This is a genomic window from Sorangium sp. So ce327, assembly GCF_051530205.1.
GTDB lineage: Bacteria > Myxococcota_A > Polyangia > Polyangiales > Polyangiaceae > Sorangium > Sorangium cellulosum_B.
The window spans coordinates 7,852,910-7,910,580 of the sequence record NZ_CP150330.1 but is presented as its reverse complement, the minus strand read 5'-3'; the positions used below and the strand labels follow the sequence as shown (position 1 = coordinate 7,910,580).

The window sequence follows — 57,671 nt, the reverse complement described above, 5'->3', positions numbered from 1 at the left end:
CGGCGGTGTCCGTGACCGAATCCCGGGCTGCACCCGTCTCCAGCCCGCGCCGCTCCCAGCCCCGGCAAGTTTCCGCCGCGCGATCCTCTCCGCTCTTTCTCCGACCTCTGATACACCCGTTAGCGGAGCTCTCCCGCACAGGAGACGGGCCCAGATCGACGTTTTCGGCGCGGAGGCGTACTCCGGTACGCCGAGCACCGAAAACGTCGAGATGGGCCCGTATCCGAAGCGGGAGAGCTTCTCAGGAGGAAGACCAGCGGGGTCCGCGGGGGGTGTCTTCGAGCACGACACCTGCCTCGGTCAGCAGGTTGCGGATGGCGTCCGCCTTGGCGAAGTCCTTCGCCTTCCGGGCCTCCTGGCGCATCGCGATCAGCCGGTCGATCGCGGCGTCACCCCCGCGCCCAGCAGCGCCCTCGGCAGGGGCGAGCGCATAGTCCGGGACGAGCTCCGGATAGAGCGCCGGCTCGGCGATCTCCACCCCGAAGACCGCGAGGTGACGCACGATCGCCCGGTAGACCGCGAGCATCGAGGGGCGGTCCTCACACTGCTCGATCCCCGCCGAATAGAGCGCGCTCACGTAATCGAAAAATGCAGCCACGGCGTTCGGCGTGTTCAGATCGTCGTCCATCGCCTCGATGAAGCGCGCGATGAACCGCTCGGTGAGCTCACCGAACTGGCCGTGAACGTAGTGGTGGCGCATCCTCGGGAATCGCTCTTCCTCGGGTCGCTGCGATGCGTACGCGCCCGGGGCGAGGGGCGCCTCCGGCGCGCCGCTCAGCTTCTCGGCGAGGACCGTCGCGAGCTTCTTGATGCGCGCATAGCCCTGAGCGGACTGCTGCAGGAGCTCCCAGCCGAACGGGAGCTTGCAACGGTAATGCTGCGTCACGAAGAACCACCGCGCCTCGTCGTGCCCGTGCCTCGACAGGAGCTCCTCGATGGAGATGACGTTCCCGAGGCTCTTCGACATCTTCATGTCCTTGAGATCGAGGTGCTCCGGGTGCAGCCAGTAGCGCACCCAGGGCCGCCCGCAGAGCGGCTCGCTCTGCGCGATCTCGTTCTCGTGGTGAGGGAACATGTTGTCGATGCCGCCCCCGTGGACGTCGAAATGGTCGCCCAGGAGCGCCGTGCTCATCGCCGAGCACTCGATGTGCCAGCCGGGGCGCCCGGCCGGCCACCCCTCCTCGCCGGTGCGCCAGCTCGGCTGGCCAGCGCCGGTCGGCTTCCAGAGGCTGAAGTCCGCCGGGTGCCTCTTCCGGGCGAAGTCCTCCTCGACGCGGCCGCTCGCCCCGACCTCCTGCTCGTCGACCTTGCGCCCCGAGAGCTCACCGTAGGACGCCCACGTGCCGACCTCGTAGAAGACCTCGCCGTTCACCGTGTAGGCGTGGCCCTTCTCGATCAGGCGCTTCGCCATGTCGACCTGCTCGTCGACGAAGTCAGTGGCGCGCGTGTAGACGGCGTAGTCCTTGATGTGGAGCTTGCGGCAGTCGCGCCGGAACGCCGCGATGTTCCGCTCGGCGACGTCGACGGCGCCCTCGCGCTCGCTCGCGCGCTGCATGATGCGATCGTCGATGTCCGTGTAGTTGATGATGCTCAGCACATGATAGCCGCGGTACTCGAGGTAGCGGCGGAAGACGTCCCAGAAGCAGTAGGTGCGCGCATGGCCGATGTGCATCGGGGCGTAGACCGTGAGACCGCACGTGTAGATGCGCACGACCTTCGGCCTGGCGGAGACGAAAGGCTCCTTCTTCCTCGTGAGCGTGTTATGAACCTTGAGCGGCATCGGCCACCTGCGTGAGTGTGCGAGCACCCCCCGGGACCGCGTACGCTACCCTGGCCCCGCCGCCCGGTCAACGCGGAACCTCGCCGGTTTTCCCTGTGGTTTCGCGGTGTCTTGCCTCGTTTTGCCTCGTCTTGCCTCGTCTTGCCACGTCTGCCCACGTCTTGCGCCCGTCCTCCCTCCGGTCTACGCAGCAGCGCATGCACATCACTTCAAGGACCTTGCTGTTCGTCCTCGCTGGCGCGCTCTCCGCCTGCGCGGGGAGCCCGCCGCCCGTCGAGAGCGCCCCGCCGCCCCCGCCGCCGGCCCCCGCGCCGGCGCCGCCGGCCGCCGCGCCGGCCGCGCAGCCCGAGGCGGCGACGCCGCCCAAGGCGGACCCGGAAGCCGAGAAGAAGCAGGCGGAGCTCGCCAAGCTCGCCGAGGACACGAAGGCCATGGAGGCCAAGGCCGCGACGGAGGCGGCGCGGTTCGACGACGCGCTCAAGGCCGAGGTCAAGGCGCTCATCGCGGCCAATTACCCGAGCGCGGGCGCCGCGCTGCGGGCGGCGCTCAAGGGGAAGCACCGCGCCCCGGGCAACGCCGAGCGCGACGCCGCCCGGCACCCGGTCGAGAACCTGGAGTTCTTCGGCCTCAAGCAGACGAGCACGGTCATCGAGCTCGGGGCCGGCGAGGGCTGGTACACCGAGCTGCTCGCGCCGGTGCTCGCGAAGAAGGGCAAGCTCATCATCACGGCGTTCGATCCGAACGGCCCCGCGGACTCGCGCAACACGCTCTATGGCAAGCGCGTGAAGCACATGATCGAGAAGTCGCCCGAGCTGTTCGGCAAGGTCGATGTCGTCGTGATCGATCGCGACAACCCGAAGCTCGGGATCGAGGGCAAGGCCGACCTCGTCATCGCCATTCGCGAGGCGCACGGCTGGCACCGGAACGGCAAGTTCGACGCCTACGTCGCCGAGGCGTTCAAGGCGCTCAAGCCGGGCGGCGTCTTCGGCCTCGTGGCGCACCGGGCGAAGCCCGACGCCAACCCCGATGAGAGCGCGAAGCAGGGATACCTCCCGGAAGCGTGGGTGATCCAGAAGGTCGAGTCGGCGGGCTTCAAGCTCGGCGGCAAGTCCGAGGTCAACGCGAATCCGAAGGACACGAAAGACTACCCGGAAGGGGTCTGGACCTTGCCGCCGAACTTCCGGCTCGGCGACAAGGACCGCGCGCGCTACGCCGCGATCGGCGAGAGCGACCGCATGACCCTCAAGTTCGTCAAGCCCGCCCGCTGACCCATCCTGCGCCCGGCGCTCGCGGCGATCGCGAGCGCCGGGGCGCTACGCGGGCGCCGCGGCGCGGCCCGGCGGCCGCACGAACACGCGGCGCATCGGGATCGTGGCGCCGGCGGCCCCCGAGACCCGGTGGGACAAAAAGGCGACGCCGTCGAGCATCGCCGGCGACGCGTACACCCCCGGCTCCGCCGCCTCCGGGAGGCACGAGGAGAGCTCGAGGAGGTTCCCGCCCACCAGGACGCCGTCCTCGGTGAGCACCACGTCGCCGGCGTGGAGGCAGAAGCGGACGCTGATCCTGGGATCGCGCTGGCCCGGCCCGGCGAGCCGCGTGTGCAGCGCGACGGCGGCCGCGATCGCGCGGTGGCGCGCCTCCTCGGTGCCGTGCTCGCCGCGCTGAAAGGGCGCCGCGAGCAGCGCGCTGGTGCTCGTGATCGCGAGCGGCGAGAACCCCGAGGGCGCGAGCGTTGCCACGGCGTCCGGGACCACGGCCTCGAACTCGGCCAGGAAGGCGTCGGTGGGGGCCTCGAGCGCGCGGCTCTCGGCGAGGACCTCGACGAGCAGCCCGATGGCGAGGCGCCGGATGTGCCCCGCCTCCACCGCGCCGGTCCGCGCGATCCGCGCCGTCGCGGCCCGCACGTCGCCGAGGAACGCGGCGACGTCCGGGTGGCGGCCGGCGGGATCCTTGCTCATGGCCCGCACGACGATATCGTCGAACGCCGGGTCGACCGGCGCGTGCAGGCTCGGGCGGGGCGGCGCCTGGTGCAGGTGCAGGTGGCGCAGCACCGGGTACGTGGTCGCCAGGAACGGCATGGATCCCGCGATCATCGTGTAGAGCAGCGCGCCGAGCGCGTAGACGTCGGTCCGCATGTCGACAGGCCGGTTGAGGAGCTGCTCGGGCGACATGAACGCCGGAGTCCCCACGATGTGCCGTGACGACGTGAGCGAGAGATCCGTCGCGCCGAGCAGCTTCGCGATGCCGAAGTCGAGCAGCACCACCCTGAGCTCCCCGCCCTGCTCGCACAGGATCACGTTGGAAGGCTTCACGTCGCGGTGGATGATCCCGAGCGCGTGGACCGCGGCGAGCGCGCTGCAGAGCGGATCGAGGATCGCGAGCGCCTCGTCCGCCGGGAGCCGGCCGCGCGCGAACAGGTGCTGCTCGAGGCTCTTGCCCTGAAGGAGCTCCATCGCGTAGTAGGGCCGCCCGTCGTCGAGCCGCCCCACGTCGAGGATCTCCACGACGTTCGGGTGCCGGATCCGCCCGATCGCGTCCACCTCCCGCTGGAAGCGGAGCACCACGTCGGCGCGCGAGATCAGGTCGGCGTGCATGATCTTGACCGCCGCCGGCGCCTTGCTCGTCGCGTGCACCGCGCGGTGCACGACGCCGAACCCACCCTCGGCGATGACGCCGTCGAGGAGGTACTCGCCTGCCCGCAGCGCCGCGGCCCGCGGGGCGCCAGGACCCGCGCCCTCGCGATCGCGCGTGTCGGGCGTGTGTTGTTTCCATGTCCGCGACGTGACGAGCTGCGGCTCGCCCGCCGCGGGGGCGTCGGCCGGCGGCGCGGGCGCGGCAGGGAAAGGCTCATCGTTCTGGCCAGGGGTCTTCATGGGATATGCGACAGCCGCTTACTTCCTCAATGACAACTGCTGAGCCCGCGCAGTACAGTACGCGTAAGCCGGTATCGAATGCGACCCCGGCTGCCGGCAAGCAACCCGAATCATGCACCGTTGCTCTGTATGTCACGGGCGGCTCGCCGCTGGCGCTCCGTGTGTCAGAGATGGCTTTATCCCGCCGCCTGGTGAGCCTGACACCGTGGAGCGCGCGGCGCCCGTGATCGAGGGCTTCTCGCCGCTCGGTCCGCTCGGACATGGCGGCTTCTCCGACGTCTGGGGCGCGCAACAGGACTGCGATGGAGCGCCTGTCGCCATCAAGGTAGGGAGGCACGCGGCGTGGAACCTGCGCGAGCGGTTCCGGCGGGAGGCCGCGCTGCTCGAGCGCGTCGGCGTGCCGCACGCTCCGCGGCTCGTCGCCTGCGGCGAGCTCCCCGGGGGGCGGCCTTATCTCGTGATGGAGAGGCTCTTCGGCCAGACCCTCGCCGAGGAGCTGGCGGCGCTGCGCGCGCCGCTCGATCCGGAGCTCGCCGCCGGGCGCGCGGACGCGATCCTCGCCCTGATCGAGGCGGCGCACGCGCGCGGCGTCATCCATCGCGATCTCAAGCCGGAGAACCTCTTCCTCATCGCCTCGACCGGGCGCGCGGCGCTGCTCGATTTCGGTCTGGCGCGGCTCGCCGAAGGCAGCGAGCCGCCGGCGGTGTCCGCCGGCGTGACGCGCGCCGGCGACGTCGTGGGGACGCCGGAGTACATGGCTCCGGAGCAGCTCCGGGGCGACGCCGCGCGGATCGACGCGCGCGCGGACATCTATGCGTTCGGCGTGATCCTGTTCGAGCTGCTCACCCTGCGCCCGCCGTTCGTCGGCGGCGAGACGGCCGTCGAGCACGGCCACCTGGCGCTGCGCCCCCCGCGCCCGAGCGATTTCGCGGACGTCCCCGAGGGGCTGGAGGCGCTGACGCTCGCCTGCCTCGCCAAGGACCCGAGCCGCCGCCCGGACAGCGCCGCCGCGCTCCGGCTGACCCTGCACGCCTTGCGCGCGCGGCCTCGCGCCGACTCGATCCCGCCTCCGTCCGCGCCGCGATCGCAGCGGCAGGACGACGGCGCCGCGGCGGCCGTCGCCGAGGGGCGGCAGCCGGTCGCGCTGCTCTTCGCGGAGGGCGGCGCCGTGCCGGTGATCGCGGCGATCGGCGGCCGCCGGGGGTTCGTCGCGCGGCAGCGAGGGCAGCGCTGCCTCGCCGTGTTCTCCGCGAGGGACGTCGACGATCCGGCCCGCGCAGCGCTGGCCGCGGCGCGCGATCTCGCGCTGAGCGGCGGCGTGCGCGTGGCGCTGCACCTCGCCAGCGTGCGCCTGCGCAGGATCGCCGGCGGGCTGCACGCCGCCTACGGCGCGCCGGTCGAGCGCCCCGAGGCGTGGTTGCCGGCCGAGCCCTGGGGCGGGCTCGCGATGACCGAGGAGTTCGAGCGCGCGCTGCCCGACGACGAGCTCGCCCCCACGCCGCCGGGCGACCCGGAGAGCCTGCGCGAGCCGGCGCTGCTCGGCCGCGACGACGTGCTCTCGGCGCTCGCGGCCAGCGCGACCGACGCCTTCGACGGGACGTGCCCCGGCCTGTTCACGCTCATCGGCGACGCCGGTCTGGGCAAGACGCGCCTCGCGGCCGAGGCGGCCAGCATCGCCGGCGTGCCGGTCCCGGACGCGCGCGTGGTGGCCGCGCGCGCGCTCCACCCCATCCACGGCGGCGCCGCGCAGGCCGTGCGCGCGCTCCTCTGCGTCGCGCTCGACGCGCCGAGGGAGAGCCCCGGAGACCCGCGGCAGTTCTGCGTGGAGCGGCTCGGCGAGACGCTCGGCGGCGCGACGTGGGAGGCCGTCGCCGCGGCGCTCGGCTGGGCGGGGCCCCGCGGGGGGCGCCTGTCCGGGGAGGCCCGCAACGGCCTGATGCTGGCGCTCGCCGAGGCGCTCCGCCGCGGGGCGCGCCGCGGCCCCCTCGCCGTGATCCTCGACGACGCCGACCAGGCGGACGACGTGCTGCTCGACGCGCTCGAGTACGCAACGCTCGACGGCGAGGGCACCCCCCTCTGGGTGGTCGTGACCGCGCGCCCCCGCTTCGAGCAGGCCCGTCCCAGCTGGGGTCAGCGCAACCAGCGCCACACCCGCGTGACGCTCGCGCCCCTCGCGGAGGAGGCGGCGATGGATCTCGCCTCGCGCCTGCTCTTGCCGGCCGAGTACCCGCCGGCGGAGATCCTCCGCCGGCTGGCCGACTGGGCGGGCGGCAACCCGGATTGCCTGCGGCAGATCGTCCGGTCGCTCAAGCGGGCGGGCGTCGTGCGCCGGCGCGCCGGCGGCGGCTCGTACGTGGCGACCGCGGAGGTCGAGGCGCTGCCGCCCGCGCCGGCGTGGCAATGGCTCGCGGCGCAGAGGCTCGACGATCTGCCGCCGGAGCTCGCGACCTGCGCCCGGGTCTGCTCGGCGCTCGGCATGTCGTTCGATCGCGCCGAGCTCGAGGCGGTGCTGGACGGCCTGGATCGCGCGGGCGGCGCCGGAGCGATGGTCGACGCGGGCTTCGGGCTCGCGGCCCTGGTCGAGCGGCGGATCCTGCTGCGCGACGGAGAGGGCCCCGGCGGCGGCGGCGTGGACGACCGGCACGCGTTCCAGAACGCGGTCCTCCAGGAGGCGGTCTACGAGATGCTCGACCCGGCGCACCGCGCCGCGATCCACCGGAGCGCCCTCGCGTACTGGCGAGCGCAGGTGGCGGCCGGCTCGACCGGGGGCCTCCGCGCGCTCGCGCGCCACGCGGCCGTGTGCGGCGAGCGCGCCGAGGCGGCCGACGCCTACCTCGCGCTCGGCGATCTCGCGTCCGCGCGGCACGACGCCGTCGAGGCGGACCGGCGCTACGACGCCGCGCTCCAGATCGCCGAGCAGGGCGACGCGCCCCGGCGCGCGCGCGCGCTCGCGGGCCGCGGCAGGAGCCGGTACCGGATGTGCCGCGTCCGGGAGGCGCGCAGCGATTTCGGCGAGGCGCTCGCGCTGGCCGAGGCGCTCGGCGACGCGCGGGCGAGGGCGGGCCTCCTGCTCGAGGACGCGACCGTGCTCGACTGGGCCTTCGAGTTCGAGGCCTCGGCGCGCCGCGTGGAGGAGGCGCGGCCGCTGGTCGACACGCACGCGCGCGCGCAGGGCTCTCCCGAGCTCGCGCTGCGCCTCCGGGTCGCCGAGGCGCGCACCTCGTGGCGGCGGGGGAGGACCGAGGAGGCCATCGCGGAGCTCACCGCGTGCGCCGATCGCGCCGCGGCGTCGGGAGACTACGACGCGCGCGTCCCTGCCCTGATCATGCTGTCGTTCCAGCTCGCGAGCGCGGGTCGCCGCGACGAGGCCGAGCGCGCCTTCGAGGATCTGATCGCCCTGGTCACGGCGGCCGGCGATCGGTTTCACCTCTGCGGGGCGTACATCAACCGCATCGCGCTGTGGGCCTGGCGGTGGTCGCTGCCGGGCGCGGTCGGCGACCTGCGCCGCGCCGTCGATCTCGCGCGCGAGATCGGCAATCCGTGGCTGGAGAAGATGGCGTCGTACAACGTCGCCGTGCTGCTCCACTGGAGCGACAGGCAGCGCGAGGCGCTCGCGCTCCTGCGGCGCGCCCGGTGGCTGGAAGAGCAGGCCTCCGAGCGCCCGATGCCCCAGACGGCGATGCTGCTCGCGCAGATCCACCTCGCGCTCGACGAGTACGAGCAGGCCAGCCAGCTCGTCCAGTGGATCCAGCGATCCTGCGCCCTCGAGCCGGGCGACCTCACGGAGTTCAGCTTGCTCGAGCTCGTGCTCTCCGAGGTCGGGCTCCGGCCGGCACCTCCGTCGTCTCTCGCGTGGGGCGAAGCGATCCGGCTGGTGAAAGAACAGTCGATCGCCGAGCAGACGCTGATGTTCCTTTACTGGCGTGCTCGCATGGCGCTCCGTCGCGGACACCTGCGTGAGGCGGAGGAGGCGCTCGCGAGCGCGCGGGAGCACCGCGGGGAGAGCCCCCTGTGGCTGTCCCGCTTCATCGAGCTGGAGCGCGGGTTGGCCGAGGCGGAGAGATCGCGGGCTCCGGACGCTCATCCACCCGTGCCGGACTGAGGTGAGCCTGTCGCGATAGGGTTTGTTCCGTGTCGTGCTCAGGCGAGTCCGTACTTTCCCACAACCCTTTCACGCAATCCTTTTACACAACCAACGTGTACCGATTTTCAGCATTGCGCGCCTTCCTGGAAGATGGGAGACTGCCAATTTAAGAAAGATCGATATTGCTGGTCGATGTCTGGTCCTGGCCCTGCGCCTGGCTGCGCGACCACCTCGGAGGAGAGCCGAATGTCATCGACCCGTTTCATCGCGGTTGGTCTCCTTGGCGCCGGTGTGTTCACGGCGGGATGCGCCGCCCCGTCGGACACCGACCCCGACGCCCCGTCCGACGCCGATCCCGTCGAGACGGCGGAGCTGCCATTACGGAGCACTGCGGTGCCCATCGGATGCAATGGCCTGCTCCCCAGCGACTTCTGGGCGCCGGAGAACCGCACAGCGCTCCGCGCGCTCGGCCAGCGCGCGCTCGCCGGCGCCAACGACGTCGTGGCCCCGACGGCGCTGCTCGGCACCTCCGGCGGAAAGAGCGTGCTCGACTACACCGTGCGCTGCGCGCTGTCCTCTGACCAGGTCGTCTACGGTCCGGACGGCCGTGCGTTCCACGGCTCCTTCGGGTTCGCGCCCGAATGGACCGAGCGTGCGCTCACCCCCTCCGAGCAGCGCTGGGTCTCGGCCTGCATCTTCCAGCACCTGAACGGCACCGGCGAGCATGTGGAGTTCTTGCCGCAGGGCAGCCACTCGGCCCTCGATGGCCCTTTGAACGAGGAGCCCTACACGGAGTTCGTCGTCCACGACGCCACGATGTACGGGAACGCGTTCCTTTCTGGGGCCATCGCCGGGTATGCCTGCATCGATCCCGATCTCTCGGGGGAGCTCTCGGCGCTCTCGCTGAGCTGCCCGCTCGATCTCAGCCTGCTCTCGCTGGAGCGGCTCTGTGGCCACGTGCCGACGTGCGGTATCGCCTTCCTGGGGCTCTGCGACCTGACCTGCCTGGAGGACGTCACCGGCAACCAGACGTGCCACACGCTGCCGCTGCTCGGACCGCTCCTGGGACCGCTGCTCGGGCCGAGCTACTCGGAGACGATCCGGAGCGAGGTGCGCGACAGCGATCTCCTGCCGCTCTACAACGGCTGCGGCCTGCTCTGAGCGGCGCCGCCGCGGCGGCGCCCGGCTGAAAGGGGGCGCGCCGCGCGCGCCGGTCACGTCCCGAGGCGCGTCTTCAGCTGCTGAATCGCGTCGGCGATCGCCTTGTCGTCGCGGAAGCAGCACGGATCGGTCCGCCTGCACCGCGCGCCGTGCAGCACCTGGAGCTCGAAGAGCATGCGCTCGTCCCCCTCGGCCGCGGCGCGGCCGAAGAGCGCCCGCTTGCCGCCGCAGCTGGCCCTGCGGAACGCGAAGAGGACGCGGAGCGCGGGGGTCGCGCGCGCCATCACGTCGGGCCGGGCCAGGATCTCGCTGGCGCGCCGGGCCGCCTTGGTGCCTCCGCGCGCGCGCACGAGGTCGAGCAGCACGTCCAGCCCGCCGCTGCCGAGCCGGTTCGTGAGCAGGTCGAAGACCTCGTCCGCCGCCGGGTTGTCTTCCTCGAACCCGATCCCCGCCACGGTGGAGAGCACCTCTTCGCGCAGGCCCCGGCTCAGGGCGAGCTCCGGATCGGCCTCGGCGAGGGCCAGCAGCGACCGCGCCCCGAGCACCCAGTTCCTTGTCGCCACCGCCCGGCTGAGCTGCGCGCGCGGGCTCGGGGCGCTGCGGGCCTCGTCCTCGGGCGCCGCGCTCGCCGGCGCGGGAGGGGGCGGCGCTGCCGGCGCCGGCTCGACGGAGGCGATGGCGGGCGCCTCCGTGGTCGCCGTGGGCCGCCGGACGACGAGCCAGAGCGCGACGCCGATCGCGAGCGCCGCCAGGGCCGAGAGCGCCGCCGCGACGGGCACCCAGCGCGCCGAGGCCGTGGGCCCGCGGTGCGCGCGCGCGAGCAAGGTCGCCCGGGGCCCCGGCCAGGCAGACGGCGCCTGAGCCCTGGGCGCCGCCTTCGCAGCCTGCTCGGCGGCCCCGCCCGCCGCGTTGGCTCCGCCCGCCATGGCCTGGCCCGCCGCGGTGCTCGCGCCTGCTCCCGCCACGGCGCCCCCGCTCGCCGCGATGCTCCCGCCCGGCGGGGCCTGCCCAGCCGCGGCGATCCCGCCCCCTGCCGGCGCCGTCGGCGCCGCCGAGCGAGCGATCGCCGCGAGCCCCTCATCGAGCGCCGCGATGGCGTCGGCCGCCGTCTGGAAGCGGAACGACGGATCGTGCTCCATGAGCCGCATCACGGCCTGCTGGACCTCGTAGGGCACCTCCAGATCCGGAGCGCGCGCGCGGAGGGCCGGCGGCCCTCCGGGCCCCTGCTGCTTGAGCCGCTCGACCACGTTCTTCGTGTCGAAGGGGTGCTGTCCGGTGAGCATCTCGTAGAGCACGAGCCCGAGCGCGTACAGATCCGCGCGCGCGTCCACCGCGTCCATCCCGCGCAGCGCCTCCGGCGCGAGGTACGCGAGCGTGCCGAAGACCTCGCCGGCGCTGGTCAGGGCGGGGCTCGGCGTCGCCGTCTTGCGGCTCTGGCTGGACAGGAGATCGACGTTCACCTTCGCGAGCCCGAAATCGATGAGCCTGACCTGATCGTGCGCGTCGAGCAGGACGTTCTGGGGCTTCACGTCGCGGTGGACGATGCCCTTCTCGTGCGCCGCCGCGAGCGCCGACGCGATCTGACGCGCGATGCGGAGCGCCCGCGCGGGCGGGAGCCGTCCCCCCGAGATCGCCTCCTTGAGCGGCGTGCCCTCGACGTACTCGAGGACGAGGAAGAACGACGCGTCGTCCAGCTGACCGAAATCGATGGCGGCGACGACGTTCGGGTGCCGGATGTGCGCTCCCGCGACGGCCTCGCGCTCGAACCGCACCACGAGCTCCGGCATCCGCCGGGCGAGGGGCCGGAGCAGCTTGATCGCGACCTGCTTGCGGAGGTGCACCTGCTCGCCGCGGTAGACGGCGCCCATCCCGCCCTCCCCGATGAGCTCGTGGACGCGGTAGCGCCCCGAGATCAGGCTCCCGATCAGCGGGTCGCCGCCCGCGCTCCCGGCAGCCGCCGCCTCGATCGCCTCGATGTCCTCGGTGAGCGCCGAGCTCGAGAGCTCCTCCATGGGCTGCGCGGCCGGCGCGCCGAGCCTCGGGACCGTGAGGTCCTCGACCAAGGCCGAGCCGAGCGTCTCTTCGGATCGCGGCGTCTCCGGCATGCGGCGCAGGATATCAGGTCGGCCGGCGTCGCGGGGAAGCGGTGAGGAGGCGCTCTACGCGCGGGAGGGGCGCGGGGGCGCGCGACGCGGGCGTCCGCGAGCGCGCGAAATTCACAGGAGGAACGAGACGCCCACCGAGAACGCCGGGTATCCGAGCCGCATCGTGAGCGTCACGTTCTCCGTGAAGTGGAAGCGCCCGCCGACGAACAGGGCCGGTGAGACCCCGAAGACCCCGTTGCGGCCCACGTCGCCGAGATACAGCGACAGCCCCGGCTCGCCGAAGACCGACCACTTCCGGTGAAGCCAGAAGTTCCACTGCATCACGACCGAGCCGAACACGTAGTCCGAGGGCCCCCCGTACCGGTCGACCTCGGTGCAGACACGCGTGCCCGCGGGCCCGTTCTCGAAGCGGGTGCACTCGCCGCGGTAGTCCCCGTCCCCTCCGTAGTGGATGCCGTCAAGGCCAAAGCCGATCCCGACCGAGTCGTTGATCCGCTTGATGAAGCCGTCGGGCGCGATGTCGATGGTGACGCGCATCCCGGCGCCAAGGCCGTTCCCGGCGCCGGGGCCGCCGAGCGGCTCGAACGGCGTGAGGAGGAGGTGCGGCTCCAGCTCGACCTTGTAATCGGGGCGATCGCCGGGGCGCTTGATCGTCATCTGCGCCTCGCCGACCTCGGTCCACCCGATCGTCAGCGCCGCGAACGAGAGCGCGGCGGCCATGAGGCGCGGCGCGCGAAGCTGCGATGTCATCGCTCTCTGCATCGGTCTCGGTCTCCTCAGCATCCGCCGCACGAGCGCGAGCCGTTCGGGCACATGACCGCAGCCTCGCCGCCGGGGCAGGTGACGCGGCACTCGCCGCCCACGTTGTCGCAGAACACCTCGCATGAGCCCCGGCACTCGACCTCGCAGGTCGCCACGTTCCGGCAGGTCACGACGCTGCCCGAGCCGACGCTGACGCCGCACCGGCTCGTGTCGTGGCACTCGTACCGGCAGTCGCGATCGCAGATGGCCCCGCACGCCGTCGTGTTATGGCACCGCAGATCGCAGTCGTCTCCGCAGGAAGCCGAGCACTCGTCGACGTCGAAGCACTCGAACGAGCACCCGTGCTCGCAGACGGCGCCGCAGCGATTCATCTGGAAGCAGCGCTGGTCGCAATCGTCACCGTCGCAGCCGAGGTAACACTCGTCACCCTGGGAGCACTCGCACGCGTCGCCCTCCACGCAGCCGCCGTTGTTCCAGCAGCTCGCCAGGCAGAGGCTCGCGAAGAGCGTCAAAAAAGTCAGTGCATAGAAGCGCATGGCCGGGGCAGCATACCCGAGCCTCTCGGAAATTGTCACCAAATCCGCGAAGGTACGCGCGGTGCTACGCCTGAGGGCCCGGCTCACCACCGTGTCCAGCGAGAGATTCGCCGCACCCGGGTATACCGCGTATTGTCGTTCGCGAGCCGGGCCTGATCCGCGATGTGCGTGCCGAGGTGGGGACCCCAGCCGCCGTCGTCGAACGGCGCGTCCCCGTCCGCGCCGAGGTTGTATTCCCAGCACTGCGCGTAGTGCTGCGTGACGTTCAGGGCTGCGATGGCGCAGTTGTTATCGGGGGCAGTGTCACCGTCGTGATCGCCCGACGACCACCCCGAGAGGAAATGGGAGAAGAAGACGTCGGCGTCCCCGGAGACGTGCAGGGGGCGGAGGAGCTTCATGGTCGTCGTGTCGATGCCCTCGGCGGTCGCCCGCATGACCTCCGCGACGGTGCCCTTGATATCCGCGATCTCGTCGCGGTACTCCCGGCCGACGAGGTAGAGGGAGCCCCTGTAGAAGTTCCGCTCGAGCGCCGGCTCGCCCTTGGTCCCGAGCCGCTCGGCGTACGGGATGTCCCAGAACGACAGCGTCGTTCCCTCCGCCGAACCGACGCTGTTGTAGACGAGCGCCCACCCTCCTCCGTCCGTCTCCAGATCGCACACCACGGGGAACTCGGGATCTCCGCCGGCTCCGTCCAGATCGAGGGTGTACACGCCGCTCGGCAGGCCGCGGGGGACGTCCGCGCACCGGCGGTAGGCGCACCCCTTGTTGCTCGCGCCGTCGCAGTCCTCGTCCTCGGCGGTGTCGCAGCGCTCGGCGGCGGGCAGCACCTCTCCGGTGCACGGGCCGAACCCGTTCCCTTCCTCGTCGCAGATCTTCACGCCGGCGCGGCAGGCTCCGCGGTTCAACGTGGCGGGCAGGCCACCGTAACAGGCCTCCTGGCGACCGGGCTCGCACCCGCTCCCGCCGCTCGACGCAGAGCCGCCGCCGACGCTCGAGGCAGAGCCGCCCTCGCCGGCGCTCCCGGCCGAGCCGCCGGCGCTCGACGCCGAGGCGCTCCCGCCGCCTCCGGCGTCGTCGTCTCCGAACCTCCGCACCCTGGTCGAGCAGGCCGACACGGCGGTGAGCAGCGCGATGGCCGCGCAGCAGGCTCCTGCGACCGAACCTTGGCCGAGCGACATGCGACCTCCGGGGACACGAACACACGCCACGCGGCCTTATACACCAGGCCCCCCGGCGCGCGCATCCGCCCCGCGCGCTCGGCCGCTCCGCCGCTGCGCGCCGGCACGTTTCCGACGCTTTTATTGGGCGAGTGCCCGTGGCGCGCCCTGGTCGCTTTGCAGCGCAAAGGCGATGGCGCTCTGGAGCGTGCTCTTGGTCAGGAGGCCCGCCAGATCGAGCGAGAGCCCGACGAGCGTCTGCGCCACCGCTGGCCGGATGCCGGTCAGGATCGTCCGTGCGCCGAGCAGCTGCAGCGCCTTCGCGGTGTCGACGAGGCCGGCGGCGACCCGCGTGTCGATCTCCTTGAGCCCTGTCACGTCGAGGATGACCGCCTGAGCCTGGGTGGACTGGACTCCAGCGAGCGCGGCCGACATCACCTGATCGATCCGCTCCGAGTCCATCTGGCCCACGAGGGGCATGACCATGATGCGATCGGTGATCGGGATGAGCGGCGTCGACATCGCCTGCATCGTGTCGCGGAGCCGCGCGAGCGTCCGCTCCAGCTTGTCGAGCAGGTCCCTGTACGGCGTGACGTCGTGGGCGGTGCCATAGACGAGGCGGCGCGACGGCTCCTCCGCCGCGTCCAGGTGAGCGGTCCACGCGAGCCACCTGTACGAGCCGTCCTTGCACGCGTACCGGTTGTCGAACTTGATGGTCGTGTGGCCCTGGAAGAGCGCGGCGGCCTCGGCGAGCGTGGCCTCGCGGTCGTCGGGGTGGACGAACTCGATGAACGGCTTCGCGATCATCTCCGAGGGGGACCAGCCGAGGGTGCGCTCCCAGGCCGGGTTGGCGTGGCGGAAGTACCCCTCTGCGTCCAGGGTCACGAGCAGGCCCACGGACACCCGGAACAGCTTCTCGTAGACCGTGGTCAGCTCCGCCGCCTGCGTGAGCTGCGCGGTCCGCTCCCGGTCGCTCGTCAGGTCGAGCGCCGTGGCGACCATGAGCCGTTCCGAGGGCGCTTCGTCCATGTCCACCCGGGCGGTCCAGCCGAGCCACCGGTACGAGCCGTCCTTGCACACATAACGGTTGTCGAACCGGCCGTTCGCGCGACCCTGGAAGAGGGCGGTGGCCTCGGCGAGCGTGGCCTCGCGGTCGTCGGGGTGGACGAGCTCGATGTAGGGCCTGGCCCTGAGCTCGTCGAGGGACCAGCCGAGGGCATGCTCCCAGGAAGAGCTCAGATCACGGAAGTAGCCACGCGCGTCCGCGGTGGCGAGGAGTCCTGACGAGATCTGGAAAAGTCGTTCATAGCTCAAGCCCATGTCGTCCCCCTCGCGGGCAGGCGGAGCGCGCCCGCCTTCGAGGCCGCCCGCCATCAGCGATTCTCCTGTCCGAACGCCGGCGAGCGCCTCGCGCGCCGCCTGGCCAGAGCGCGCGCGCGCAATCCCCAGGCGGCGCGACGTCGACCTCCCCGCGCGTCGAAGCCTGCTTGTCCACGAGAACGGCTTATGTGTCAAGGGTATCGGGAGGCTGGGTAGCGGGCGTGCTGGGCCGGCTGCGCCAGAGGGACGCCCGGGGCCGGCGAACACGCGCGCGCCCGGAGGTCGCCACTGTCATGTCGCCGAGGTTGCCAGCCCACGATGAGGCGAGTACGGTCCGCGCCCCAAAGGAGTGGGCCATGACCGTCTCTGCGATTTTCAACCCGGCGCGCTGGCGTGAGGTCGATGGGTTCTCGTTCGAGGATCTCACCTATCACCGCGCCGTGGACCAGGGCACCGTCCGCATCGCGTTCAACCGCCCCGAGGTCCGCAACGCGTTTCGTCCCCGCACCGTCGATGAGCTGTACACCGCGCTCGAGGACGCGCGCACGACCTCGGACGTGGGTTGTGTGCTGATCACCGGCAACGGGCCTTCGCCGAAGGACGGCGGCTGGGCGTTCTGCTCGGGCGGCGATCAGCGCATCCGCGGGAAGGACGGGTACAAATACGAGGGAGAGAGCGCGGGGCAGGCCGACCCGGCGCGGCTCGGCCGGCTCCACATCCTGGAGGTGCAGCGGCTCATCCGGTTCATGCCCAAGGTCGTCATCGCGGTGGTGCCCGGCTGGGCGGCGGGCGGCGGCCACAGCCTCCACGTGGTGTGCGACATGACGCTGGCGAGCCGCGAGCACGCGATGTTCAAGCAGACGGACCCGGACGTCGCGAGCTTCGACAGCGGGTATGGCTCGGCGCTGCTCGCGCGGCAGGTCGGGCAGAAGAAGGCGCGGGAGATCTTCTTCCTCGGGCTCGATTACACGGCGGAGCAGGCGGCGGCGATGGGGATGGTCAACGCCGTCGTCCCTCACGCGGATCTCGAGGAGGAGGCGCTGCGGTGGGGCGCCATCATCAACTCGAAGAGCCCGACCGCGATGCGGATGCTGAAGTACGGCTTCAACCTGCCTGACGAGGGGCTCGTCGGACAGCAGCTCTTCGCCGGCGAGGCGACGCGGCTCGCCTACGGCACCGAGGAGGCGAAGGAGGGTCGAGACGCCTTCCTGGAGAAGCGCCGCCCGGACTTCACCCGTTATCCCTGGCACTACTGACGACCACGCGTCGCCCGCTCCCACGCCCGGAGCCCACAATCGCGCTTGACACCGACATCGACTTCATCGATGGTGACGGCGCTGTAAGATTCCGTGTGCGCCGTCTGGCCGCGCGGCTTCAACTTTACCTGGAGATACGCATCATGCTTTGTCTTTTGGCTGCAAAGTCGGCTCGTCGGGAGCGTTCCTGGCTGTGTTTGGGTGGGTCTCTTCTTCTGGCGCTCGCGGGCGGCCTCACGGTTGTTGGCTGCGGCGACGATAGCCCCTTGGACGGCGCGGGCGGCGCGGGGGCTTCCGGCGGCGCGGGTGGCGCTGGCGGCGCGGGGGCTTCTGGCGGCGCCGGCGGCACGGGTGGCACGGGGGGCACGGGTGGCACGGGGGGCACGGGGGGCACGGGGGGCGAGGCGCCGATCGAGACGGTGCCGCCGTCGGGCACCGAGCTGATCCGCGTGAACCAGGTCGGGTACCTGCCGGCCGCCGCCAAGGTCGCCACGGTCGTCGCCGAGGCCGACAAGCCGCATGCGTGGGAGCTCGTGGACGCCGGCGGCACGGTGGTCGCCAGCGGGGCGACCCGCGTCGTGGGCGATGACGCGAGCTCCGGCGAGCACGTGCACACCATCGACTTCAGCGGCTTCACCACCCCCGGCGAGGGGTACACCCTCCGTGTCGGGGAGGTGTCGAGCCACCCGTTCGACGTGGGCTCGACCATCTACTCTCAGATGAAGTACGACGCGCTCGCGTACTTCTATCACAACCGCTCCGGCATCGAGATCCTGGAGCAGTACGTTGGCCCGGACCACGCGCGCCCGGCGGGGCACCTGCCGGACGAGGCCCCTTGCGGCGCGGATATCGGCTGCACGTACACGCTCGATGTCACCGGCGGGTGGTACGACGCCGGCGATCACGGCAAGTACGTTGTCAACGGCGGTATCTCCGCCTGGACGTTGCTGAACCAGTACGAGCGCTTCGTCGCGCTCGGGTCCACGGCGGACGACTTCGGCGACGGCAAGCTGAAGATCCCCGAGAACGCGAACCAGATCCCCGACCTCCTCGACGAGGCCCGGTGGGAGATCGAGTTCATGCTCGCGATGCAGGTGCCGGAGGGCCAGGCGAGCGCGGGCATGGTGCACCACAAGATCCACGACCTGGAGTGGACCGGCCTGCCGCTGCCGCCGCACGAGGATCCGCAGCCGCGCTTCCTGCGCCCGGTCAGCACGGCGGCGACGCTCAACCTGGCCGCCACCGCGGCCCAGGCCGCGCGCATCTGGCGCGAGCTCGATCCCACGTTCTCGGCCCAGTGCCTCGAGGCCGCGACGCGGGCGTGGACCGCGGCGAAGGCGAACCCGAAGGTGGTGCCGGACGAGAGCGGCGTCGTGGGCGGCGGCGGCTACGGGGACGCCGAGCTGAGCGACGAGTTCTACTGGGCGGCCGCCGAGCTCTTCCTCACCACGGAGGGCGCCAGGTATCAGGCTGAGCTCGCGGCGTCGCCCTACAACGAGGAGCTCGGCGGCGTGGACGGCACGTTCAGCGCCATGACGTGGGGGCAGGTCGACGGGCTGGGCGCCATCTCGCTCGCCGTTGTCGAGGCCCAGCACGCCGCGGCGGAGCGTGAGGCGGCCCGGACGAAGCTCGTCGCCATCGCCGACAAGTACCTCGAGGTCATCGGGGCGGAGGGCTACCGGGTGCCCTTCAAGGCGAACGCGAAAGGGTATCCCTGGGGCTCCAACTCGTTCGTGCTCAACAACATGCTTGTCCTGGCGCTCGCCCACGACTTCACCGGCGAGCAAAAGTACTTCGACGGCGTGGCGTCGGGCGCGGATTACCTCCTCGGGCGCAACCCGATGGACAAGTCCTATGTCTCCGGTTACGGCGAGAACCCGCTCGAGAACCCGCATCATCGCTTCTGGGCGCACCAGGTGGACGCGTCGTTCCCGTCCGCCCCGCCCGGCGCGGTCTCCGGTGGGCCGAACTCCGGGCTGGAGGATGAGGTGGCGCAAGCGGCGCTCGACGAGACGGCCGAGCGCGCGAAGTGCGCCCCGCAGAAGTGCTACCTCGACGACATCGGGGCGTGGTCGGTCAACGAGATCACCATCAACTGGAACAGCCCGTTCGCGTGGACGGTGGCCTGGCTCGACGAGAAGGCCAAGGCGAGCGCCCAGTGATCCGGAGCGCGGCGGGTGAGGCACGCTGACTGAAACTCGGGGCTTCTGAGCCGCCAAGGACGCCAAGGACGCCAAGGACGCCAAGAAAATCTCAATAATATTGGCGTCTTCTGGCGTTCTCTGGCGTCTTCTGGCGCCCTGGCGGTTCCATCATCCCGGCAGGGCGGGGGAGCTCTCCCGCCCCCGGAGCGCAGCGCGGCCGCGCCGCGCTGCGCCACGCTCGGTACGCGATTGGCCGCGACAACCGTCCAGGTTCTGCTAGGTTGCGCGGCTTTCATGAATCCAGCCTCATCGCTCGACGCCTTGCCCGCGCCGCTCGCGGGCGCCCTCGCCCGCCGCGGCTTCACCTCACTCACCCCCGTCCAACAGGCTGTCCTCGCCCCTGAGCTCGCCGGGCGGGACCTTCGTGTCTCGTCGCAGACCGGCTCCGGAAAGACCGTGGCCATCGGCCTCGCGCTCGCCCCCCGCCTCGAGCGCGCCCTCGCCGACCGCGCCGCCGCGGCCGCGCCCGACGGCGCGCCGCGCACCGTCGCGGCTCCGGCCGCGGTGATCATCGCGCCGACGCGCGAGCTCGCCGCGCAGATCGCCGGCGAGCTCAGCTGGCTGCTCGCGCCCCTCGGCGCGCGCGTCGCGTGCGTCACCGGCGGCACCAGCTTCGGCGCCGAGGCGCGCTCGCTGCGGCGCGACCCCCTTGTCATCGCCGGGACGCCCGGCCGCCTGCTCGATCACCTGGAGCGCGGGACCCTCGACCCCCGCGGCGTCCTCTCCCTCGTGCTCGACGAGGCGGACCAGATGCTCGACCTCGGCTTCCGCGACGACCTCGAGGCGATCGTCGGCAAGATGCCCGAGGATCGCCAGACCCACCTCGTGTCGGCCACCTTCTCCCGCGAGGTCCGCGCGCTCGCCGATCGCTTCCAGCGGGACGCGGTGAGCGTCGAGGGCACGCGCCCCGGCGCCGCGAACGGCGACATCGCCCACGTCGCCCACCTCGTGCTGCCGGCGGAGCGCGACGCGGCGGTCGTGAACCTGCTGCTCCTCGCGCCCGGCGAGCGCACGCTCGTCTTCGTGCGCACCCGCGAGGGCGCCGCCGAGCTCGCCGACAAGCTCACCGCGCTTGGCTTGCCCGCGCGCGCCCTGAGCGGCGACCTCGAGCAGCGCGAGCGGACCCGCACGCTCGACGCGTTTCGCTCGGGCGCCGTCACGACCCTCGTCGCGACCGACGTGGCCGCGCGCGGCATCGACGTCCCCGAGGTCGGGCGCGTCATCCACGCCGATCCCCCGGGCGATCCCGAGATCTTCACGCACCGGAGCGGCCGCACCGGCCGGGCGGGCCGCAAGGGGACGAGCGTGCTGCTCGTCGCGCCGTTCGCGCGAGAGCACGCGCTGAGGCTGCTCCGGCGCGCGCGCGTCGAGGCCACGTTCCGGCCGGCGCCGTCGCCGGACGACGTGCTCCGCGCCGCCGACGAGCGGCTCGCCGCCGAGCTCGCCCCGGCGCGCCGGGAGGGCGCGGCCTCGGGCGACGCGGTCGCGGGCGATGCCGTCGCGGTCGACGCGGCCTCGGTCGACGCGGCCGCGGTCGACGCGAACGTGCGCGCCCCGCGCGAGGCGTCCGGCCCCGCGCCCGAGGCGCGGCACAGGGAGCTCGCCGCCCGCCTGCTCGCGGACATGGACGCGACCGAGCTCGTCGCGGCCCTCCTCGCGCGGGCGAAGCACACCGGCCCCTGCGCTCCGCAGCCCGTCACCGCCGTCGCGCCGCCCCGCTCCGAGCCGCATCCGTCGCGCGCCCGGCCGCCGGCGCCGCCCTGGTCCGGGGCGCCGTCGCGCGCCCGGCCGCCGGCGCCGCCCTGGTCCGGGGCGCCGTCGCGCGCCCGGCCTTCCGCGCCGCCCTGGTCCGAGGCGCCGTCGCGCGCTCGCCCCGCCGCTCGTCAAGGCAACGGGGAGCAGCCCCCGCGCCTCCCCTTCGTGCCCTTCCAGGTCAACTGGGGGGAGCGCCACGGCGCCGACCCCCGGCGCCTGCTCGCGCTCGTGTGCCGCCGCGGCGGCGTGTCGAGCCAGCAGATCGGCGCGATCCGCATCGGCTCCACCGCGTCCGTCGTCGAGGTGGCCTCCCCGGCCGCGCCCGAGTTCGCGCGCGCGGTCAACCAGCCCGACGCGCGTGACGCGCGGATCCGCATCGTCCGCGCGAGCTCGATGCGCGTCGAGTAGCGCCTGTCCCGGCGCGGCGGACCGAGGCAGACGGCCGAGATCGCTCGCAATGACAGGGGTTTCCTGATTTCTCGGAGACCTCGGGTGTTGTACAACGGCCGGGTGAACCGAAGCCCGATCAACAAGCCACCCCTACGCCGCCTCGCGAGCCCGGCCGCGGTGCTCGCTGCAGTGCTCGGTCTTGCGCTCGCCGCGTGCGGCGGCACCGTGCCTCCGCCGAACGACCAGCTCGCCTCGTCCCAGGCCGCCATCCGCGCGGCCGACGAGATGGGCGCCGGGTCCGACCCGCAGGCCACCCTCCACCTGAAGCTCGCGCGCGAGCAGCTCGAGAAGGCCAAGCAGCAGATGCAGGCCGAGGACAACGAGTCCGCCACGCGCCTCCTCCAGCGCGCCGAGGCCGACGCCGAGCTCGCGCTGGCGCTCGCGAAGGCGCGCTCCACGCAGGCCGAGGCGCAGGAGGCGCTGAAGCAGGTCGAGAAAATGAAGCAGACGGGGGTCAAGTGAAGCGAGAGGTGATGCTGATGGCTTCCCTGGTGAAGAACCCGTCCTGGCCTGCCCGGTCTCTCGCCCTGTGCGCCGCGCTCTACGCGGCGTCGGGGTGCGGCGCGGCGGTCCCGCCGAAGGAGCTCGTCGACGCCCGCGCGAGCTACAGGCGCGCCGCGGAAGGCGCCGCCTCGCGCCTCGCGCCCGCCCAGCTCGACACGGCGAAGCAGGCGCTCTCCCGCGCCGAGGGGGCGTTCGGCGAGGAGCCCGAGGCCCCGCAGACGCGCGATCTCGCGTACATCGCCGACCGCAAGGCCCAGGAGGCCGAGGCGGCGGCGGCGATGCTGCAGGCGCAGCGCGACAAGGCCGCGGCCGAGGACGCCTTCAAGGACCTCTCGCAGCAGCAGCTCGCCAGCGCGAGGGAGGCGCTGCACAGCGGCCAGCAGCAGATCGAGCGCGAGCGGCACGCGCGCGCCCAGGCCGAGACCGCGCAGCAGCAGGCGGAGAGCGCGCGGCTGCAGGCCGAGAGCGCGCGCACCGCGGCCGAGAAGGCCCGCCAGGAGGCCGAGGCGGCGCGGCGGGAGGCCGAGCGCGTCGCGAACGCGGCGCTCGCGAGCCTCAAGGAGATCGCCGCGGTGAAGGAGGAGAAGCGCGGCGTGGTCATCACGCTCTCCGGCGCGGTGCTCTTCGCCTCGGGCAAGTCCGAGCTCCTGCCGATCGCCAAGGAGAAGCTCAGCCAGGTCGCGGCCACGCTGAAGGACCAGGGGTCGCCGCCCATCAGGATCGAGGGGCATACCGACTCGACCGGCTCCGCCCAGGCGAACCGCAAGCTCTCGCTGGAGCGCGCCGACTCCGTGAAGGCCCACCTCATCACGGCGGGGCTGCCCGGGGACAAGATCGCGACCGTCGGCCACGGGCCGGACCGCCCCGTGGCGGAGAACACGAGCACCGAGGGCCGGGCCAACAACCGGCGCGTCGAGATCATCGTCAATCCCACCACCCAGCAGTAGAAGCGCCCTGCCCCACGTTGTGTCGGGGGCGCCGGCGGTGATAAGCACGGCGCGTGATCGGACGCTTTTTCCGCCGGATCTGGCAGGAGTACGTCATCGACCTGCGCGATCGGCTCGACGCCGAGGCGGCGCAGCACCGGGCCACCACGCCCGCGGGGGAGGTCACCCGCCGGATGGTGTGCGTGTTCCTCACCGTCATCGGCGTGCTCATCTTCGTCCGGTTCGCGGGCAACGAGAACGACACGCGCTGGATGGTCGATGGCCTGCGCGCCGTGGGCCTCGACGGCGCCGCGGCGAGGCTCCACGACGCGCTGAACACGTCGCCGGATCGCCGCTTTCACCAGCGGATCGTCTGGGCGCTCGGCCGCCTCGTCGGTTATCTGATACCGACCCTCGTCGTCGCGAAGCTCGTGCTGCGGGCGCCGATCCGGAGCTTCGGCCTGCGCGTCCGCGGGACGGCGCGGCACCTGCCCGTCTATGGCTTCCTCTTCGCCGTCATGGCGCCGTTCCTCTTCGCCGCGTCGCTCTCGCCGGCCTTCCAGGCGAAGTATCCCTATTACAAGCTCGCGCCGGGCGAGGGCCCGTGGCCCTGGCTCTGGGCGTGGGAGGCGCTCTATGCAGCGCAATTCGTCGCGCTCGAGTTCTTCTACCGCGGCTTCTTCCTCCACGGGATCCGCCGCGCGCTCGGCTACTCGTCGATCTTCGCCATGATGGTGCCTTACGCGATGATCCATTTCGGCAAGCCGCTGCCCGAGGCGCTCGGCTCGGTGCTCGCCGGGTTCATCCTCGGCACGGTGAGCCTGAAGAGCGACTCCATCTGGGGCGGCTGCGCCATCCACGTCGTCGTCGCGACGTCGATGGACCTGCTCTCCCTGTGGCATCAAGGGCGCCTGTGACGACGCGCGGCCGCCGCCTCGCCGCGTAGCGCAGGCGTCTCGCGGCTGGCTGCGCTGCGTGCTCGTCGCACGAACTTCATTTTCCGCCGGGAAGGACGGCGATATGCCTCCTGGGACGACGATGGGGCGAAGGTCGCGACGCGCGCTTCTTCTCGCGATGAGCGGCGTCCGGGTCAAGGACGAGGAGCTCGCGCGCCTGGGGCTGACGCTGCCGGGCTTCGTCGAGCGCAGCGAGGTCATCGCGTCGCTGCCGAGCCTGGGGCTGCTCACGATCGCCGCGCACACGCCCGAGGGCTGGGAGGTGGAGTACCGCGAGCTCGACGCCATCGCCGACGCGGACGTCGCGCGCATCGTGGACGGCCGGTACGATGTCGTCGCCATCTCGTCGCTCGCGGCGCGCGCGCTCGACGCCTACGCGCTCGCCGACCGGCTGCGCGCCGAGGGCGTCACCGTGGTCCTCGGCGGCCTGCACGCCTCGGCGCTCCCCGACGAGGCGGCGCAGCACGCCGATTCGGTCGTCCAGGGCGAGGGGGAGCTGCTCTGGCCGGCGCTGCTCCACGAGCTCGACGAGGGCCGGCTGCGCCCGCTGTACAGCGCCCGGAGCGGCGCGTGGCCCGCGTTTCCGATCGAGGGCGCCCGGGTGCCGCGTTATGATCTGCTCGACGTCGCCCGGTACAACCGGTTCACGCTCCAGACCACGCGCGGCTGCCCGCTCGCCTGCACTTTCTGCGCCGCCTCGCGGCTCATCAGCCCCTACAAGCGCAAGCCCATCCCGCTCATCCGCCGCGAGCTCGACGCCATCATCGAGGTGTGGCCGCAGCCGTTCCTCGAGCTCGCCGACGACAACACGTTCGTGCAGAGGCCCTGGGCGCGGGAGCTCGCGCGGCTCTTCGTCGAGCTCAACGCGCGGCGAGCGCGCCCGATCGCGTGGTTCACCGAGACGGACATCTCGGTCGCCGACGATCCGGAGCTCCTCGATCTGCTCGCCGAGTCCAACTGCGCCGAGCTGCTCATCGGCCTCGAGTCGGTCAATCCGACCGCGCTCCGGGCCGCGGAGCCGCGGGGGTTCAAGGCCGCGGAGCGGGCCCGCTACGTCGAGTCGGTCGGCCGCATCCAGGAGCGTGGGATCCCGGTGAACGGCTGCTTCGTGCTCGGCTTCGACGAGGACGATGAGGGCGTCTTCGAGCGCACGCTCGCGTTCGCCCGGGAGTGCGATCTCGCCGAGGTGCAGATCACGGTGCTCACGCCGTTCCCGGGCACCGCGCTCCACCGCGCGCTCGAGGCGCAGGGGCGGCTGCTCCGCCCCGTGTTCTGGGACGCGTGTACGCTGTTCGACGTGACCTTCAGGCCAGCGCGCATGAGCGTGGAGGCGCTCGAGCGAGGGTTCCGCTGGCTGATGAGCGAGCTTTACAGTCCGGGGGAGACCGCGCGCCGGCGCAGCCGGTTTCGCCGCGCCACACGCGCCCGCAGGGGACGGCATGCGCGATCCTGATCGACCGTCGTTCGCCCGCGCCGCGGGGCGGCTGCTCACCTTCCGGCTCTCGCCCGACGACCTCGCGCGCCTCGACGGGCGGCACCTCGCGCTCGGCCTGGCCTGCACCTGGCTCGTCGGCGTCGGGCGGTTCTGGGACGATCCGGTCGCCAGCGCCTGGCGCAAGACGGGCCTTGGCTCGGTCGTCTATGCCATCGTCCTGAGCGCGTTTCTCTGGGTCGTCGTGGCGCCGCTCCGGCGCCCGGGTGAGCTGCGGCTCTCGTACGTGAAGCTCCTGACCGTCATCACGATGACGGCGCCCCCGGCGGCGCTCTATGCGATCCCGGTCGAGCGCTTCACCTCGATGCCCGTGGCCATCCAGATCAACCTCGGGTTTCTCTCGGTCGTCGCTGGCTGGCGCGTCGCGCTGCTCGTTCACTATCTCCGGCGCGGCGTGGGGTTGCGCTGGCCCGCGGTGATCACCGCGACGCTCCTGCCCCTCGCGCTGATCGTGACAGGACTCACGTATTTCAACCTGGCCACCGGCGTGATCGAGATCATGGGAGGGCTGCGCGATCGCGCCAAGAGCCCGGACGACGGCGTCAACGGCGTGCTCCTGGCGCTCGCGCTGCTCTCGCACCTCGCGGTGAGCCCGCTCCTTGTCGTCTACGGGGTGCTCGTCGTGAAGGCGCGGTGGTGGCGCGGCGGAGCGGGCCGCCGGAATCGCTGACCCGATCCACGAGACAGGGGACGCGCGGGTCCTGCTCTCCCTCCCTGGGGGCGATCAGGCCAGGGTCCTGCCGCCGTTCACGGACAGCTTCTGGCCCGTGATGAACTCGGCGGCGTCGGACGCGAGGAAGGCGACGGCCTCGGCGATGTCGTCCGGCGTGCCCATGCGCCGGAGCGGGTTGCTCGCCCGGTAGGCCTCGATGGCCTCGGCGCTCGCGCCCTCCTGGATGTGGCGCTCGACGACGACCCAGCCGGGGGACACCTGGTTGACGGTGATCCCGTGCGGGCCGAGCTCCATCGCCCACGAGCGCGTGAGGCCGAGCTGCGCGCCCTTCGCCGAGACGTAGCTGGAGAACTCGGGGACGCCCTGCTCGAAGACCTCGGACCCGACGTTGATGATCCGCCCCGACCGGCGCTCCTTCATCCCAGGGACCACCGCCTTCGCGAGGAGGACCGGGCTCTTCACGAAGAACTCGAGCTGGTCGAGGCAGTGCTTCCAGGTCAGGTCCTCCAGCTTGACGAACGGCTGCGGGCCCGTCGCGTTGAGCACGAGCACCTCGATGGGGCCGAGGCGGGCCTGCACCTCGCCCACGAGGCGGGTGACCTCCTGCTCGTCGCGCACGTCGGCCCGGAACGCCTCGGCCTCGCCGCCGCCCTGGCGGATGTCCTCGACCACGCGCGCCGCCTGCTCGCCGCTGCCGAAGTAGTTGACCGCCACCCGCGCGCCCGAGGCCGCGAGCTTGCGGGCGATGGCCGCCCCGAGGCCGCGGGAAGCGCCGGTGACCAGGGCGACTCGTTTGGATAGTTGGTGCGCCATTCAGGCTTCTCCGGGAGATGGATGACCGCGGTTCGCTCGCCGCCGCGAAGGAGATCGGCCGCACAGGCGCGCCTCCACGGGCCTCCCTGCCGCGCGGCAGAGGGTCGACAGCGGGTCGAGATCGGCCACCCCCAGCTGTAAACGAGCAGGATCCAGCAATACAAGATTTTTCCGCGCTGGAACTTGAACATGGGTCTTTCCAGCAGCACAGTTGAAGTTTTTCAATTCAATCCGCTGCTGGGCCCACCGGGGATGGTACGCTGGGCCACATGAGCAAGCGTGCGATCCGGCAAGCCTTGCGGCTCCTGGTGATGCTCGCCATGGGGCCTGTGTTCTGTGCGGCCGTCGGGATCACGGTGATCCACGCGTGGCTGGACGTGCGGCGAAGGCCGCCGGGGCGGCGTCCTTTCGCGCGCGGCGGGGTGCGGCATCGCCGCCTGCGCCTGCGCGAGCAGGCGCCGCTGTGATCGGCGCGGCACCTGCTCTGCGTGGCGGCGCGGCGCGGCGGGGTCGCGCCGTGGCCGCGCGGCTCAGCGTACGAGGAGGAGCCAGGCCAGCGCCGCGGCGGTCGAGGCGAGCGTCACCGGGACGCCCACCTTGGCGTAAGCGCGGAAGCCGATGTCGCGCTCGGCGCCCACCGTCTCGACCACGATGATGTTGGCCACCGAGCCCAGCAGCGTGAGGTTGCCCGCGAGCGTGGACACCAGCGCCGTCGTGATCCACGCGAGGTGCGGATCGGGCTGGCTGCGGATGTACGAGTCCGCCAGGAGGATGAAGGGGACGTTCGAGACGATCTGGCACCCGACGAGCATCGCGATGCTCAGCCCGAGCAGGCCCATCGTCGGCCCGGCGGGGAGGAAGGGGCTGGCCGCGCGCAGCGCCTGCTCGGGCATGCCGGTCTTCTGGAGCCCCGCCACGACGATGAAGAGGGCCCCGAAGAAGACGAGCACGGTCCACGACACCCGCTCGAACAGGCCGTTCGCGTCGCGCCGGTGGAGCAGGATGACCGCGGTCGCGCCGCCGATCGCCGTCCACGCGAGGTTCGCGCCGAGCACGAACATCACGGACACGACCGCGATGCAGGCGAGCGGCGTCAGGGCGCTCGGCCGGGCGCCTCCCGCCGGCGCGGGCGCGGGCTCGGGCGCGGGCGCGGGCGCGGGCGTCCGCACCGAGATGCGGCGCCGGAGCAGCAGGTGCAGCGTCACGGCCGTGACGGCGAGCCCGATCAGCGCGGCGGGGCCCGCCTCCAGCAGGTACGTGCGGTACGAGATGCCGGAGAGGTGGCCCACGAGCATGTTCTGCGGGTTGCCGGCGAGCGTGAGCGCGCTGCCGGCGTTGGCGCCCATCGCGAGCGCGAGGAGGTACGGCGCCCGCTCGAGCCCCGCGCGCCGGGCGGTCCGGTCGACGAGCGGCGCCAGCATCACGCAGACCGAGTCGTTCAGCAGCACCGCGGAGGCGAGCCCGGAGCCCACCGTGACGAGGTAGAGCAGGCGGACCGGCGACAGGTCCCGCTGCGCGACCCACGCGGCGGCGCGCTCGAACACCCCCCCGGCGTCGAGCGACGCCGAGAGCAGCATCATGCCGAGCAGGAGGCCGATGGTGTTCGGCTCGATCGCCGCGAACGCCTCGTGCGGATCCAGGCCGGCGCCCGGCTGGATCGCGCTCAGGAAGACCATGGCGCACGCGCCCGCGAGCGCGCCGGCCGGGCGTCCGATGGGCAGGATCGACAGGCGCCGCGCCGCGATGAGCATGTACGTGAAGGCGAATACGAGCAGGACGGACCACACGGCGCGGATCTAGAGTGGTCGGGGGGGATCCTGTCAAACTGGGAATGCCACGGCATGGGCAGGCAGCTCTCGACCCCCACCGCGATCCTCCTCGGCAGCGCCATGATCGCCGCCGCCGTCTACCTCGGCCTTCGCCACGGCCCGGCCGGCGCCCCAGCGGACCCGCGCCCCGCCGGGGGAGCGCCCTCGCCGCCTGCCGACGCGGCCTCGGCCGCCGAGACGGCGGCTCGGGCGCCTGGCGCGGGCGCGCCGGCGCGCCAGGTCCAGGCGCCCGCGCCGGCGCGCCAGGTCCAGGCGCCCGCGCCGAGCGTGGCGCGCGACGAGGTCGCGACGCAGGCCGCGCGGGCGCTCGAGGCGCACCGGCCGGCCCTGATCGAGCGCTGCTACAAGCCGGCGATCGCGGCGCAGCCGGCGCCGCGCGGGGTGAAGTACGTCTTCAATCTCACGTTCGACGCGCAGGGCCGGCAGCTCGCCCGCGGCATCATCGAGGACCGCGAGGCGTCACGCCCCGAGGTCACCGCCTGCCTTGTCGACGCGCTGCCGCCGGTCGCCGTCGCGCCGCCAGGGGCGAACGTGCGCGTCGATGTCCCGTTCTCGCTGCCGTGATCGAGGGGAGGTCCGGGGGCGCGGGCCCGCCGGCGCCGGGGGCGAGCGCGGCGCCCTTGACGCACCTGCCTGAACGCCCGATGCCGGAGCGGTGACGCCCGACCAAGCCTTGAAGGAAGCGACAACCGGCGCCCTCCGCCCGGTCTACCTCGTGCTGGGGGAGGAGCGCTGGCTGGTCGATCGCGTGGTGAGCGCGATCCGGGAAGCGGCGGCCAAGGGGGGCGTCGCCGGCTTCAACGAGGACAAGTTCACCGCGGGCGACGCGCCTGTCGAGTCGATCCTCGGCGCCGCCCGCATGCTGCCGATGATGGGCCCGCGCCGCTTCGTGCTCGTCCGCGGCGTCGATCGCTGGGAGAAGAAGGACGACGGCGACGACGGCGAGGGGGATGACGACCGCGGCGCGAGCGGCGCGAGCGGTAAACGGGGCGTGTCGAAGCAGCTCAGCCCGCTCGACGCGCTCGCGGAGTACGCCAAGGCGCCGTCGCCGAGCGCGGTCCTCGTGCTCGTCGCGACGAAGCTCCATGGCCAGCGCCGCCTCGTGACGGCCGCCAAGAAGGGCGATTTCCTTGTCGCGTGCGAGCCCCTCAACCGCCGCGCCTTGCCCGGCTTCATCGCGACCATCGCCCGCGAGAAGGGCAACCCGATCGCGCCCGACGTGGCCGATCAGCTCGCCGAGCTCGCCGGGCCCGAGCTCGGCTACGTGGTCGACGCGCTCGAGCGGCTCTCGCTGTACGTCGGGCCGAAGCAGCCGATCACCGAGGACGCGATCGCCCAGATCGTCATCCGCATCCGGCAGAGCACCGTCTGGGAGCTGATCGACGCGCTCGGGAAGCGGCGCCTCGACCGCGCGCTCGCGGCGCTCGCCGACGCCTACGATCCGCGCGACGGCGGGCTGCGGCTGCTCGGGGCGGTGTCGTGGTCGGTGCGGCAGATGGTGAAGTTCGAGTCGGCGCTCGCCGGGGGCGCGAGCCAGGCCGAGGCCGCCCAGCGCGCGGGCGTGGCCCCCTTCAAGGCGAACGACGTGGCGCAGTCGGTCCGCCAGCTCCCGAAGGGCGCGCTCGCCGGCTGGATGCGCGTGCTCGCGGAGACGGATCTCGCGCTGAAGAGCAGCCGCCGGCCGGCGCAGGCGGTGCTGGAGACGATGCTGATGGAGATGTGCGCGCGCTGAGCGGAGCTCGGTGACCGTCCCGCACTCCCGGGATTGAAGCCTTCACTCCTCGACGCTGCGCCGCACCGCGAAGGCGAGGCCGCAGCCCTCGATCTGCTCGCGATGGAGCACGCCCATCGGCGAGAGGCCTTGCTGGTCGACCCGCAGGCCCAGGCGCAAGAGGACCTTCTTCGCCGCAAGATCCACGAGCGAGACGCGCGCCGAGCTCGCGGACGTCGTGCTCTCGGCCGGGCTATCGGCCACGACGATCAGCACCTCCGCGCCGGCCGCCTTCTTCGCCAGCTCGATCGGGGAGTGATCCAGCTCCTTGCGGTGCCTCTTCACCGCCGCGACGTCGCGGGCCGCGCGCACCGAGCCCTCGAACACGGGGCCGAGCAGCGCGAGGCCGAGCCGCGCCTCGGCGAGCCGGCGGACGTTCGCTGTCTCCTCGTCGACCCTGGTCCCGCCGAAATATACGCCTCGCACCTTCGTGAGCAGATCGCGCTCCTCGGACGTGGGCGGAGGCGTGAGGAGGCACAGGAGGAACGCATCCTTGTCGGATCCGCGCGCGGCGTCGTCGATCCTGCGAGCGTCGCGCAGCTCGGCGCGAGGAGCGCGCACGTACACCGCGGGCCGGCGGAGCAGGGCGTCGAGGGCCCCTGGAGCGCGGAGCGAAGGGTCGATGACATCGGCGAGGTCCCCGTCGCCCGCGGCCTCGCCGATCCAGCGATCCGTCGCCTCGACGAAGCCCTCGTAGCCTGCCGGGAGCTCCGCGCGGCGCTCGTCGAGCACGGTCAGGAGGGCGCGCCGTTCGGCCTCGATGGCGCGGCGATCCTGGACGTACATCGCGATCGCGAGGAGCACGACGGTCGCCGCCGTCAGCAGCGTGAGCAGCCGCGCGCGCCCGAGCCGCTTGTCGCTCGCGAACGTCCCCTTGATCCCGGCTCGAGCCGCGTGATGGCGCGCCCGCGTCCGGTGGCTGGCGGCCCGCTCCACGCGCGCGCGGAGGGCGGGGTTCATCCGCTCCGTCGTGAGGAACGTCGCCATGTCAGCTCTCCCGACCCACGACGGAGGGACCCGCGAACGCGGAGTCCCGACCCATGACGACGGACAGCGCTCGGGACGCGAGCTGGTTGCGATCGATGTTGCGATCGATGAGGCCCTCGAGCTCGCCGCGGGTCACGCCGAGCCGGGCCGCGGCCTGGGCCGCGAGCGAGGTCGCGGCCACGCCGTCGACGAACTGGTACGTGGGCTTCTGCGCCGCGTCGAGCTCGACCTGGACGAACCGGAGGTTCCTTATCGCCTTCTCCCGCTCGAGCCGCGCCGCGAACGTCAGGAAATGCGTGGTGATGAACGCCTGCGGGCGGAGCTTCTCGAGCAGCGTGACGACGAGCTCGAAGATCTCCTCCCCCTCGGACGGGTTCGTCCCCGAGCAGAGCTCGTCGAGGATCACCATCGCTCCCGGGCCGAGCTCCTCGAAGAGCGCCCGGATCCGGAGGAGCTCCATGCCGAGCCGCCCCTCGCTCTGATCGAACTTCGTCTCCTGGATGAGCGACACCACGAGCCCCGGGACGCGGGCGACGCTCGCCCTGCGCGCCGGCACGAACATCCCCGCCTGCGCGAGGAGCTGCGTCAGCGCCACCGACTGGAGCAGGCGCGTCTTTCCGCCCGAGTTCGGCCCCGTGACCAGGAGCGTCGTGTCGGCCCGATCGGTCACGACGTCGCACGGCACCGCCTTCCCTCCGCCGGCGACGAGGAGCGGATTGAAGAGGCCGAGGAGCACGCGCTCGCCCTCCGCGGCGGACCGGAGCTCCGGCAGGCAGACCTCGAGCCCCGCCGCCTCGGCGAGATCCCGGAAGCCGAGCGCTCCCAGGTAGACCTCCATCTCTCCGACGAGCGGGACCAGCTTGACGACCTGATCCTCGACGCCCTCGAACACCGCGTCGACGAGCCTGGCCATGACCTCTCCGTCGCCGAAGCTGTACCCGCGGAAGAACATCTCGAGCTTCGCGAGCCAGCGCCGCACCGGCGACAGGACGAACGGGTTCTCCTGCCGCTCCCGGACGGTCACGACGTCGAAGCCTCGGATGCGGCCGTCGGCGCCGACGCGGATGTCCAGGCGGAGCGTCGCGAGGTGCTCGTCGTAATCGAGGAGATCGGCCATCGATCGATATCCCTCGGTCGTCTGCACCGCCTGGCCGAAATCGCGCAGCCGGGAGAGGCCCGATCGCGCGCCCTCGAACGACGCGCTCATCAGGTCGAAGACCTCTTTGACGATCGCGAGCACGTCGAGCTGCCGCCGCGTCGGATCGAACTTCTTCCCTGCCACCGCGCCCTCGAGCGCGCCCCGCATCCGGCATGAGGCCGTGTAGAGCCTCTCGAGCTGCCCGCGAAACGTGGGTGAGCCAGAGAGCTCGTGGAGGATCCCCCTCCGGAGCTCGGTCACGCGCGCGTCGCTCGGGGGCCGGGAGAGCACGCGGAGGATGAACCCCCGGTTGACGACGGCCTCGTGCCCCCCGACGCGGACGCGGAAGCACCGGGCCACGAGCTCCTCCAGGAACAGGTCGGGCGCGAAGCTCTTCGGATCCCACGTGGAGGGCGCGATGGGCGCCCGATCGAGCGCCTGGCTGAAGAGCCCACCGGAGACGCCGCTCGTGAACGCGAACGAGAGCGACTGTCGCAGCTCGTCGAGATCGGTCCGCGCGGGTGGGTCCACGAAGAGAAGGCTGGGGATCCTGTCCGTGGACGGGAGGGCGGGTGTGTGGGGCGCGTGGGGCACCTCGGGCGCGTAGGGCCTACCGGGCTCGGGCGGGCGGGCAATGCTCTCGGTGGGGACCTGCGCGCGGATCGGGTGCATGAGCAGACGACCCGCGCTCGCAGGAAAAGTTCCCCGCGAAGGGAACACCCGTGAAAATAACAGCGAAATTGCAAGGTTCCGCTGCGTGGCTCACCCAGTCCAGGTCGCGTTGCTCGTCGCCCTCCGCGCGGCCAGCCGACCGGAGCGCCGTTCCGGAAAAGAACGAGAGCGTCCCGATTCTCTGCAAGCTCCGCCCGGGTCCGACGACTACCTCGCTCGAGGCCGTGAGCAACGCTCGACCGAAAGACCACTCCTCTGCCCTCGACGCACGCTTCGCCGAGCTCGTCGATGAGTTCTCCTCGCCGATCGCGCGCCTCGCGCGCGGTTACGAGGCGGACGAGAGCCGACGGCTGGACCTGCAGCAGGAGATCTGGACCGCGGTCTGGCGGGCGCTCCCGACGTTCGAGGGGCGATCCTCGCACCGGACCTGGCTTTACCGCATCGCGCACAACGTCGCGACCACCGAGGCGCTGCGAGGGCGTCGCGATCGGCTGAAGCGCGCGACGCCGCTCGAGAGCGCCGCGGGCCGCCCCGAGCCGAGCCGCGACGTGGAGCGCGCGGCGGAGGGCCGCGAGGCGCTGCTCCGGCTCGAGGCGAGCGTGCGCGCGCTGCGGCCCCTCGACCGGCAGCTCGTGCTCCTGTTCCTCGAGGGGTTCGAGCGGGGCGAGATCGCCGAGATCACGGGGCTGTCGCCGGAGAACGTCTCGGTGCGCCTATCACGCCTGCGAGCCGAGCTCGCCCAATCGCTGCGGAAGGACGGTGGGTCATGACAGATGAGCTGCAGCGGCTCTGGCAGTCTGCGCCGCCTGACAAGGAGAAGATCGACATGGAAGCATTGAAGACACGTGGCTCGAAGCTGAGGAGGACCGTGCGCGCGCGCAATGCGCTGGAGAGCGCCGCGGCCATCGCCGCCCTCTATGCGCTCGGCGCGCAGGCGTACGCCGCGCTCGCCGCCGGGGATCACCTGTCCGCGCTCGGCGCGGCGCTCCTCATGGCCGGCCTCCTCGTGGTCATCGGCGTCCTCTGGAAGCGGGGATCGAACCTGCGCCCGCCCGCGCTCGACGCGCCCACGAGCGAGCAGCTCGCCTTTCTGCGGCGGGCGCTCGCGCGCCAGCGCGACCTCCTGCGCGCGGTCCCGCGCTGGTACCTCGGGCCGCTCGTCCCTGGGCTCGTCGTCCTGCTCGTGACCGCGGCGCTCCGTTTCCCGCTCGGCGAGGGCATCCCCCACGCCACGCTCGCGCGCGCCGCCCTGCTGGCCGGCCATCTCGCCCTCGTCGCGCTCGTGTTCGGTGGCATCGCGTGGCTGAACGCCCGCGCGGCGCGCAAGCTCGACGCCGAGCTCGCGGCGCTCGATGGTGCGTGACGCGTGCCAGCGCCCCGGCGGCGCCGCCCGTGATCCCCTCGTGCGGCGCCACCGGTGCTGGAACAAGGACGGTCGGACGGGTGTCCACGGCAGCGGGGCAGGACCACTGTCTCAGGTCAGGTCACGTGGGCGCGGCGGTGAGCGGCTCCGCCCGCAAGCCAACCGAGCGCACTACGTTTCGAGGGCACTGGTGTACCGTCGGGCGAGCCGCCCATGACGACCGCAGCCCCCTCGCCGCCTGCTCGCCCTGCCTCCGAGATCCCTGTTGCTCCCTCGATCCCGCTGCTCGGCAGCCTGCCGTGGATGGCGGTCGACGCCGCGGGCTTCCTGGAGCGCGTCGCCATCGAGAAGGGGCCGATCGCCCGGATCCCGTTCGGGGCCGCGGGCATGGTGATGCTCACCCACCCGGACGACGCCCGCTACGTGCTCCACGAAGCGGCCAGGAAGTACTTGCGTGGCGAGAAGTCGAGGGAGACCGTACAGCCCGTCTTCGGCAACGGACTGGCGATCAGCGATCCGCCGTTCTGGCTACGGCAGCGGCGCATCATGCAGCCGAGCTTCTCCCGCGCGCGGATCGCCAGGATGACGGCGGCGATGAACGCGGTGGCCGAGCGCCACCTCGCGCGCCTCACCGATGGCCAGGAGCTCCACGCCCACGATCTCATGCTCGGCATCACGCGCGACGTCATCGTGGAGACGATGTTCTCGCAGCAGCTCCCGTCGGACATCGCCACGCTCGACGGCGCGCTCGCGGAGATCGACCGCTACATCAAGATCCGGATGCTGCTCCCCTTCAGGGTGCCGCTGTCCTGGCCGCTGCCCTTCAACGTGCGCATCCGGGAGGCGACAGCGGCGTTCGACCGGGTGGTGTACGGCATCATCGACCGGCGCGAGCAGGGCGGAGAGCGGCCGGGGGACCTGCTCGACGCGCTCCTCGACGCGCGCGACGAGGAGACCGGCGAGCGCATGTCGCGGAAGGAGCTGCGCGACGAGGTGCTGCACATCTTCTTCGCCGGGCACGAGACCACGGCGAACACGCTGACGTGGGCGACGGTCCTGTTCACCTTGCACCCGCACGAATGGGAGCGGGTGCGCGGCGAGGTGGACAGCGTGCTCGGAGGTCGCGCGCCCGAGGCGGAGGACGTGCCCAGGCTGACGCGGACGGCCATGGTCCTGCGGGAGACGCTGCGGCTCTACCCGCCCGCCTGGATGATCGTCCGCGAGGCGGTCGAGGACGACGAGATCCGCGGTTATGCCATCCCGCGCGGCACATCGGTCCTCATCTCCCCCTTCGCGATGCACCGCCACCCGTCGTTCTGGCCCGAGCCGCGCCGCTTCGATCCGGAACGCTTCGCGGGCGACCCGGCGACGACGGGCGCCGGCAAGAACTGGGCATACATGCCTTTCGGGGGCGGGCCGCACGTATGCATTGGCAACCACTTCGGGCTGACGGAGATGGCGATCGTGCTGGCGCGGCTCGCGCAGCGGGGGAGGCTCGTCGCGCTGCGGCCAACGGAAGCGCGACCGCGCGGCACGACCGCGCTCGGGCCGTCGGGCCGGGTGCCGGCGCGCTTCGAGGCGCGGAGTCCCACGGGCGCGCGCTGACCGGCTCACCTCGTCTTCACACGCTCTTCACACGCTCTTCACACGCACGGACGCAGGCGCGCAGCGCAGAGATCGCGGGGCACGTCGCGCCGGCGCGTCCCGAGGGCGCCTTCCGGACAGGACACAACACCTCGTGACGCCAGCGGCGAGCACCCGAGTGGACAGCACCCGTGGAGCGGCTGTAAGAATCGAGATGCTCGGAAGACGCGCGGGATGGTGGTGGGGAGCATCGGTCTTTGTCGGGAGCGGATGCGGCACGCTCGTCGGGCTTGACGACGATTATATCCCAGACGACCGCAGCGCCGCGGCGACCGGGAGCACGGGTGGCGCAGGTGCCGGCGACAGCACGGCCACGCAAAGCAGCGACGACACAGGCACGAACGGCGCCGCGAGCACGGGCGGCGGCGCGACCTCGACCAACGCCGCGAGCGGCGGCGCCCCGGGCGGCGATCCCCCCTCGACGAGCTCGACCGCCGCCACGTCGACCAGCTCGGCCTCCGCCGCCACGTCGACCAGCTCCACCACCGCTGGCGGTGGAGGGTGCTCGACGGGCGAGCGTCGCTGCGACGACAGGACGCCGCAACGGTGCAATGGAGGCGAGTGGGAGAGCTCGGCGCCATGCGCAGGCTCCATGCCCTTGTGTGCCGTCGGGACATGCACCGACCGCCTGAGCTGCGGCGGGCTGCCCGAGACCTGCGGACCGGAAGGCAACGAGCGTTGCTGCGCGACGATGGCGGTCCCGGGAGGGACCTTCGAGCGTGGCAACGACACCGCGTTTCCGGCCACGGTGAGCGGCTTCGAGCTGGACCGGTTCGAGGTGACCGTGGGGCGATTCCGGAGGTTCGTCGACGCCTATCCAGAGAGCCGACCGACGGCGGGCGCGGGCGCGCACCCGCAGATCCCGGGGAGCGGGTGGAATTCTGCCTGGGACGAGGCCAACCTGCCGCCGGACCCGGCGCTGTTCAGGTCGTCGATCCGATGCAACTCCAGCTACAGCACGTGGACCGATACGCCCGACGACAACGAGCAGCTGCCGATGAACTGCATCACCTGGTATGTGGCCTTCGCCTTCTGCGCGTGGGACGGGGGCAGGCTGCCGACCGAAGCGGAGTGGAACTACGCGGCAGCCGGCGGGAGCGAGCAGCGCGTCTTTCCATGGTCCACCCCGCCGTCCTCGACGACGCTCGATGTGGACCACGCCGCGCACGATTGCCTGCCCGGGGGGCCCACGCTGTGCATGTACGCCCATATGAAGCCGGTCGGGTCGAAATCGCCCCTGGGTGACGGGAGGTGGGGACACGCGGATCTGGCAGGCAACATGTCGGAATGGACGCTGGACTCGTATTTGAGTTATCCTGCTCCATGCGCCGATTGCGCTCAGCTGACGGCCCATGGGGAGCGGATCATCCGGGGCGGAGGCTGGAACGACGGGTCGTCCAGGCTGAGCACGTCATCCCGCGGTCATTACCCTGCGAACGACAACGGCCGCGCGATCGGCATCCGCTGCGTGAGGGCGCCGTAGGCGCCAGGCGCCCGGGCCTCCGGTGATCTGCGCGCGCGCCTGCCGGACGGTCGGCCATTTGCTCCGAGGTCCCTTCTCCTGCCTGGTGAGACAGAACATGACGCTTTGGTTCCGCCGGTCCACGCAAGTCCTCATGGCCCTCGGCTCGCTCTCGCTCGCCGCGCCCGCTGGAGCGCAGGACGCCGCGGCCGCAGAGGAGCTCTTCAATCGAGGGCTCGCCGACATGGGGGCAGGGAAATACGAGGCAGGCTGCACGGCGCTCGCCGAGAGCGAGCAGCTCGATCCCCAGCCGGGCACGCTGTTCACGCTCGCCATGTGCGAGTCGCGGTGGGGCCGCGTCGCGACGGCGGTGACGCAGCTCGGGAATTACCTTGCCTGGGTGGAGCGGATGTCGCCGGCGCAAAGGGCCCGTCAAGGACATCGACCGAAGGTGGCGAGAGACGAGCGCGAGCGGCTCGCGTCGCGCGTGCCGAGGCTCTCGCTCGCCCTGCCGGAAGGAGCGCCGCCAGGCACTGTCGTGCTGCGCGACGGCAGCCCGCTTGGGCCGGCCTCGCTGGGCGTCGCGCTGCCGGTCGATCCGGGGGAACATCGCATGTCGACCCGGGCGCCCGGAGGGCCCGTGTGGGAACAACGCGTCACGATCGCCGAGGGCGAGACGAAGACGCTGACGCTGGAGATCAAGCTCGCGCCGGCGCCCGACGCCCCCGCGCAGCCGCCGGCGCTGGCGACGTCCCCGGCCACGACCCAGAACCAGGCGCCGACCGCGCAGACCGCCCCGGCGGCGGCGACAGCCGCGAAGGGCTGGCGGACGGCGACTTACGTGACAGGCGGGCTTGGCGTGGCAGGGCTCGTGGCCGGCGGGGTGATGGGCGCGCTCGTGATCGGCAAGAGGTCGGTCGTCAGCGAGCACTGCGGCAGCGCTATCCAGGCCAGCAATCCGAAGAGCTGCGACGCGACAGGGCTCGACGCCGCGCAGAGCGGGAACACGATGGCGCTGGTGAGCACCGTCAGCTTCGGTGTGGGGCTCACGGCGCTCGGCGCGGCGGCGGTGCTCGGCTTGACAGCCCCCGGCCGGGCCGCGCCCGCGAGCCCCTCTGGCACGATGTGGATCCGCGGAACCGTGCTTCAGGTGGGGCCGTCGGGAACGGTCCTCGGCGCGCAAGGGCGTTTTTGACGCGCTCCGGATCGTCGCGATCCGTCGTGCTCCGTCGTGGTCTGTCGTCAACACGTGTCTCGACGAACCTTTTCACCGAGGCGCCTTGACCGGGAGAGCACCCTAAACGACGCTTGGCGATCGTGTCGACCATGCTGGCCGAGGGGATCGTCTTCGCCCGCCGCTACCGCGTCGTGCGCCTCATCGCCACCGGCGCGATGGGGGCCATCCACGAGGTGACGCACATCGCGACCGAGCGCCGGCGGGCGCTGAAGGTCATGCACGCGCACCTCTTCCAGAGCGAGGAGATGCGCGAGCGCTTCAAGCTCGAGGCGTGCATCACGGCGACGATCGAGTGCGAGCACATCGTCGACGTCTTCGACGCGGGCGTCGACGAGGCGACGGGCATGCCCTTCCTGGTCATGGAGCTGCTCCGCGGCGAGGAGCTCGGCGAGCGCCTCAAGCGCACGAGCCGCCTCCCGCCGGCCGACGTCGTGACCTACCTCCACCAGGCTGCGCTGGCCCTCGACCGGACCCACGCGGCGAACGTCGTGCACCGCGACCTCAAGCCCGCGAACCTCTTCCTGTCGCAGCGCGAGGACGGCTCGATCCGCGTGAAGGTCCTCGACTTCGGCGTCGCGAAGCTCGTCGCCGAGGGCGCCACCGCGGCCGGCGCCACGCGCAGCCTCGGCACGCCGCTCTACATGGCTCCCGAGCAGTTCCAGGTCGGCAAGAGGCTCACCAGCGCGGCCGACATCCATGCGCTGGGCATGATGGCGTACACGCTGCTGGTGGGATTCCCGTACTGGGATCCCGAGGCGAACGAGGCCAGCGACGTGTTCGCGTTCGCGATGCTGGCGGTCCGCGGCCCGCAGGAGCCGCCGGTGCAGCGCGCGCGCTCGCTGGGGGTGACGTTGCCGCCCGGCTTCGACGCGTGGTTCGCGCGGGCCACGGCGCTCGAGCCCGCGGCGCGTTTCCGCCGGGCCACGGACGCGGTGAGCGCGCTCGGCGAGGTGTTCGGCGTGCCGCTGTGCGGCGCCCCCGTGGCGGCTGGCGCGAGCTCGCCTCCCTCGTCGCGCGCGGGCCAGGGCTCGCCTCCCTCGCCCGAGGCGCCGTCAGCCATCCCGGGAACGGGGGCCGCACCCGGGATGACCGAGGCCCCGGAGCACGGCGCTGACCCGGATCGCGGGCGATTCGCCGCGACATCGACCGGAGCTGCCGTCACGTCGCTGCCGCCGAAGGCGCGCCGCAAGCCGCTCGCCGCCGGGATCGCGCTGGGGGTCGGGACGCTCGCAGGCGCGGCGCTCTGGCTCTCGCAGCCCGCGTCGAACGCGGACGGGCCAGCCGCGGCGGGCATCGCCGCCGCGATCTCGACGGCCTCCGAGCCGAGCACAGCAGCCGCCGCGCCGCTCGCGACAGCGCACGAGGCGCGCGCGGCGATCCCTGAACCGAGCTCGCCGCCGCCGCTGGCTCCGGCGCCGCCGCCGGCGGTGACGCCACCCGCCGATGCGCCCCTCGTGGCCGCTCCCGTCTCCAGCGCGTCGGCGCCGGGCCCCCCGGGCAAGCCGACGACGAACGCGTCCAAGCTGGTCCCGGGGAGCAGGGAGTCCGCCTTGCGCCCGTCGAGGCCGGAGGACCTGTTCAGCCGCTACTGAGCCTCGCGCTCGCCGCGCTATGCGTCAGAGAACCTGTCGCCTTCTCTGATCCTCTTCCGGAGGATCAGAGCACCGCTGGCGTGATCTCGCAGAGATACGCTGTCGCATCGGCGCCGCAGCGGTCAGGCGGCCGCTCGTCTCGCTTCGTCGAGAGAGCTCGGATCTCAACCGAGCAGCGCCTCGAGCGCGCCCCTCGCCCGGAGGTCGGTGAAGCTGTGGGTCGGGGCGCATGCGGCGAGCTCTGCGAGGGCGTAGGTGCCGGTGGCCACGGCGATCGACTCGGCGCCGATCGCGCGGGCTGCCGCGATGTCCTTCGGGGTGTCGCCGATGACGACGACGCGGCACGCCTCGAGCGGCGCCTCGAGCATCGCCGCCCCGCGCGCCGCGCCGATGCGCAGGAGCTCGTCGCGGCGCTCGTGATCGCAGCCGAAGCCGCCGAACGCGAACCGCTCGTAGATGCCGACCCGCGTGAGCTTCGCCTGCGCCCCGGCGCGGACGTTCCCCGTGCCGAGGCCGATGGCGCACGTCGCGCGCCGGGCGGCGGCGTCGAGCGCCTCGATGACGCCGACGTGGACCCGGGTGTCGCCGGCGAGCGACATCTCCTGCGCGAGGATCTCGACGTAGATCGCGAGGAGCGCGTCGATGGCGTCCTCCGTGGCCTCGCGCCCGACCGTCTCGAGCCCTGTCCGGATGATGGCCCGATCGGTCATGCCGGCGAACGAGAACGCCTCGCACGCGTCGCGCCGGTCGGCGAACCGGGCGAACGCGTGCTCCATGGCGCGCCGGCCTGCGCCGCCGGTGGAGAGCAGGGTGCCGTCGATGTCCCAGAGGAGCACGGTGGGGCGCATGTCCCCATGGTATAGACCGGCGCCGCCCCAGGGCGAGCGCGGAAGGGGCGGCGGGCGCGACGGCCTCGGTGCGGCCTCGCCAGGCGGCTGGGCCGGGGGTCGCCGGCGTCATCGTGGGTCGAGCTTGAAGCCAGCGATCCGGCGCCGGTCGACCTTGGGGCCAGCGATCCAGCGCTCGTCCAGCGCCACGGCGCCGGAACCTGGCGGCGTCGGCCGGAGACCGGGCGTCCAGCCAGCGGCGCGCCGGTCCGCCCGATCGCGGTGCGGCTGTGACGCCGGCGCGGGGCTTCCGGCCGCTGGTTGAAGGCTCGCTGCGTCGCCCGTCCCGCGCCAGCTCAACCAGGTTGGGAATTTCTGGAGCGTCGACTCACCCAGGTTGGGGCGTCTGGCGTCGTCCGAGGTTGGGGCGCCGTCTGCTCACCCAGGTTGAGGCACCAGCTCAGGTTGGCGCCGTCTGCTCACCCAGGTTGAGGAGCAGCGTCGCGTCGGCTGACCCAGGTCGAGATTTTTTGGAGCGTTAGCTCATCAGGAATGAGAAAATTCTCTCGCTGTATGCAATGTGCTCGCCCTGGTGTCTATCCTACATAGTGAGTGGTTCGAGCGCAGCTTCGTCGTGATCTCAGGCGTCAGCTGACCCGGGTTGAAAACAGAGTCAGAATTTTCGCGCAAAAGCTCACATGACGTGAGAATTTTTGTCATCTAAACGCAATGCTCGTCGTTGGTCCTGGCGCCTTCTTGTCGTGTCGTTCGTCCTCACATCTTCTGTTGGAGCCGAGCGTTTCGAGCGCAACCGCGCGGTGATCTCTGGTAGGATAGGCGCTGGAAATCGAGAGAGCGCGTTGCCCGAGCGCCCGTGTCAGGCCCTCGACCCTGAGCCCGAGCGCACCGCGCGTGCGACGTCCTCGCGAGCTGCGCAGGGCGCCTTCGCCGCGCGGAGGGCTCCCGGAAGACAACACCATGCGACGCCCGCCGCTCAGCCCGATCACCGCGGTCCTGCTGCTGCTCACTTGCTCAGCACCGGCGGCGGCAGCGCCGCTCCCGCGGCGACCGCCGCCGACCGGGCCCGAGCGAGAGATGCTCGACGAGGCGAAGCGGCTCCTGGATGAGGGGCGGCTCGCGGACGCGCGCGACATCCACCTGACGCTGTGGGGGCTCACGAAGAGCGCCTCCGACGCGTTCCGCGTGGGGATGCTGTCGTTCAGGCTGCACGACTTCGAGAGGGCGGCGGAGTTCCTCTCCATCTACTTCGACATGGTCGGCACCCCCGACGCCCCGAAGATCTGGGTGCCACCGGGCTTCAAGGAGAGCTACGAGCTGGCACGGGCCGACTTCGCGGAAGCGCGGCGGCATGTCGGCGTGCTCGATGTGCGCGCGAGCGAGCCCGGCGCCGCCGTGCTCGTGGACGGGCGGCAGGTCGGCCTGTCCCCGCTCCCGCGCCCCGTGTACGTCGCTCCCGGTCAGCACCGTGTCAGCGGACATCTCGCCGGGGAGCTGCGCGAGGTCGTGGCCGCGGTCGACGCGGGCGGTGAGAGGACCGTCTGGCTGACGTTCCCGCGCGCCCGAGCCGAAGCGCCAGCGCGTTTCCCGGCGAGCAAGGTCGCCTCGCCGCTCGTCGCGGCGCCCCCTTCTTCCGCGCCCAACCCCGCGCTGCGGTGGTGGACCGTGGGCGCGTTCGCGGCCACGTCGGCCGTCCTCGCCACCGTCGGGGCCCTCTCGGTCCTGGAGGCCAACGACGCTGCCGAGGAGCGGGACGCCGCCATGGGCCGAGCGCAGTGGGAGGTCTTCCATTGCCGGCCGGGGCTCCCTGCCTGCGACGCGTATGCCGACGCCGATGGGCGCACGAAGACGTTCACGGCCCTGTCCGTGGGCGCCTTCGTCGGTGCGGGTCTTTCGGCCGGCGGCGCCGTGGCCGCCGGGTTCCTGCTCGCGCCAGAGGCAAAGGTGCGCGTTGGGGTCGTAGGGACCGCCCCAGGCGTGGGGCTCTCGTTCGCGTGGTAGCGCCCGAGCTCCGCAGAGACGTGCTCCCGGGCAGAGAGCCGACTTCATCTTTCTGAATGGTAGTTCATCTTTGGTGGAGAATTTGCGGACGTCGATCGCAATGCGAACAACGCGCGTCGTTCGACGCGTGGCGGGGATCTCCGCGATCCTCCGGACGAGGAGGCCTGATATCATGGCTCCAATGTGGCAGCGCGGGCTGCGCGCTTCCGGCGCTGTGTTCCTGGGGGGCTTGCTCTGGGCTGCCTGCAGCGGTGACCCCTATGTCGATGTGGAACAGGAGCCTCTGTGCGATTCAACCGCAGACTGCCAGCCCAAGCTGAACGGAACGCAGTGCATCGATGGGCGCTGCCGGTGTCCGGATCCGGGGGAGGCGCGCTGCTGCGAGCCCGGCGCCAGGGAGGAAGAGGGCGATTCCTGCAAGCGGGAGTGTCGGCCCATCAGCGAGTGTAACGCCATGCTGTGCAAGACAGCCGAGGATTGCCCGAAGCCTGCTGACCCCCGCTGCGGCGAGGCCGTGTGCGAAGCGGAGGTCTGCAGGCTGGCCCTGCGAGAGCGATTCCCGAACCAGCGGGCTGGCGATTGCGTGACCCTGCGCTGCGACGAGGCTGGTCGGGTGGTCGCCGTGGCCGACGACGGCGACGTCTTCAATGACGGCAACGAGTGCACGATCGACGCATGCGTGCAAGGGGTCAGCGTGCACCGTCCGAGGGCAGCGGGGGACGCCGAAGAGGGCTCCGGGTACTGCGATGGCGAAGGGCATCTGGTCGGATGCCTTCGCGACGAGGATTGTGGGAGCCCATCGTACGCCTGCTCGCCATCGGGCACGTGCGTCCTCGAGTGGTGCGACAACGGCATCTTTGATGATGCCTCGGGCGAGACGGCGCGGGACTGCGGCGGCCGGTGCCAGCCGTGCAGGGCAGGACAGCCGTGCACGGCCGACAGCGACTGCATCGAGGGCGCGTGCGGCTCGGGCATGCTGTGCGAGGAGACGAGCTGCCGTGATGGCATCCTGAACGGCGCCGAGACGGACGTCGATTGCGGCGCGCCGTCGTGTCCCGCGTGCGCTGCCAGCCGCCGCTGCGACGCTCACGAGTCCTGCCAGAGCGGTGTGTGCGCCGACGGCAGGTGCCGGCGCCCGACGTGCGAGGATGGACTGATGAACGGCAACGAACAAGGCATCGACTGCGGCGAGAGCTGCCCCACTGCCTGCCCGCTGTTCATCTCAGGCGAAGAGACATGAAGAAAGGCAACATGACCACGAGCAGGCACCTTCTTGCTGCCGGCGTGATGTTCTCTGTGGCCCCGATGTGGATCGCGTGCTCGGAGGGGGCCCCTGCGCCTCCGCCGGAGCGTCCCGAGTGCGTGGCCGAGTACGATTGCGACCACCCGCCGGACCCCGCCTGTGGCACGGTGAAGTGCGTCGATGGCAAGTGCCAGCGAGAGGTGGGGGAGTACCGCGGCCAGTACCCGGGCGACTGCATGACGATCGCGTGCGACAGGAACGGGCAGAAGGTCGTCTTGCCCGCGCCGGACGACGTGCCGGACGACGGCAACCCTTGCACGGATGACTTCTGCGACGGCGCGCATCAGCTGAACGAATGGACCCGGCGAGGTCCGGCCCCGGACGGCTCGGGGCTGTGCGACGGCCAGCAAAACTTGGTCGAGTGCCTGTCGGACGCAGACTGCGGGGATCCGACCATGTACTGCTCCCCGCGCAGCAAGTGCATCCCGCTCGTCTGCGACAATGGCGAGCTCGACGTAGACACCGGCGAGTCCTATGTGGACTGCGGTGGCCGCTGCGATCCGTGTCGCCCGACGTACCCGTGTGCCACGGGGGAGGATTGCAATACCGGCGTGTGTGGCTTCGATGACCGGTGCAGCTTTGCCACGTGCAGCGATGGCATCCAGAACGAGCATGAGGTCGACATCGACTGCGGATCCAACTGCCGTACCTGCGCCGCAGGAGACAAGTGCATCGACGGCCCGGATTGCCTGACGAAGGTGTGCTTCAAGGGCAGGTGCCAGCCGCCGACGTGTGATGACGATCGCCAGAATGGCCTGGAAATAGGTGTAGATTGCGGTGGTGACTGCCCTCCTTGCCCGGAGGGGCTCCCCTGAGCGCAAGGGGCATCGTCGCTGTCTCTTTCAAAAAGCACGGGAGCGGGCGGAGATCATGAGCAATATCGCGAGGCCGGTCGTGATCGCGGCGCTGGGCCTTTCGGGAGTGGCGTGCGCGCCGGACGAGTACCGGCCGCTCGCGGAGAACGACGCCGTTCGCATCGACGTCTACGGGTTCGAGCCGCCCCTCGTCCGCGATGGCGTCACGTACCGGGGCGTGGTGGAGGGCTACGTCTGGAAGACGGACAATCCCAATGCGTTCGGTGTCCGGAAGTCCGACGACGGGGAATATCTCCCCGACAGGTTCGTCGTGAACAACGGCATCGAGGAGACCACGCTCCGTTGCGTCCTCTACGAGGACAGCTATCCGGAGGACGACCTCATCGCGACCTCCTGTAGCGGTCAGTTCGTCCAGGCCGAGCCCGGTCGTGCGATCCGCGCCACCTTCAACGAGTTCGACGGCTGGGAGGTCGTGATGCCCGAGCTCTCGAAGCTCACGTCTCCCGAGCAGGACAGCGAATTCAGCCTCAGCGCCGGCGAGGATCTGGCGCTCTCGTGGGAGCCGCTGGGCACGGACGACCGGATGGGATGGTCTCTCGGACCCGCCAGCTTCGACGACCCAGGGCCGTGTGTGAATGACGTGGCGTGGTACCGTTCGGACGGGGCCATGGACGACACCGGGGCGTTCGTCGTTCCCAGGGATTCGTATCCCACGGGCCTCCCCCCCGACGGGTGTCAGGCTCTCCTTCGGTTCGACCGCGGCCGCCGCGGGACCATCGATCCTGGCGTCCAGAGAGGCTCGATCTTCGCGCGCCAGTCTTATGAGGTACGGATCACGCTGAAACCGTAGGTTCTTTCACAGAGAAGGCGCACAGAGTGCCCTCGCGCGGCGCAGCCGTCTCTTGCAATGACATAGGAGCGTGGAGGAGTTCATGAGAGGCATTGCGTGGCTGGCTTTGATCGCCTTCCTCGGTCTCTCCGGGGCAGCGTGTGGCCCGGACGAGTACCGGCCCCTGGCGGAGGACGAGGCGGTCGTCGTCCGGGTCTACGGATACAACGTGCCGATCGTCCGCGATGGAGTCGAGTACCTCGGCGAAGCGGAGGCCTTCGTCCGGAAGGTGGACGTCAGCAGCGCGTTCGGCGTCCGAGACCCTGGCGACGGGGAGTATCTCCCTGACAGGTTCGTCGTGAGCAACGGCGCGGAGGAGGCGGAGCTGGCCTGCATCTGGTGGCATGACAGCAATCCGGACGACGATCTCATCGCCGCCAAGTGCCGCGGTTATCTCAAGCACGCCGAGCCGGGCAGCGCGATCCGCGCGCGGTTCAACGATCTCCACGGCTGGGAGATCGTGATGCCCGAGCTCTCGGAGCTCACGTCTCCCGAGCCGGAGAGCGTGTTCAGCCTCGGCTCCGGCGAGGATCTCGTGCTCTCGTGGGAGGCGCTGGGCAAGGACGACATGATGAGGTGGTCCATCGGGCCTGTCAGCTTCGATGAGCCGGGTCCCTGTCTGGACGACGTATCCTGGGACGACTCGTCGGGGGAGGTGGACGACACCGGCTCGTTCATCGTTCCCGAAGGCTCGTACCCCACGGGGCTTCCCGCCGAGGGCTGTCAGGCCTTCGTGCGCTTGAGCCGCGGTCGGGACGGGACCATCGATCCTGCCGCCCCGGCGGGCGTGATGTTCGGCATGCAGACTTACAAGATGCGGATGACGCTGACGCCGTAGCTCCGTCCGGCAGGCGCGCGCGCAGGTCGAGCCCGCCAGATTCTCGCTGACCTTTCGCTGGCGCAACGTAGGGAAGAGCTCCTTACAATCCAGCCGCCTGCTCGACGGAGAGCGCCGGCGCTCGCCTCGTGCTGCCGCCGATGTCATCATGGCGCTCATGCCCGCCGCGCCGGCGATCCAGCGAGAAGACCTTGTTGGCGGGGGCCGAGCGATCTTTTGCTGCCGGCAACCCTCACCGGTGCAGCCGGTCATGCGGGCGTCCATGACCCACGCCTTCGCCGCGCTGGCGTTCTACACGAGCGGCTCTTCTCGGATCGAGCAGCGCGGTCGATGGAAGATCGAAGCTGGAGACGTCCTCCTCGTGCCTGCCGGACAACCGCACCGCTCGATCGAGAAGGCCGCCCCGGAGTGGATCGGCGTTGGCTTCTGTGTCCCCTGCTTGGCCGCCGAGGAGGCGGGCAGCTTGCTCGAGCCGTTCGAGCGCGTGCGCGCCGGCGCATCCCCCGTCGTTCGGGTGCCCGCGGATCGTCACGCGCACATCGACATGCTCCTCCGCGAGCTGACGCGCGCGACGGGATCGTGGGATGGCAGCGCTCCTGACGTCGTCCAGCGGAGCCTCCTTGTGCTCATTCTCAACGAGGTTCAGCAGGCCGCGCGCTCGCAACACCCTGCCTCAGCATCGCCGGGAGTCGTCGTCGATGCCCTTCGCTTCATCGAGCGAAACTGCCTCCGGCCGCTCTCGCTGAAGGACGTCGCGCGATCGGTGGGGCGGAGCCCGGCGTACGTGACGACGGCACTCTCTCGGGCGACGGGCCGGAGCGCGGTCGAGTGGATCGTGGCTGGGAGAATGGCGGAGGCTCGCCGCATCCTCCTCCACTCCGACGAGAGGGTCGAGATCGTCGCCGAGCGCGTCGGCTACGCGGACGCGACGCACTTCATCCGCATGTTCCGTAGAGAGCACGGGGCGACGCCGGCGGCCTGGCGCGCCGAAGCGCAGAGCAAGGGACGCTCGCTCACCCAGGAGACGGTGTCCGGCCGCACACGCTGAAGACGAGGTCGCCGACGAAGGTGGTATTGGCCTTCGTCCGTTCGGCGGCGAGACGTTCTTCCAGGGTGTCCACGTCGACCTCGGCCTCCGACGCCACGCCTTGCTGCACGATCCGCGGGAGCATCGCGCGAACGATCAACGCGAGCTGATGCTGGATCTTCGCCGTCTGCACGATGGCCTCGGCCCTCACGAGCTGCACGGTCAGGCCCGCTTCTTCAAAGACGCTCGGCATCTGGAATCCCATGTGGAGGCTCGCGCCCTCACGCTCGACGGTACGCCAGATCCACTGGTGCACCTGGCGGTGCAGATCCATGGGCATCAGGCTGCCCTGGCCCATCGTCGGGTCGTTCTCCTGGAGCAGGATCAGGCCGCCGGCGCGCACGGCACCGGCCATGGCACGGACCGCAGCGACAGGATCCGGCTGGTACATGAGCACCCTCCTGCCGACGGCGGCATCGAAGCGCTCGGCGGTGGGGGAGAGCGCGCCGAGGTCCCGCTCTTCGAAGGCGACTCGGCGGAGTCCCAGCTCGGCGGCTCGCCGGCGAGCGACCGCGATGGGCGCGGGATCGCGGTCTACCCCGAGCACACAACCTTCTTCGCCGATGATGCGGGCGACCATGAAGCTCACGTCGCCTCGGCCGCACCCCACGTCGAGGACGCGCATGCCGGGAGCGATGCCGGCATCGCGCAGAAATCGTTCGGTCATGTCGTTGACCAGGTCTTTCATCGTCGTCTCCGCCAGTTCGTGTCAGCTCGCCCGTCGTTGCTGGTTTCACGCCGGGCTCGTGGGTCAGCATCCCTGCTGTCTGCAGGACTGTACGGACCGTCTGTCCTGCGCGGCAGTGCGTGGCTTTGTGCTGGATCGGCGGGGTTTGTGATCGGTCACCCCGCTCGGCCCCGCGCACAGCGGCTCAAGTTGCGCTACTCCTCCACCTAGATGGTGCTCCAACCGATTCGCGTGGCCGCGCTCGCCCTGGTGGCGGGGCTTGTCTTCCTCGGATCTCCGGCGTGCAAGAAGGGCGGGGAGGCCTCGCCCGAGCAAGGGCGCAAGCCCGCGAAGCAGGGGCTCAGCTTCCCGGTCGAGGTCGTGCCCGTCGCGGCGGAGCGGGTCGAGTACGCCGTGCCGGCCGTCGGAGCGGTCGAGGCGTTCGAGCAGGTGCAGCTCACCGCGCGCGTCGCCGGCGTCGTCGAGGCGGTGCGGTTCATGGAGGGCGCCGAGGTCAAGGCAGGGCAGGTGCTCGTCGAGATCGACCCGGCCCGGTACAACCTCGCCGTCCGCGCGGCGCGCGCGACGCTCGATCGGATGACCGCCACCCAGGCCGAGGCCGCCGCGGGGCTCGAGCGGCGCGAGGCGGAGGGCGCCGACGGCGTCTTCAGCAAGGAAGACGTCGCGTCCTGGCGCTCGAGGGCGGCGACGACCGCCGCGCAGGTCGCCGAGGCGAAGGTCGCCGTCGACCAGGCGCTCCTGAACCTGCGCGACGCCTACGTGCGCGCCCCCATCCAGGGGAAGATCCAGACGCGCACCGTGCAGACCGGCCAGCACGTGCCTGTCGGCACCGTGCTCGCGACGCTCCTGCGCCGCGATCCGCTCCTGCTCCGCTTCCAGATCCCCGCGGCCGACGCCCCGCGGGTCAGGCCCGACATGGAGGCGCGCTTCACCGTGAAGGGCGACGCGCGGACCTACAGCGCCAGGCTGACGCACGTCGCCGACGCGGCGGATCCGGCGACGCGCATGGTCGCCGTGACCGGCGAGGTGCAGGGCGAGGGCAAGGAGCTGCTCCGCCCCGGCACCTTCGCCGAGGTGACCGTGCCCGTGGGCGCGAGCGGCGACGCTCCCGTGATCCCACTCACGTCCGTGCGACCGAGCGAGCGGGGGTTCCTCGCGTACGTGGTCGACGGCACCACCGCGCGCGAGCGCGTGCTCTCGCTGGGGCTGCGCACGCCCGACGGGCGCGTCGAGGTCAAGTCGGGCCTCTCCGTGGGAGAGCTCCTCGTGACGCGCGGCGCGGAGGCGTTGCGCGAGGGGGCGCAGGTCCGCATCGCGGCGCCCGGCAGCGTGCCGGGAGGCCAGGCCGCGGGGCACCGCCCCGAGGGAGGCGCAGACGCCAGCGCGTCCGCGGCCGGCGCGTCGCCGCCCGCCTCGTCCGGCGCGTCACCCCCCGCCGCCTCGTCCGGCGCGTCGCCGCCCGCCTCGTCCGGCGCGTCGCCGCTGACCGCTCCCGCCAGCTCGTCACGGAGCGTGCCGTGAGCCTCACCGAAGCCTGCCTCAGGAAGCCGGTCTTCGCCTGGATGCTGATGGCCGCGACCATCGTCTTCGGCCTCGTCGCCGTGTCGCGCATCGGCATCAGCCAGTTCCCCGACGTCGACTTCCCCACCATCACCATCTCCGCCACGCTGGAGGGCGCCGCCCCCGAGATCATGGAGCACGACGTGGTCGAGCCGCTCGAGGAGGCGGCCGTCCAGGTCGAGGGGATCCGATCGATCACGTCGACGTCGCGCCAGGGGAGCGCCTCGGTCACCATCGAGCTCGACCTGTCGCGCGACGTCGACGTCGCGCTCCAGGACGTTCAGACGAAGATCTCCCAGGCGCAGCGGCGGCTGCCGCTCGACCTCGACCCGCCCGTCGTCTCCAAGACGAACCCGGAGGACCAGCCGATCATGTGGGTCGGGCTCTCCGGCCCCTTCTCTCCCCAGCTCGTCGCCGACATCGCGCGTTACCGGCTGAAGGAGAAGCTCCAGACGGTGCCCGGCGTCGGCGAGCTCACGCTCGGCGGCTACCTCGAGCGCAACGTCCGCATCTGGATCGACGCCGATCGACTCGCGGCGAGCGGGCTCACCGTCGCCGACGTCACCGAGGCCCTGCGCCGCCAGCACATCGAGCTCCCCGCCGGCCGCATCGAGACCGAAGGGCGGGAGCTCAACGTGCGGGTGATGGGCGAGGCGCTCGATCTCGCGACCTTCAAGCGGATCGTCCTCCGCCAGGGCAACCCCGGCGCGGCCGCGCAGCCGGGCGCTGCCGCCCAGGCGGCGGGGCCGCCGTCGTCGGCGCGCGCCACGGTGTACCTGGAGGACGTCGCGCTCGTCGAGGACGGCTTCGAGGACGTCCGCCGGCTGGCCCGGGTGAACGGGGAGCCGGCGCAGGGCCTCGGCGTGAGGAAGCAGCGCGGCTCGAACGCGGTCGAGGTCGCCCGGGGGGTACGGGCCGCGCTTGCCGAGGTCCAGAAGTCGCTGCCCGAGGGGATGGAGGTCGGCGTGAACTTCGACTCGACGAAGTTCATCGAGGAGTCGGTCCACGAGATCGAGCTCGAGCTCGGCATGGCCATCGCGCTCACGGCCCTCGTCTGCTGGATGTTCCTCGGCTCGCTCTCGAGCACGCTCAACGTCGTCCTGGCCATCCCGATGTCGCTGCTCGGCACGGTCGCCGCGATCTACTTCCTCGGCTTCACGCTGAACACCTTCACGCTGCTCGGGCTCTCGCTCGCCGTCGGCATCGTCGTCGACGACGCGATCATGGTGCTCGAGAACATCCACCGGCACGCCGAAGGGGGGAAGGACCGCGTCCGCGCCGCCCGCGAGGGCACGGCCGAGATCACCTTCGCGGCGCTCGCCGCGACGCTCGCCGTCGTCGCGATCTTCCTCCCGATCATCTTCATGGAGGGGGTGGTCGGCCGGTTCTTCCTCCAGTTCGGCGTGACCCTCTGCATCGCCGTGCTCCTCTCGTACCTGGAGGCGATCACCCTCGCGCCCGCCCGCTGCGCGCAGATCCTCGACGTCTCCCGCGAGAACAGGGGCCGCCTCGGGCGGCTCGTCGATCGCGGCTTCGAGGCGCTCTCCCGCGGCTATGGCTGGCTGCTCGCCCGGGCGCTCCGGTTCCCGGTCGCGGTCGTCCTGCTCGGCGCGCTCCTCTTCGCCGGCGCGATCGTCGCCATGCAGCGCCTCCCGACGGAGTTCGTCCCGTCGCAGGACCAGGGGCGGCTCCTTGTCCGCCTGCAGACGGCGGTCGGCTCGGACATCGAGGAGACCGACCGGCTCTTCCGCCGCGCCGAGGCGGCCGTGGGCGCGAACCCGGCGGTGGAGCGGGTCTTCGCCGTCGTCGGCGGCTTCGGCGGCGGGGGCGGCGTGAACACGGGCGTGCTGTTCGTCACGATGAAGCCGCCGGACGAGCGGGCGCTCTCGCAGGCCGATCTCCAGGGCGCGCTCCGCAAGGAGCTGAACGGCTACCCCGGCCTGCGCGCCGTGGTCCAGGACCTCTCGCAGTCGGGCTTCACGGCCCAGCGCGGGTTCCCTGTCGAGTTCTCGATCCGCGGCCCCGACTGGGACGAGCTCACGAAGCACAGCGAGCGCATCCGGGCCGAGCTCGCGCAGAGCGGCGTCGTCGTGGATCTCGACTCCGACTACCAGCTCGGCATGCCCGAGCTCCGCATCGTGCCCGACCGGGCGCGCGCCGCGGATCTCGGCGTGAGCGTCGAGGCCATCGCGACGACGCTGAACACGCTGATCGGCGGCGGGCGCGTCGCCAAGTACAACGACAACGGGCGCCGCATCGACGTCCGCGCGCGCCTGCTCGCGGAGCAGCGGAGCCGGCCCGAGGATCTCGCGCGCATCCAGGTGAGGAGCGCGTCGGGCGCGCTGGTCCCGCTGACGTCGGTCGTCACCTACGAGGAGCGCCCCGCGCTCCAGGCGATCACGCGCCGCGACCGCGAGCGCGCGATCTCGGTCTTCGGCAACGTCGCGCCGGGGCGCTCGCAGGGCGAGGCGGTGGCCCGCGTCGAGGAGCTCGGCCGGGACCTGCCGGCTGGCTACCGCCTGGTGCTGGGCGGCGCGAGCGTGACGTTCCGCGAGTCGATGGGCGGGCTCCTCTTCGCGCTGGTGCTCGGGATCCTCGTCGCCTACATGGTGCTCGCGTCCCAGTTCAACTCGTTCCTGCACCCGGTCACGGTGCTGACGATCCTGCCGCTGTCGATCGCGGGCGCTGCGTTCGCGCTGCTCCTGACAGGGCACACGCTCAACATCTTCAGCATGATCGGGATCCTGCTGCTCATGGGGATCGTGAAGAAGAACTCGATCATCCTCGTGGATCACGCGATCGAGGTGAGGCGCGAGGGCGGGCACGGCGAGGGGGCAGGGGAGGGGATGGACGCCCGCGCGGCGATGCTCCGCGCCGGCCCGGTGCGGCTGCGCCCCATCCTGATGACCTCGATCGCGACGCTGATGGCCGCTGTCCCGTCGGCGCTGGCGCTCGGCCCCGGCGCCGAGATCCGGGCTCCGATGGCCGCTGCGGTGATCGGCGGCCTCGTCGTCTCGACGGCGCTCAGCCTCCTCGTCGTGCCGGCGTTCTACGTGGTCGCGGACGACCTGCGGGCGCGCCTTGCCCGGCTCCGGCGGCGGGGCTCCACGGCCGCCACGGGCTCACTTGGGGCCCTGGATCGGTGACCAGTCGGGGGGCGGGTTGAAGGCGAGGTCGATGAGTGATCCGAACGCCTCGCTCGTCAGGACGGTGGCTCCCGCTTCCACGTCTCCGCCCGCGGCGAGCTCGGACTTGGTGATCGCCGCCGCCGAACCGACCTTGGAGGGCAGCCACAGGTTCCCCTGCTGATCGAAGGCGATGCTCTCCGGGAGCGCCAGCACCCCCACTTCGAGCTGAACCTCGGGGGTGAGCTCCGCGGATGCCTCGAGATCGCGGGGCTCGAACTTCGCGATGGTGTTCGAGCCCCAGTAACCCACCCAGAGCGCGCCCTGCTCGTCGAACGCGAGCCCCGTCGGGTGGCCGAGCGGCCCGATCACCGGCTCAGGGGTGAGCGCCTTCAGCACCACGTCGGCGGGATCCCCGTCGTCCGCGGCGAGCCGCTCAGCCCCGTACATCAGCACCGCGTCCTGCTCGGCGCTCGCCACCCACAGGTTGCCCGATCCGTCGAACGCGAGCGCTTGAACGTTCTCGATCTCGTCTCCGGTGATGGTCACGGAGGGCTCCACCACGCCGGAGCCTTCGAGATCGGCCGCGTCGATCCTCAGCAAATGGTCGCGGATCCCGACCCAGAGGTTGCCGGCGGCGTCGAACGCCAGACCGCCCGCGGCGCAGGGGGTGACGCCCGCGCACGCCTCGGACACGTCGAGAACGCGGTCAGGGGCGGCCTCGCTGCTCTCGCCCAGCGTGTCGACGAGCCGCGCGGTGATCTGGCCCGCGTTGGCCGAGACCCACAGGTTGCCGGCCCGGTCGAACGCGATCGCGCCCTGGTTGATGATCTCCGCGCTCCCCTGGAACGCGACGCTCGGCGTGACCTCGCCCGACTCGAGCAGCGCCTCGCCGTCGAGCGCGCCGACCAGCTGGTCGCCGTTCTGCGCGGTGAACCAGAGCTGGTGGCTCCCGGGCGTGAGCTCGTAGTTGAAGGTGACCTCGGTGGTCGCGCCGTCGGCGACGCAGGCGCTCTGCTCCGGGTCCTCGGGCCGATACACGAAGCCGACGCGTTCGTCGTCCGGGTAATCGGCCACGCTGCCTGCGCGCAGCGTGTACTCACCAGCCGGCGTGTCGAGGGACGCGCTCGCGACCACGCGCTTGTCCGGCACTCCGAGAGAGGTCACGGCGACATCGCCGGTGTCGTTCGGGCTCACGATCTCGACGTCGAGCGTGCCCTCGCCTTCGGCTTCGCAAGCCGCGCCACCACCTGCGCCGCCGCCACCACCTTCACCGCCCGAACCCGCCTCCGACGGGTTGTCGTCGTTGTCCCCACAGCCCACGGAAACCAACGCCGCGAGCAGAACCCAGGAAAGTCGTTTCATGGGTCACGAGTCTAGGAACCTCGGGTAAGCACGGCAAAGGGCGTGTGGCCCCCGAACGCTCGCGCGCCGGGGCGCTTGCAGGGCGAGGCGGTGGCCCGCGTCGAGGAACTCGGCCTGGAGGTGCCGGCCGGCTACCGCCTGGTGCTTGGCAGCGCGAGCGTGGCGCTCCGCGAGTCGATGGGCGGCTTCCTCTTCAGACGCGGTGCGGCCGCAGAGCCGAGATGGTAGGCTCTGGACGTCGCCATGCGCGCGCACAAGCTGAACATCATCATCCCGGCCGGTCACGAGATCGCCATCCGCCTCCCCGACGATTTCCCGCCCGGCCCCGCGGAAGTCATCGTGCTCGCGACACGAGCGCCGAGCGAGCCTCCCGGCGTCATCACGAGGATCCTGGAACCTCATCCCGTGCTGGGAAAGATCGTCTTCCACGAGGATCCGTCGCTCCCGCTCGATCCCGAAGATTGGCCCGAGAGCTGACGATCGTGCGTGTACTTCTCGATACCTGCGCGTTGCTCTGGTTGGTTGGCGCTCCTGCGCGACTGTCGACGAGCGCTCGTACCGTCCTCGCGGATGCTGGGACCGAGCTTTTCGTGTCGGCGATTTCGGCGTTCGAGATCGCGGTCAAGCACAGGAAGGGGAAGCTCGCGCTCCCGCTGCCTGCGCGCGACTGGCTTCGCGATGCACTTCAGGCATATGCGATCCGGGAGCTGCCGGTCACGTCGGAGATCGCGGCGTTGGCGCCCGAAGTTGCGGTATCGCATGCGGATCCGTGCGACCGGATCATCATCGCCACCGCGCAGGTGCACAATATCCCAGTGATGACTTCGGACCATCTGATCGCAGAGTGCGCGGAGATTAACGTCCTCTGGTGATCGACCGAGGGGCCTCTTCACCAAATGAGGCGCAAAGGCACGTCGCGCTCGTCGTACACCGTCGTCCGGCCGAGACGAGCCCTCGACATCCTCCTTCAATCGGCGCCTAGCGTGCGCCACGTCCGGCGAGAGACACATGACCGCTCCCCAGAACCCCCTCCTCCACGACCGCGACGTCGAATTCCTCCTCTACGAGGTGCTCGACGCGCCGCGCCTCTGCGAGCTCCCCTATTTCGCCGATCACGCGCGCGACACGTTCGATCTCTACCTCCAGAGCTGCCGGCGCTTCGCGCGGGAGGTCCTGTTCCCGACCTACAGGCCGGTCGACGAGGCGCCGCCGCGCTTCGAGGGGGGCGCCATCACGGTGCACCCCGCCATCCAGCGGGTCTTCCGGCCGATGGTCGAGCTCGGGGTGCTCACCGCGACGCGGCCGGCCGCGGTGGGGGGCCAGCAGCTTCCGCTCGTCGTCGCCGCGCTCGCGGGGGCCTATCTGCAGGCGGCGAACCTGAGCGCGTGCGGCTACCTCAGCCTGACGGCCGGCGCGGCGCACCTCATCGAGACGTTCGGCGACGACGCCCTGCGGTCCGCCTTCATGACCCGGATGTACGCCGGCGAGTGGACCGGGACGATGGCGCTCACCGAGCCCCAGGCCGGATCGAGCCTCGCCGACGTGCAGGCGAGCGCGGTGAAGACCGACGCGGGCCACTACCTCGTCCGCGGGTCGAAGATGTTCATCTCGGGCGGCGACCACGACCTCACCGAGAACATCGTCCACCTCACGCTCGCGCGCATCGAGGGCGCGCCTCGGGGCATCAAGGGCGTGAGCCTGTTCGCCGTGCCCAAGCGGCGGATCGAGGGCGGGCAGCTCGTCCCGAACGACGTCGAGGTCGCCGGCATGATCCACAAGCTCGGCTGGCGCGGGCTGCCCAGCCTGTCGCTCAGCTTCGGCGAGAAGGGGGACTGCCACGGCTACCTCGTGGGCAGCCCCCACCAGGGCGTCGCCTGCATGTTCCAGATGATGAACGAGGCCCGCATCCTGGTCGGCGCCAACGCCGTGGCGACCGCCTCCGCGGCCTACCACGAGGCGCTCGGCTACGCGCTCGTCCGGCCGCAGGGCCGGCCGCTCGGCGCGAGGGACCCGGGGGCGCCGCAGGTGCCGATCATCGAGCACGCCGACGTGCGCCGGATGCTGCTCCGGCAGAAGGCCATCGTCGAGGGCGGCCTCGCGCTCGTCTCCACGACCGCGCTGTACGCCGATCTCGCGGCGCACGCCGCGGACGCGGCGGAGCGGGAGCGCGCCCAGCGGCTCCTCGACCTGCTCACCCCCATCGCCAAGACCTTCCCCGCCGAGAAGGGCTTCGAGTCGAACGCCCTCGCGCTCCAGGTCCACGGCGGCTACGGCTACTCGAGCGAGTACCTCCCGGAGGCCTGGCTCCGGGATCAGAAGCTCAACGCGATCCACGAGGGCACGACGGGGATCCAGGGCCTGGACCTGCTCGGCCGCAAGGTCGTGGCCGGGAACGGCGCCGCGCTCATCGCGCTCGGCGGCGAGATCCAGCAGACGATCGTCCGGGCGCAGCGGGCCGGCGTCGAGCCCGCGTGGGTCGAGCGCTTCGGCGCGGCGCTCTCGCTGCTCGGCGAGGTGACGGTGCAGCTCGCCGAGGTGGGGATACGCGGCGACACCGAACGGATGCTGCGGCACAGCGCCGATTACATGGAGCTCGTCTCCGTGGTCGTGGTGGCCTGGCAATGGCTCGCGATGGCCGCGGCCGCCCGCGAAG

46 protein-coding genes (1 of these 46 cut by a window edge) are annotated in these 57,671 nt (G+C 71.6%); 31 read left to right on the top strand and 15 right to left on the bottom strand.

From position 1 onward, the window contains the following. Window positions 1-241: 241 nt before the first annotated feature. The gene (cysS, locus tag WME95_RS29535) at window positions 242-1,780 is read right to left on the bottom strand and encodes a cysteine--tRNA ligase (RefSeq protein WP_437902687.1); all 1,539 of its coding nucleotides are present in this window, start codon (window positions 1,778-1,780) and stop codon (window positions 242-244) included. Window positions 1,781-1,977: 197 nt separating this feature from the next. On the opposite strand from cysS, the gene WME95_RS29530 reads away from it, so the two are divergent. Then, entirely contained in the window at window positions 1,978-3,048 is a 1,071-nt protein-coding gene (locus tag WME95_RS29530; RefSeq protein ID WP_437542110.1) for a class I SAM-dependent methyltransferase, read from the top strand. 45 nt (window positions 3,049-3,093) lie between these two features. Here the strand turns inward: WME95_RS29530 and WME95_RS29525 are convergent, their stop codons facing one another. Further along, window positions 3,094-4,653: a serine/threonine-protein kinase gene (locus WME95_RS29525; RefSeq protein ID WP_437902686.1), complete on the bottom strand. Its 1,560-nt coding sequence runs from the start codon at window positions 4,651-4,653 to the stop codon at window positions 3,094-3,096. 205 nt (window positions 4,654-4,858) lie between these two features. Between WME95_RS29525 and WME95_RS29520 the strand changes: the two genes are divergently transcribed. Together WME95_RS29520 and WME95_RS29515 are read left to right on the top strand one after the other, a co-directional pair. Continuing rightward, complete coding sequence (locus tag WME95_RS29520; protein WP_437902685.1) at window positions 4,859-8,755, top strand: protein kinase domain-containing protein; 3,897 nt, start codon at window positions 4,859-4,861, stop codon at window positions 8,753-8,755. Between the two features lie 228 nt (window positions 8,756-8,983). Further along, window positions 8,984-9,898 carry a hypothetical protein gene (locus tag WME95_RS29515; RefSeq protein ID WP_437902684.1) on the top strand — a complete coding sequence of 305 codons (915 nt, stop codon included), beginning with the start codon at window positions 8,984-8,986 and terminating at the stop codon, window positions 9,896-9,898. Window positions 9,899-9,951: 53 nt separating this feature from the next. On the opposite strand, the gene WME95_RS29510 is transcribed toward WME95_RS29515, so the two are convergent. The 5 genes from WME95_RS29510 to WME95_RS29490 all read right to left on the bottom strand — a co-directional run bounded on the left by WME95_RS29510 (window position 9,952) and on the right by WME95_RS29490 (window position 15,778). After that, the gene (locus tag WME95_RS29510; protein ID WP_437902683.1) at window positions 9,952-12,003 is read right to left on the bottom strand and encodes a protein kinase domain-containing protein; all 2,052 of its coding nucleotides are present in this window, start codon (window positions 12,001-12,003) and stop codon (window positions 9,952-9,954) included. Window positions 12,004-12,114: 111 nt separating this feature from the next. After that, window positions 12,115-12,753, bottom strand: coding sequence for a hypothetical protein (locus WME95_RS29505; protein WP_437542096.1), 639 nt, complete (start codon window positions 12,751-12,753; stop codon window positions 12,115-12,117). A gap of 26 nt (window positions 12,754-12,779) precedes the next feature. Next, window positions 12,780-13,301, bottom strand: a complete 522-nt coding sequence (locus tag WME95_RS29500) for a hypothetical protein (RefSeq protein ID WP_437542095.1) — start codon at window positions 13,299-13,301, stop codon at window positions 12,780-12,782. Between the two features lie 83 nt (window positions 13,302-13,384). Then, on the bottom strand, window positions 13,385-14,479 hold the full coding sequence (locus WME95_RS29495; RefSeq protein WP_437902682.1) for a fibrinogen-like YCDxxxxGGGW domain-containing protein: 1,095 nt from the start codon (window positions 14,477-14,479) through the stop codon (window positions 13,385-13,387). Window positions 14,480-14,599: 120 nt separating this feature from the next. Further along, the gene (locus tag WME95_RS29490; RefSeq protein WP_437902681.1) at window positions 14,600-15,778 is read right to left on the bottom strand and encodes a PAS domain-containing protein; all 1,179 of its coding nucleotides are present in this window, start codon (window positions 15,776-15,778) and stop codon (window positions 14,600-14,602) included. Window positions 15,779-16,134: 356 nt separating this feature from the next. Between WME95_RS29490 and WME95_RS29485 the strand changes: the two genes are divergently transcribed. From WME95_RS29485 to WME95_RS29450, 8 genes are all read left to right on the top strand, one after another. Next, window positions 16,135-17,034, top strand: a complete 900-nt coding sequence (locus WME95_RS29485) for a 1,4-dihydroxy-2-naphthoyl-CoA synthase (protein WP_437542090.1) — start codon at window positions 16,135-16,137, stop codon at window positions 17,032-17,034. Between the two features lie 266 nt (window positions 17,035-17,300). Next, window positions 17,301-19,196 (top strand): glycoside hydrolase family 9 protein, encoded by a 1,896-nt coding sequence (locus WME95_RS29480; protein ID WP_437902680.1) that lies wholly within the window; start codon window positions 17,301-17,303, stop codon window positions 19,194-19,196. 276 nt (window positions 19,197-19,472) lie between these two features. Further along, window positions 19,473-21,401, top strand: a complete 1,929-nt coding sequence (locus WME95_RS29475; protein WP_437902679.1) for a DEAD/DEAH box helicase — start codon at window positions 19,473-19,475, stop codon at window positions 21,399-21,401. 102 nt (window positions 21,402-21,503) lie between these two features. After that, a complete protein-coding gene (locus tag WME95_RS29470) occupies window positions 21,504-21,905 on the top strand; it encodes a DUF4398 domain-containing protein (protein WP_437902678.1) in 402 nt (133 codons plus the stop codon). Window positions 21,906-21,922: 17 nt separating this feature from the next. After that, the gene (locus WME95_RS29465) at window positions 21,923-22,894 is read left to right on the top strand and encodes an OmpA family protein (RefSeq protein ID WP_437902677.1); all 972 of its coding nucleotides are present in this window, start codon (window positions 21,923-21,925) and stop codon (window positions 22,892-22,894) included. Window positions 22,895-22,947: 53 nt separating this feature from the next. Then, a complete protein-coding gene (locus WME95_RS29460; protein ID WP_437542081.1) occupies window positions 22,948-23,790 on the top strand; it encodes a CPBP family glutamic-type intramembrane protease in 843 nt (280 codons plus the stop codon). Window positions 23,791-23,947: 157 nt separating this feature from the next. Further along, the gene (locus tag WME95_RS29455) at window positions 23,948-25,282 is read left to right on the top strand and encodes a B12-binding domain-containing radical SAM protein (RefSeq protein ID WP_437902676.1); all 1,335 of its coding nucleotides are present in this window, start codon (window positions 23,948-23,950) and stop codon (window positions 25,280-25,282) included. Further along, window positions 25,269-25,991 (top strand): hypothetical protein, encoded by a 723-nt coding sequence (locus WME95_RS29450; RefSeq protein ID WP_437902675.1) that lies wholly within the window; start codon window positions 25,269-25,271, stop codon window positions 25,989-25,991. Before WME95_RS29455 ends, WME95_RS29450 begins: the two co-directional genes overlap by 14 nt. 54 nt (window positions 25,992-26,045) lie before the next feature. Here the strand turns inward: WME95_RS29450 and WME95_RS29445 are convergent, their stop codons facing one another. After that, on the bottom strand, window positions 26,046-26,807 hold the full coding sequence (locus WME95_RS29445) for an SDR family oxidoreductase (protein WP_437902674.1): 762 nt from the start codon (window positions 26,805-26,807) through the stop codon (window positions 26,046-26,048). 269 nt (window positions 26,808-27,076) lie between these two features. On the opposite strand from WME95_RS29445, the gene WME95_RS29440 reads away from it, so the two are divergent. Next, window positions 27,077-27,274, top strand: coding sequence for a hypothetical protein (locus WME95_RS29440; RefSeq protein ID WP_437902673.1), 198 nt, complete (start codon window positions 27,077-27,079; stop codon window positions 27,272-27,274). 63 nt (window positions 27,275-27,337) lie between these two features. Here WME95_RS29440 and WME95_RS29435 read toward each other — a convergent pair whose 3' ends face one another. Continuing rightward, on the bottom strand, window positions 27,338-28,594 hold the full coding sequence (locus tag WME95_RS29435) for an SLC13 family permease (protein ID WP_437902672.1): 1,257 nt from the start codon (window positions 28,592-28,594) through the stop codon (window positions 27,338-27,340). Between the two features lie 54 nt (window positions 28,595-28,648). On the opposite strand from WME95_RS29435, the gene WME95_RS29430 reads away from it, so the two are divergent. Then, window positions 28,649-29,200, top strand: coding sequence for a hypothetical protein (locus WME95_RS29430; protein WP_437902671.1), 552 nt, complete (start codon window positions 28,649-28,651; stop codon window positions 29,198-29,200). Between the two features lie 109 nt (window positions 29,201-29,309). Next, complete coding sequence (gene holA, locus WME95_RS29425; protein WP_437902670.1) at window positions 29,310-30,368, top strand: DNA polymerase III subunit delta; 1,059 nt, start codon at window positions 29,310-29,312, stop codon at window positions 30,366-30,368. A 42-nt stretch (window positions 30,369-30,410) separates the two neighbouring features. Here holA and WME95_RS29420 read toward each other — a convergent pair whose 3' ends face one another. Next, window positions 30,411-31,394, bottom strand: a complete 984-nt coding sequence (locus WME95_RS29420) for a hypothetical protein (protein WP_437902669.1) — start codon at window positions 31,392-31,394, stop codon at window positions 30,411-30,413. Window position 31,395: 1 nt separating this feature from the next. Beyond that, complete coding sequence (locus WME95_RS29415; RefSeq protein ID WP_437902668.1) at window positions 31,396-33,204, bottom strand: MutS-related protein; 1,809 nt, start codon at window positions 33,202-33,204, stop codon at window positions 31,396-31,398. A 224-nt stretch (window positions 33,205-33,428) separates the two neighbouring features. Here WME95_RS29415 and WME95_RS29410 point away from each other — a divergent pair, with 224 nt between their 5' ends. From WME95_RS29410 to WME95_RS29400, 3 genes are all read left to right on the top strand, one after another. Beyond that, complete coding sequence (locus WME95_RS29410) at window positions 33,429-33,974, top strand: RNA polymerase sigma factor (protein ID WP_437902667.1); 546 nt, start codon at window positions 33,429-33,431, stop codon at window positions 33,972-33,974. Then, window positions 33,971-34,567 (top strand): hypothetical protein, encoded by a 597-nt coding sequence (locus tag WME95_RS29405; RefSeq protein WP_437902666.1) that lies wholly within the window; start codon window positions 33,971-33,973, stop codon window positions 34,565-34,567. Before WME95_RS29410 ends, WME95_RS29405 begins: the two co-directional genes overlap by 4 nt. A 213-nt stretch (window positions 34,568-34,780) precedes the next feature. Continuing rightward, on the top strand, window positions 34,781-36,172 hold the full coding sequence (locus WME95_RS29400; protein ID WP_437542060.1) for a cytochrome P450: 1,392 nt from the start codon (window positions 34,781-34,783) through the stop codon (window positions 36,170-36,172). Between the two features lie 279 nt (window positions 36,173-36,451). On the opposite strand, the gene WME95_RS29395 is transcribed toward WME95_RS29400, so the two are convergent. Next, window positions 36,452-36,805: a hypothetical protein gene (locus WME95_RS29395; protein ID WP_437902665.1), complete on the bottom strand. Its 354-nt coding sequence runs from the start codon at window positions 36,803-36,805 to the stop codon at window positions 36,452-36,454. Between WME95_RS29395 and WME95_RS29390 the strand changes: the two genes are divergently transcribed. The 3 genes from WME95_RS29390 to WME95_RS29380 all read left to right on the top strand — a co-directional run bounded on the left by WME95_RS29390 (window position 36,804) and on the right by WME95_RS29380 (window position 40,502). Next, window positions 36,804-37,694 (top strand): formylglycine-generating enzyme family protein, encoded by an 891-nt coding sequence (locus WME95_RS29390; RefSeq protein WP_437902664.1) that lies wholly within the window; start codon window positions 36,804-36,806, stop codon window positions 37,692-37,694. The genes WME95_RS29395 and WME95_RS29390 overlap by 2 nt on opposite strands. A 97-nt stretch (window positions 37,695-37,791) precedes the next feature. Next, window positions 37,792-38,868, top strand: a complete 1,077-nt coding sequence (locus WME95_RS29385) for a hypothetical protein (protein ID WP_437902663.1) — start codon at window positions 37,792-37,794, stop codon at window positions 38,866-38,868. A 131-nt stretch (window positions 38,869-38,999) separates the two neighbouring features. After that, a complete protein-coding gene (locus WME95_RS29380; RefSeq protein WP_437911042.1) occupies window positions 39,000-40,502 on the top strand; it encodes a serine/threonine-protein kinase in 1,503 nt (500 codons plus the stop codon). Window positions 40,503-40,666: 164 nt separating this feature from the next. On the opposite strand, the gene WME95_RS29375 is transcribed toward WME95_RS29380, so the two are convergent. Further along, window positions 40,667-41,350, bottom strand: a complete 684-nt coding sequence (locus tag WME95_RS29375) for an HAD family hydrolase (RefSeq protein WP_437902662.1) — start codon at window positions 41,348-41,350, stop codon at window positions 40,667-40,669. Window positions 41,351-42,307: 957 nt separating this feature from the next. Here WME95_RS29375 and WME95_RS29370 point away from each other — a divergent pair. The 6 genes from WME95_RS29370 to WME95_RS29345 all read left to right on the top strand — a co-directional run bounded on the left by WME95_RS29370 (window position 42,308) and on the right by WME95_RS29345 (window position 48,241). Next, window positions 42,308-43,348: a hypothetical protein gene (locus tag WME95_RS29370; RefSeq protein ID WP_437902661.1), complete on the top strand. Its 1,041-nt coding sequence runs from the start codon at window positions 42,308-42,310 to the stop codon at window positions 43,346-43,348. Window positions 43,349-43,802: 454 nt separating this feature from the next. Further along, the gene (locus WME95_RS29365) at window positions 43,803-44,588 is read left to right on the top strand and encodes a hypothetical protein (RefSeq protein WP_437902660.1); all 786 of its coding nucleotides are present in this window, start codon (window positions 43,803-43,805) and stop codon (window positions 44,586-44,588) included. Window positions 44,589-44,599: 11 nt separating this feature from the next. Continuing rightward, window positions 44,600-45,466, top strand: coding sequence for a hypothetical protein (locus tag WME95_RS29360; RefSeq protein WP_437902659.1), 867 nt, complete (start codon window positions 44,600-44,602; stop codon window positions 45,464-45,466). 55 nt (window positions 45,467-45,521) lie between these two features. After that, window positions 45,522-46,316, top strand: coding sequence for a hypothetical protein (locus WME95_RS29355; protein WP_437902658.1), 795 nt, complete (start codon window positions 45,522-45,524; stop codon window positions 46,314-46,316). 82 nt (window positions 46,317-46,398) lie between these two features. Beyond that, window positions 46,399-47,193 carry a hypothetical protein gene (locus WME95_RS29350; protein WP_437902657.1) on the top strand — a complete coding sequence of 265 codons (795 nt, stop codon included), beginning with the start codon at window positions 46,399-46,401 and terminating at the stop codon, window positions 47,191-47,193. A gap of 262 nt (window positions 47,194-47,455) precedes the next feature. Next, window positions 47,456-48,241, top strand: a complete 786-nt coding sequence (locus WME95_RS29345; RefSeq protein ID WP_437902656.1) for a helix-turn-helix domain-containing protein — start codon at window positions 47,456-47,458, stop codon at window positions 48,239-48,241. Here WME95_RS29345 and WME95_RS29340 read toward each other — a convergent pair. Then, entirely contained in the window at window positions 48,207-48,968 is a 762-nt protein-coding gene (locus WME95_RS29340) for a methyltransferase domain-containing protein (RefSeq protein ID WP_437902655.1), read from the bottom strand. The genes WME95_RS29345 and WME95_RS29340 overlap by 35 nt on opposite strands. A 210-nt stretch (window positions 48,969-49,178) precedes the next feature. On the opposite strand from WME95_RS29340, the gene WME95_RS29335 reads away from it, so the two are divergent. Together WME95_RS29335 and WME95_RS29330 are read left to right on the top strand one after the other, a co-directional pair. Further along, a complete protein-coding gene (locus WME95_RS29335; protein ID WP_437902654.1) occupies window positions 49,179-50,489 on the top strand; it encodes an efflux RND transporter periplasmic adaptor subunit in 1,311 nt (436 codons plus the stop codon). Then, the gene (locus tag WME95_RS29330) at window positions 50,486-53,674 is read left to right on the top strand and encodes an efflux RND transporter permease subunit (RefSeq protein ID WP_437902653.1); all 3,189 of its coding nucleotides are present in this window, start codon (window positions 50,486-50,488) and stop codon (window positions 53,672-53,674) included. The genes WME95_RS29335 and WME95_RS29330 overlap by 4 nt, the downstream gene beginning before the upstream one ends. On the opposite strand, the gene WME95_RS29325 is transcribed toward WME95_RS29330, so the two are convergent. After that, window positions 53,651-55,018 carry a Vgb family protein gene (locus WME95_RS29325; RefSeq protein ID WP_437902652.1) on the bottom strand — a complete coding sequence of 456 codons (1,368 nt, stop codon included), beginning with the start codon at window positions 55,016-55,018 and terminating at the stop codon, window positions 53,651-53,653. The two genes, WME95_RS29330 and WME95_RS29325, sit on opposite strands and share 24 nt — an antisense overlap. A 243-nt stretch (window positions 55,019-55,261) precedes the next feature. Between WME95_RS29325 and WME95_RS29320 the strand changes: the two genes are divergently transcribed. The 3 genes from WME95_RS29320 to WME95_RS29310 all read left to right on the top strand — a co-directional run. Further along, window positions 55,262-55,495, top strand: coding sequence for a hypothetical protein (locus WME95_RS29320; protein WP_272094219.1), 234 nt, complete (start codon window positions 55,262-55,264; stop codon window positions 55,493-55,495). A gap of 5 nt (window positions 55,496-55,500) precedes the next feature. After that, window positions 55,501-55,890, top strand: coding sequence for a type II toxin-antitoxin system VapC family toxin (locus tag WME95_RS29315; protein ID WP_437902651.1), 390 nt, complete (start codon window positions 55,501-55,503; stop codon window positions 55,888-55,890). A gap of 136 nt (window positions 55,891-56,026) precedes the next feature. Further along, window positions 56,027-57,671, top strand: the 5' portion of a protein-coding gene (locus WME95_RS29310; RefSeq protein ID WP_437902650.1) for an acyl-CoA dehydrogenase. Its footprint extends 158 nt past the window's final position; only the first 1,645 of its 1,803 coding nucleotides appear in the window; the start codon lies at window positions 56,027-56,029; its stop codon lies off the right edge, out of view.

Bases quoted from the DNA above. Each gene is read 5' to 3' on its own strand.
- WME95_RS29360 (WP_437902659.1), top strand. From the start codon at position 44,600: ATGACCACGAGCAGGCACCTTCTTGCTGCCGGCGTGATGTTCTCTGTG.
- WME95_RS29395 (WP_437902665.1), bottom strand. From the start codon at position 36,805: ATGGAGCCTGCGCATGGCGCCGAGCTCTCCCACTCGCCTCCATTGCAC.
- WME95_RS29335 (WP_437902654.1), top strand. From the start codon at position 49,179: ATGGTGCTCCAACCGATTCGCGTGGCCGCGCTCGCCCTGGTGGCGGGG.
- WME95_RS29390 (WP_437902664.1), top strand. From the start codon at position 36,804: ATGCCCTTGTGTGCCGTCGGGACATGCACCGACCGCCTGAGCTGCGGC.
- WME95_RS29340 (WP_437902655.1), bottom strand. From the start codon at position 48,968: ATGAAAGACCTGGTCAACGACATGACCGAACGATTTCTGCGCGATGCC.
- WME95_RS29430 (WP_437902671.1), top strand. From the start codon at position 28,649: ATGGGCAGGCAGCTCTCGACCCCCACCGCGATCCTCCTCGGCAGCGCC.
- WME95_RS29365 (WP_437902660.1), top strand. From the start codon at position 43,803: ATGCTGTGCAAGACAGCCGAGGATTGCCCGAAGCCTGCTGACCCCCGC.
- cysS (WP_437902687.1), bottom strand. From the start codon at position 1,780: ATGCCGCTCAAGGTTCATAACACGCTCACGAGGAAGAAGGAGCCTTTC.
- WME95_RS29490 (WP_437902681.1), bottom strand. From the start codon at position 15,778: ATGGGCTTGAGCTATGAACGACTTTTCCAGATCTCGTCAGGACTCCTC.
- WME95_RS29400 (WP_437542060.1), top strand. From the start codon at position 34,781: ATGACGACCGCAGCCCCCTCGCCGCCTGCTCGCCCTGCCTCCGAGATC.
- WME95_RS29445 (WP_437902674.1), bottom strand. From the start codon at position 26,807: ATGGCGCACCAACTATCCAAACGAGTCGCCCTGGTCACCGGCGCTTCC.
- WME95_RS29350 (WP_437902657.1), top strand. From the start codon at position 46,399: ATGAGAGGCATTGCGTGGCTGGCTTTGATCGCCTTCCTCGGTCTCTCC.
- WME95_RS29450 (WP_437902675.1), top strand. From the start codon at position 25,269: ATGCGCGATCCTGATCGACCGTCGTTCGCCCGCGCCGCGGGGCGGCTG.
- WME95_RS29370 (WP_437902661.1), top strand. From the start codon at position 42,308: ATGCGACGCCCGCCGCTCAGCCCGATCACCGCGGTCCTGCTGCTGCTC.
- WME95_RS29320 (WP_272094219.1), top strand. From the start codon at position 55,262: ATGCGCGCGCACAAGCTGAACATCATCATCCCGGCCGGTCACGAGATC.
- WME95_RS29505 (WP_437542096.1), bottom strand. From the start codon at position 12,753: ATGACATCGCAGCTTCGCGCGCCGCGCCTCATGGCCGCCGCGCTCTCG.
- WME95_RS29325 (WP_437902652.1), bottom strand. From the start codon at position 55,018: ATGAAACGACTTTCCTGGGTTCTGCTCGCGGCGTTGGTTTCCGTGGGC.
- WME95_RS29510 (WP_437902683.1), bottom strand. From the start codon at position 12,003: ATGCCGGAGACGCCGCGATCCGAAGAGACGCTCGGCTCGGCCTTGGTC.
- WME95_RS29485 (WP_437542090.1), top strand. From the start codon at position 16,135: ATGACCGTCTCTGCGATTTTCAACCCGGCGCGCTGGCGTGAGGTCGAT.
- WME95_RS29525 (WP_437902686.1), bottom strand. From the start codon at position 4,653: ATGAAGACCCCTGGCCAGAACGATGAGCCTTTCCCTGCCGCGCCCGCG.
- WME95_RS29415 (WP_437902668.1), bottom strand. From the start codon at position 33,204: ATGCACCCGATCCGCGCGCAGGTCCCCACCGAGAGCATTGCCCGCCCG.
- WME95_RS29355 (WP_437902658.1), top strand. From the start codon at position 45,522: ATGAGCAATATCGCGAGGCCGGTCGTGATCGCGGCGCTGGGCCTTTCG.
- WME95_RS29420 (WP_437902669.1), bottom strand. From the start codon at position 31,394: ATGGCGACGTTCCTCACGACGGAGCGGATGAACCCCGCCCTCCGCGCG.
- WME95_RS29500 (WP_437542095.1), bottom strand. From the start codon at position 13,301: ATGCGCTTCTATGCACTGACTTTTTTGACGCTCTTCGCGAGCCTCTGC.
- WME95_RS29375 (WP_437902662.1), bottom strand. From the start codon at position 41,350: ATGCGCCCCACCGTGCTCCTCTGGGACATCGACGGCACCCTGCTCTCC.
- WME95_RS29465 (WP_437902677.1), top strand. From the start codon at position 21,923: ATGGCTTCCCTGGTGAAGAACCCGTCCTGGCCTGCCCGGTCTCTCGCC.
- WME95_RS29380 (WP_437911042.1), top strand. From the start codon at position 39,000: ATGCTGGCCGAGGGGATCGTCTTCGCCCGCCGCTACCGCGTCGTGCGC.
- WME95_RS29495 (WP_437902682.1), bottom strand. From the start codon at position 14,479: ATGTCGCTCGGCCAAGGTTCGGTCGCAGGAGCCTGCTGCGCGGCCATC.
- WME95_RS29405 (WP_437902666.1), top strand. From the start codon at position 33,971: ATGACAGATGAGCTGCAGCGGCTCTGGCAGTCTGCGCCGCCTGACAAG.
- WME95_RS29440 (WP_437902673.1), top strand. From the start codon at position 27,077: ATGAGCAAGCGTGCGATCCGGCAAGCCTTGCGGCTCCTGGTGATGCTC.
- WME95_RS29530 (WP_437542110.1), top strand. From the start codon at position 1,978: ATGCACATCACTTCAAGGACCTTGCTGTTCGTCCTCGCTGGCGCGCTC.
- WME95_RS29345 (WP_437902656.1), top strand. From the start codon at position 47,456: ATGACCCACGCCTTCGCCGCGCTGGCGTTCTACACGAGCGGCTCTTCT.
- WME95_RS29475 (WP_437902679.1), top strand. From the start codon at position 19,473: ATGAATCCAGCCTCATCGCTCGACGCCTTGCCCGCGCCGCTCGCGGGC.
- WME95_RS29515 (WP_437902684.1), top strand. From the start codon at position 8,984: ATGTCATCGACCCGTTTCATCGCGGTTGGTCTCCTTGGCGCCGGTGTG.
- WME95_RS29385 (WP_437902663.1), top strand. From the start codon at position 37,792: ATGACGCTTTGGTTCCGCCGGTCCACGCAAGTCCTCATGGCCCTCGGC.
- WME95_RS29455 (WP_437902676.1), top strand. From the start codon at position 23,948: ATGAGCGGCGTCCGGGTCAAGGACGAGGAGCTCGCGCGCCTGGGGCTG.